This is a genomic window from Comamonas sp. wu1-DMT (assembly GCF_040187805.1).
Lineage (GTDB): Bacteria > Pseudomonadota > Gammaproteobacteria > Burkholderiales > Burkholderiaceae_C > Comamonas > Comamonas thiooxydans.
The window spans coordinates 1-55020 of the sequence record NZ_JBANEM010000013.1 but is presented as its reverse complement, the minus strand read 5'-3'; the positions used below and the strand labels follow the sequence as shown (position 1 = coordinate 55020).

The window sequence follows — 55020 nt, the reverse complement described above, 5'->3', positions numbered from 1 at the left end:
CTTGCCGAAGTTGCGCGACAGGGCCAGATAGCGCAGCGGCAGCTCCTGGGCGAGGCGTAGGCTCAGCTCATGCGTGCCGTCACGGCTGCCGTCGTTGACCACCACGATCTCGAAATCGGGCGTCAAGGCACGAACCGTCTGGGCCAGTGCACGCAGAAAGCCTTCGATATTGGCCTGTTCGTTATAGGCCGGCACCACGCAGCTCAGCCTCAGCGGCTGGCGCGGCAATTGTGCTGGCGGGGCTGCAGGTGCATATTCGGCGTGAAGATCGGTCATAGGGCAGGATTTTCGCGCAAGTCTGTAACTGCTTGCTGGGGCCGGTCACGGTTTGTGTCGCCTCAAAAGGGCCGTCGCTATACTCACGCCCCTGGGCAATGCTGCCCCTACTCCTTTCTTTTCCTGATCGTCTGATGACCGCTGTCCCACGCGAATCCCTTGTTCTTGGCGGCCGTGCCGTTGCCGCCTTGCTCGCCGTATACGGCGTGATCTGGCTGGCCATTCACTGGGTGACGGCCCTGGCTGCGCCCGGGGACAACGTGGAGCAGCTGATCTGGATTCACTCCCTGGAGCTGGGCTATTTCAAGCATCCGCCGATGCCGACCTGGATCATGGCCGCTTCCGCGGCTGTCTTTGGTCCGTCCATAGGGCTGACCTATGTGCTGGGCGGCGTGCTCACACTGGGCTCATTGGCGATTTTCTGGAAGCTGCTGTGCGATATGCGCGGCCGGGCCTATGCGACTGTGGGCCTGCTGGCGGCGCTGAGCATCACCTTCTATTGCGGGCGGCTCTACTACTACAACCACAACGTCGTGATGATGCTGTGGATCTCGCTGGCCGTGGCGCTGAGTTGGCATGTCACGCAAAAGCCGTCCCTGGCTGGCTGGGCCTTGCTGGGCCTGGTCTCGGGCCTGGGCATGCTCAGCAAATACCAGTATGTGCTGGCGCTGGGCGTGATCGGCCTGTGGTGGCTGCGCATTGGCGCCTGGAAGAACCCCGTGCATGTCAAAGGGGCTGCGCTGGCGACCGTGATCGGCCTGCTGGTGCTGTCCCCTCATCTGTACTGGCTGAGCACCCATGACTGGATGCCCATGCATTACGCCGAGCGCACTTCGCTGGGGCTGCACCTGGATACAGCCGCCCGTATCAATATGTCCTGGAAGTTCGCGGTGGACTGGATCTTCAACCGCTGCATGCCGGCCTGGATCGTGCTCGGGGTGGCGCTCTGGTGGGGGCGCCGCAGGGCGGGCAAAACTGGAGAGCAGACCGCGCCGGCAAAGGTTGCGCCGGTCGCCGCAGACAGGATGCTGCGGGAGTTCTGGCTGCTCTGGGGCCTGGTGCCGCTGCTGGCCATGCTGGCGCTATGCCTGTTCACGGGCTCCTATCTGCACCTGCAATGGGGTACGGCCTTCATGTTCCTGTGCGTGCCGGCCGTCATGGAGTGGGCGCGCTCGCCACGGAGCTGGGGTGCAGCCGGGGACATGCGTGCCGCCTGGCTGACCTTTGGGGTTCTGCAGGCGCTGCTGTTGCTGCAGTTCTGGCTTGCTTCGCCCATGGGGCTTTCGGGCTACAAGAGCACCCATCAGAACCATATCCCCGTGGACCGGATCGTGGAAGGTCTGGCGCCGGCGGCGCATCAGGCACTGGGCGGCCCTGTGGACATCATCATCGGCCCGCAGGCGCTGGCCGGGCGCATTGCCATGGAGTTGCCCGAGCGTCCACGCGTCTATGTGGAGCGCAATCTGCAATACAGCCCCTGGATTCGCGAGGAGGAGTTGCCGAATGCCCGCATCATCGAGGTGATGGTGGCACCGGACCCCTTGCCCCCGGGTCTGACGCGTGCCTATGGTGTCTGGGCCTGGCGGCCCGTGAAGATCGCCAAGGGCGAGCATTGAGGGCCGCACCCCACAAAGGCAAAGGCGGGCATCGAGCCCGCCTTTTTGATGGGAATGGCCGACGTGGCCTGACTCAGCTGGCTGCGTGATAGATGCGTGCGCGGCCGGTCTGCGATGCGCCGCGCAGACTGCTTTCATAGGTGCTGTCTTCGGCAGCAGGCACCAGGGCCTTGGTGCGGCGCTGGTTGAGCACGGAAAGCCGTGCCAGCTGGTCACGGACCAGGGAAATTTCGCGGTCCAGGTTCTGTGCGCGCTCGCGCAGTGCAGGCGTCCAGTCGTCTGCCGAGAAGCGTTTGACGAGCTGTGAGAACGCCACCATGGCGTCACGCAGGCGGGTGCTGGACTGTTCCAGCGCGGATGCGTCCGGTGACTGCAGCGATGCCGAAACGGTCTGAATCACCGCATCCAGCGAATCGAGCATTTCCTGCAAGGTCATCGGGTCAGCCTCTGTTCGGGAGTTCAGGCGCGGGCGTTTCAGCCGCGAGCGTGAACCAGGAATTCTTCGGTATTGGCCAGCAGCTTGTCTGCCACGGCCTCGGCGTTGACGCGGAAGCTGCCATTGGCAATGGCTTCGCGCATGGCCTTGACGCGATCGGCATCAAAGTCGGTATTGGTGCGGCTTTGGCTGTCCAGGGCGCGGGCCGAGGACGAAAAGGACACGGGCACGCCGGCGGCGCGCTCGGACAAGCCTTTGGTCGATTCTTCGGTGGCAACCGTGGTGGCGGATTTCGGGGCCTGCTTGGCGGCTGCAGCGGTCTGCTGCAGGTCCGGCTTATTGCCTATCTTCATGCTGGTTCTCCAATCGCCCTGTATCGGCGTAGGGCGCTGTAGCCTTGCTTTCGACAAGGGCGCGTAAAACTTGAGGAATATTTGGCATGGTTGATAAAGTGAGTGTGCACTCTCTCGTCATTGAACCAGAACCACGCCACTGGCATTGACCGTTCCTGTGACAAGGCGGCCATTATCCATGCGAACCCGTACCTGCTGTCCTTCTCCGGCTGCAGTCATTGCCTTGCCTGAGCCGGCAACGCTGAAGCCGCCGCCGTTGACCATCACCTGGACGGGCGATCCCGCCGTGAACAAGGCAGGCGGACGTACCATGTTCTGGCGCAGAGCCTGCCCCGACGTCAGCGGTCGCGCCGCGACCATGCCGATGAAATCCTGTGCATTGGCGAAGACGGGGGCGCTGTCCTCGGCCCAGTCCACTTCAGCGGGGGCTGCGTCCTCGGCGCTCAGCGTCTTGCCGGCCGGAATATTGCCCTGGGCCACCCAGGCTGGGCCATAGGCCCGCACGGTGATGGGCAGGAACACGTTCCAGGGCACGCTGCCCTGCACGCAGCGCAGGCCCAGCCGGGTGCGACCCCAGAGGCGACTGCCCGCAGGCAGATAGGGCTCGACCTTGGCGCAGGCTGCCAGGCGCAGGCGCGAGTCCAGCTGGCCCATCTGCACCTCCATGCGCAAAGCCATGCCATTGCCGGCCTGCACGGTCTCTGCCGATGGCTGATGCAGAGCCGCATCGACAAAGCGCTGTCCGATCTGGCTGAGCTGCGCCGCGCCGTCCTGGGCCTGTGCGCCAGCTGTCAGCAGCAGCGCAGCGAGACCCCATGCTGCAGCCAGGCCTCGAGAGGGGCGAAGGCACAGAAACAGGGAAAAGCGGCCAGACATGCATCAATCCTTTGAAGTATCCGCAGTCACGAGGCTGCAGACGATGCTGGCAAATATAGGCGTGACATGGCTTGCGCAATGGCTTGAAGAGCCAGCGCAATACCGCTTTCTTCGCGCTTTAGTTTGCGCTGCCGATTTTCATAATCCTCGCATGCCGCAGTCCGTGGGCTCCGGCATCCCCGAATTCTGAAAGCGAGGCCGCAATGCTGAACAAAATGACTGAACGACTGGACTTCCAAAGCGAGGCGCTGCTCTTGCGCGCCGAGCGCCAGCGTGCCATTGCCAGCAATATTGCCAATGCCGACACCCCCGGCTATGTGGCGCGCGACTTCAACTTCCGTGAAGCCTTGATGGCCGCGACCAGCGGGCCCAAGCCCCTGACCCAGGCCAGCGTCACGACGGCAGGCCATATCCCGCTGCAGGCGCAGATGTCGGACGAGGCGCTCAAGGCCAAGCTTGGCTATTCGGTCAATTCCCAGCCCAGCCTGGATAACAACACCGTGGATCTGGATCGCGAGCGCGCCAATTTCGTCGACAACTCCGTGCGCTACGAAGCCACGCTGCGCTTCATCAACGGCCAGGCCAAGACCATGCTCAGCGCCATTCAAGGCCAGTAAGCCCAGGAGCTAAACCATGTCCATGTTTTCCATCTTCAATATCTCGGGCAGCGCAGTCAGCGCCCAGTCCCAGCGCCTGAACGTGGTGGCCTCCAATCTGGCCAACGTCGATGCCGTGGCCGGCCCCGATGGCAGCGTCTACAAGGCGCGCCAGGTCGTTTTTCAGACCGTGCCCATGGGCAACGACGGCAGCGCGGGCGTCAAGGTCAATGCCATCAGCGAGGACAACACGCCCGGCCGCCGCATCCACGACCCCAGCAATCCGCTGGCCGATGGCGAGGGCTATGTCACCCATTCCAACGTGAGCGCTGTGGACGAGATGGTGAACATGATCTCGGCCTCGCGCTCCTATCAGAACAACGTGGAAGTCATGAACACGGCCAAGACGCTGCTGCTCAAGACTCTGCAAATGGGCCAGTAAGCCCGGGAACACACACATGATCTACGGCGCAAGCAGCGTGGACGGCACCACGACCAACACCACCAGCAATACCAAGAATGCGGTGACCAACCCCAACGAGGCGCAGGACCGTTTCCTCAAGTTGCTGGTGGCCCAGCTCAACAACCAGGACCCCATGAATCCCATGGACAACGCGGAAATGACCTCGCAGATGGCGCAGATCAACACCGTGACCGGTATTCAGCAGCTGAACCAGACCATGGCCTCCATGTCCAGCCAGTTCACGGCCATGCAGGTGCTGCAGGGCACTTCCATGATCGGTCGTACGGTGCTGACCGAGGGCAATACCCTGGGCGTGGCGGCCGATGGCACGCATACCGCTGCCTTCGACCTGGAAAACCAGGCGGCCAGCGTCAAGATCCAGATCACCACGGCCAGCGGCGAGCTGGTGGACACCATCGACCTGGGTGCCGGTGCAGCTGGACGGAACTACTTCACCTGGGATGGCAAGGACAAATACAGCGGCGATGCCTCGCAATTGCGCTACAGCGTGGTCGCCACCAATGGCACGACCGCCGTGGCATCCACACCGCTGGCGCCGCATGCCGTGATTGCCACCAGTTCGGCCAATGGCTCTTTGTCGCTGGAGCTCGATAACGGCGACAGCGTGGCTTATTCCGGCGTCAAGGCCGTTTACTGATTGAGGAACACATCATGGGTTTTCAACAAGGTCTCTCCGGCTTGAACGCCGCCAGCAAGAATCTGGACGTCATCGGCCACAACATCGCCAACTCCAACACCACGGGCTTCAAGGCCTCGCGCGCTGACTTTGCCGAGATGGTCGCCAGCGCCATCGGCTCGGCCAGCGGCCAGAGCAGCGGCATCGGCGTCAACGTGGCCTCCGTGTCCCAGCAGTTCAGGCAAGGCTCCATCACTTCGACGGGCAACAACCTGGACATCGCCATCAACGGCAACGGCTTTTTCGTCGTCAAGCAAAGCGACGGCAGCATCGCCTACACGCGCGCCGGCAACTTCGGTCTGGACAAGGAGGGCAACCTCAAGACCGTGGACAACGACAATGTCATGGGCTATGTGGTGGACCCTTCGACCGGCAAGATCCAGTCGGGTGCCACGCCTGTGCCGATGAGCTTTCCCACAGGGCAGCCGATTCCCGCCAAGCAGACATCCAAGGTGAATGTGGAGCTGAATCTGGATGCACGCGCCACGGCGGCCGCCGGCGACGCGACAGCCACGCCTCCTGTCGCTGCCACGCCTCGTGCCACCTATGGCACCTCGCTGAATGTGTATGACACCCAGGGCACGGCGATCCCGGTCAATCTGTATTTCGAGAAAGACGCCACAGGCAACACCTGGAATGTCTTCAACTCGCTCGATGCCACGGCCACGCCCATCGGCAAGGCCGTGTTCGACGCGAGCGGCAAGCTCACCAGCGTCACCCCCAATGCACCGACCACAGGTTCCGGCACCACGTTGAACCTGAGCGTCAGCGGCGGCACGGCCAATCCCAACGGCCTGCAGCCCTTCAACGTCGCGTTCGATTTCGGCGGTCTGACCCAGTTCGGCACCAAGTTTGCCGTCAGCAGCCTCAAGCAGGACGGCTATACCTCGGGCGCACTGACCGGCATCAATGTGGGCCGCGACGGCTCCATCGTGGCCTCCTACTCCAACGGCGTCACGCGCACCGAAGGCCAGATCGCTCTGGCGGCCTTCACCAATACCCAGGGTCTGGGCTCCATCGGCAACAACAAATGGGTTGCCACCTCCGACTCCGGCCCTGCGCTCAATGGTTCGGCCCAGACCGGCACCTTCGGCTCGCTGCAGTCGGGCGCGCTGGAAGAATCCAACGTGGACCTGACGGCCGAGCTGGTCAACATGATGACGGCGCAGCGCTCCTATCAGGCCAACGCCCAGACCATCAAGACGCAGGATCAGGTGTTCTCCACACTCGTGAACTTGCGCTGATCAACACAACCGTTTTAGTAACGCAATTGCTCTGAAATAGGGCGCGGCACCAAGCGAGAGACATCGAGCCTGGGCCGCCCCGCAGCGAGGATGTCGTCCCCCTCCCGAAGAGAGAGGGGGAAGGCGCGCAGCGACTCAGGGGGAGGAAAGCCGCATGGACAAAATTATTTATACGTCGATGACTGGGGCCAATGCGGCAGCCCAGCGTCAGGCCGTGCTGGCTCACAACCTGGCTAATGCGGGCACCAACGGCTTCAGGGCCGAGATGTCCACCTTCCGCTCGGTGCCGCTGCAGGGCACGGGAGCCGGCACGCGCGTGTTTGCGCTGGAGGCCACCTCTGGCTATCAGGACACTCCCGGCCCTGCCCAGCGCACCGGCCGTGCGCTGGACGCCATGGCCATGGGTCGCGCCTGGTTTGCCGTGCAGGGACTTGACGGCCAGGAAGCCTATACGCGCAACGGCGTGTTCGAGATCTCGCCCGAAGGGCAGCTGGTCAACAGCAACGGCCAGGCCGTGCTCTCCGACGGCGGCGCTCCCATCGACATCCCGCCCGAGTCCACGATCTCCCTGGGTTCGGACGGCACGCTGACCGCCAAGATGGGCAATCAGCTGCCCGTGGCCGTGGGGCGCGTCAAGCTGGTCACGCCGCCCGTCGATGAGCCGCTGGTGCGTGGCGATGACGGCTTTTTCCGTGCAGCCCAGGGTGATGCGCTGCCCAACGATGAAACAGCGCGCCTGCTGTCGGGCTCGATCGAGGGATCGAATGTGAACTCCGTCGAAACCATGGTCGGCATGATCGCGGCCTCGCGCCAGTTCGAGCAGCAGATGAAGTTGCTGCAGACCGCTGAAACCAACGATAAATCCGCCAGCCAGCTGCTGAGCTTGAACGGCTGATAGCCAAAGGAATACGTCATGATCAATTCGCTGTTCATTGCCAAGACCGGCATGGAAGCCCAGCAGACGCAGCTGGACGTGATTTCGCACAATCTGGCCAACGTCTCCACCACCGGCTACAAGCGCGCGAATGCGGTTTTCGAGGATCTGATCTATCAGAACCTGCGCCAGTCCGGCTCCCAGACGACCGAGCAAAATCAGCTGCCGACAGGCCTGCACCTGGGCCTGGGCGTGCGCACCGTGGCCACCAGTCGCAACTTTCTGCAGGGCAGCCTGCAGCAATCGAGCAATGCGCTGGATGTGGCCATCAACGGCAACGGCTTCTTCGAAGTCAATATGCCCGACGGCACGATTGCCTATACCCGCGACGGTTCGTTCGAGGTCGATGCCCAGGGCCAGCTGGTGACCTCCAGCGGCCTGCCCGTGGCCAACGGCATCACCATCCCGCAGGGTGCGACCAAGGTGTCGATCAGCCATGACGGCGTGGTCAGCGTCACCATGCCCGGCCAGGCTGCGCCGCAGCAGGTGGGCAATATCGCGATGAGCCAGTTCATCAATGCCGCAGGCCTGGAGCCCCGCGGCCAGAACCTCTACGTCGAGACCGCTTCCTCGGGCCAGCCCCAGCAGGGCACGCCCGGTACCAACGGTCTGGGCACGATTCAGCAGGGCTATCTGGAAGCCTCGAACGTGAACGTGGTCCAGGAGCTGGTGACCATGATTCAGACGCAGCGCGCCTACGAAATGAATTCCAAGGCAATTCAGACCTCCGACCAGATGCTGGCCAAGCTGGCGCAGCTCTGATTGATCACCATGTATTGAGGAGCAGCCTGCGCTTGATGCCTATGGTTTTCAGATCAATTCATTGCTGAATTCCATTAGGGGAAAGCGCTGAAAGCTCTGATTTCAATAGCGTGCCTCGCGCACGCAAGGGCACAAGGGGCGAAGCGCCTGACTGCCAAGGACTTGCCGCCATGTTCAAAGCCATTGTTTCCCATTGCCCGCCGCTCTGCGCCCTCGCCGGGGCCCTGCTGGTGTCGGGCTGCGTCACGCTCAATCCGCCGCCGCCCGTGGACATGCCATCCACCGCACCTCCCGTGCTGCAGCCGCGCGAGCAGACGGCCCAGGCGCCCACAGGCAGCCTGTTCAATGCCAGTCGCTACCGTCCCATGTTCGAGGATCAGCGCGCCCGCATGGTGGGCGATTCGGTGACGGTGCAGATCGTCGAGCGCGTTTCGGCCAGCCAGAGCACGGACTCCAAGGTCGGGCGAGCCAACGAGCTGAGCACGGGCATCACCTCGCTGCCGCTGCTCAGGGGCGGCGCCGAGAAGACGGTGGCCGATGCGCTCACCCTGGGGGCCGAGAGCAAGAACGACTTCAAGGGCTCTGGGGCCACCAGCAGCAACAACACCTTCACGGGCTCGATTGCCACCACCGTGGTCGATGTGCTGCCCAACGGTCATCTGGTGATTGCCGGCGAGAAGCAGATCGGCGTCAACCACAACGTCGATGTGCTGCGTTTCACGGGCACGGTGGACCCGCGCTCGCTGCGTCCGGGCAGCACCGTGGCATCGACTCAGGTGGCCAATCTGCGCGTCGAGTCGCGCAGCCGTGGCCAGGCAGGTGAAGCCCAGTCAATTGGCTGGTTGTCCCGGTTCTTTTTGAACGTTATGCCGTTCTGATTCTTCCGAGAATGGGCAGTATGAAAGTACTGTCCACGCTCCTGTCACTGCGCCCTGCGCACACCGCCTTGCTGGTGGTCGCAGCCCTTGGCGCCAGCGGGCTCACCCTGCCTGCGCATGCCACACGCATCAAGGAGGTTGCCGCCATCCAGGGCGTGCGCAGCAACCAGTTGACAGGCTATGGTCTGGTGGTCGGCCTCGACGGCACGGGCGACCAGACCACGCAGATGCCCTACACCAAGCAGGCACTGGCCAATTACCTGGAGCAGATGGGCATCGCCCTGCCGGCCACGGGCAATGCGGCTCAGCTGCAGCTCAAGAATGTGGCGGCAGTGATCATCACGGCCGAGCTTCCGGCCTTTGCACAGCCCGGCCAGGCCATAGACATCAATGTCTCCTCCATGGGCAATGCCAAGTCGCTCAAGGGCGGCACGCTGGTGGCGACACCGCTGCGCGGCGCGGACGGCGAGATCTATGCCCTGGCCCAGGGCAATGTGGTGGTCGGCGGTGCCGGGGCTGCGGCCGGCGGCTCCAAGGTGCAGGTCAATCACCTGAACGCGGGCCGCGTGCCGCAGGGCGCACAGGTCGAGCGTGCAGTGCCCACTCCCGTCAACCAGGGCAACACGATCACGCTGGGCCTGAATCAGACCGACTTCCAGACCGCCGACAAGATGGTTCGCGCCATCAACCAGCGCATGGGCGCGGGCACGGCCATGGCATTGGACGGCCGCACGGTGCAGGTCAATGCCCCCATCGATCCGGGCTCACGCGTGCGCATGATCGCCGAGATCCAGGAGATGCCCATCGAGACCTCCAAGCCGGCGGCCAAGGTGGTCATCAATGCACGCACCGGCTCCATCGTGCTCAATCAGGCGGTGACCCTGGGCCCCTGCGCGATTGCGCACGGCAATCTGTCCATCACCATCAGCACCACGCCGGTCATCAGCCAGCCTGCACCGTTCTCGCAGGGGCAGACCGTGGTGGCGCAGAAGTCCGATATCCAGGTCAAGCAGGAGCCCGGCAAGGTCATCAACATGCCCAATTCGCCCCAACTCACCGATGTGGTGCGGGCGCTGAACTCACTGGGCGCCACGCCCCAGGATCTGCTGGCCATCCTGCAGGCCATCAAGGCCGCGGGCGCCATGGACGCCGAGCTGGAGGTGATATGAGCACGTCATTGCCCCATTCTTCATCCCTGGCGGCCAGCAATGCTCTGGCTGTCGATGCACGTTCGCTCAATGCGCTCAAGACGGCTGCCGGCGAGAACAGCCCGCAGGCTGCACGCGAGACGGCCAAGCAGCTCGAGTCGCTGTTCATGCGCGAGATGATCAAGAGCATGCGCGAGGCGACCATGAAGTCCGGCCTGCTCGACAGCGCGCAGGGCAATCTCAGCACCGATCTGCTGGATCAGCAGCTCTCGGTGGCCATGGCGGGCCAGCCTGGCGGCCTCACCGATGCCATCAGCAAGCAGCTGGCGCGCAGCATGGGGGTCGACGCCGCCGAGGACGCCGAAATTGCCGTGCCTTCCACACTGAGCCTGAGCCGCAACGCCTGGCGCAATGTGGGCAGCAACGGCGCCTGGAGCGGCAGCCGCAGCCAGGCTGCGCAATCGATCAATGCCTATGCACCGGCTCCCAAGGGGCGCGACAACTTCGTGACGGCGCACACCGGCGCGGCCCAGCGTGTGGCCAGCGAGAGCGGCATCCCGGCCCACTACATGATCGGCCAGGCCGGTCATGAGACGGGCTGGGGCAGGAGCGAGATCCGCAACAAGGACGGCAGCAACTCGTTCAACCTGTTCGGCATCAAGGCCGGCGGCAGCTGGACGGGCAAGGTCGCCGAAGTCACGACCACCGAATACATCAATGGCGCGCCCAAGAAGGTGACGGCCAAGTTCCGCGCCTATGACTCCTACGAGGAGTCCTTCCGCGACTACGCACGCCTGATCGGCAGCAACCCGCGCTACGAAAAAGCCATGGCCCAGACCGGCTCTGCCCAGGCCTATGCCAGCGAGCTGCAAAAGGCCGGCTACGCCACCGATCCGGCCTATGCGCAAAAGCTCAGCCGCGCCATCCAGAGCGTGGCCCAGGTCAGCGTCGCCAACGCCGGCAACAACAGCGCCAATGTCGCAAGCCGTCTGGGCGTCAGCGCCCGTGCCGCCCAGATCAACAAGATCACCGAGAACCAGTCATGAGTCTTCTGAACGTGGGCGCGCGCGCCCTGATGGCCAACCAGATCGCCCTGCAAACCACGGGGCACAACATCGCCAACGTCAACACCGCCGGCTATTCGCGCCAGAGCGTGGCCTTCCAGACCTCGGCGGGCCAGAACATCGGCAATGGCTATATCGGCAATGGCGCCGATGTGGCGACCATCTTGCGCAACTTCAGCGAGCTGCTCAACCGTCAGGCCACGGCGGCCACCGCCGCCAGTGCCGCAGACTCCGCGCGCTCGAACTCGCTCAACCAGTTGCAGGAAGTGTTCTCCGGCGGAACCAACGGCCTGGGCGCGGCCATCAACGACATGATGAATGCGTTTGCCGATGTGAGCAGCGCGCCTACCGACTCTTCGGCACGCCAGGTGGTGCTGACGCGCATGAGCGAACTGGCTGCGCGCTTTCGCTCGGCTTCGGCCCAGCTCGACGAGATGGACTACAGCACGCGCCAGCAGATGAGCAATGACGTGAATGTGGTCAACAGTCTGTCCCAACAGGTGGCGGCGCTCAACGGCCAGATCAGCAGCGCCATTGCCACGGGCCACACGCCCAATGACCTGCTCGATCAGCGCGACCAACTGGTGCGTGACATCAACAAATACGTGCAGACCTCGCAGGTCGACGCCGGCGATGGCTCCATCAGCCTGTTCGTGGGCGGCAGCCAGCCGCTGGTGCTGGGGCAGAGCGCGGCCAAGCTCAGCCTGCAGGAGTCCACGCAGTACCCCGGCAGCGGCAAGATGAGCCTGTATTTCCAGCAGCAGGGCGGGCAGCCCGTGGAGCTGACGCCGGCCATGGCTGGTGGCGGCGAGATTGCCGGTCTGCTGCAGTTCCAGAACAACGACCTGAGCGAGGGGCGCAACCTGCTGGGGCGCATGGTGATCTCGATCGGCGATACGCTCAATACACAGAACCAGCTGGGCCTGACCTTGTCGGGTCAGAAAGGCGGGGCGCTGTTCAATATTCCGATGACGACCACGGGTTCCACCACGGGGGCTCAATGGGTACAGCCCGATACGCCCACGGTCACGGTCAAGGACTCAAGCGCGCTCAAGGCTTCGGATTACAAGATCGTTTTCGGCAACGATGCGCCCAAGGGCAAGGTGGTGCGCCTGTCGGATGGCCAGACCACGGCCTTCAACGATCTGACGGACCTGCGCGGCATGACGATTGACGGTCTGCAGTTCGATCTCAAGAACGATGGCCAGGCAGGCCAGTCCGTGCTGTTCAGCCCTGTGGCATCGGCGGCACACGATATTCAGACCATGGTGCATTCCGGCAACGATCTGGCGGTGGCCAATCCGGTGTCGGCCAAGATCAACTCGCTGGGCGATGCGGCCGTCCGCATGTCCAGCCTGAAGGTGGAAAAAGGCTTCGATGCCTCTACCTTTCCTGCGGGCACTACCCTGTCTTTTGCTCCTGATGGGGCGGGCGGCATGACCTATACGATCACGCCGGCCCCCAGCGGCGTGGCTGCGACAGGCGCCTATATCTCCGGGCAAGCCATCGAGCTGGCTCCGGGGCTCAAGGTGACGCTCACCGGCACGCCTGCGGTGGATGGTGCCAAGAGCGATACCGTGAGCTTCGGCCCCAACAGCTTCTACAGCTCGGATACGGGCAATGCCAGCTCCTTTCTGTCGCTTCGCGACGCCGTGATCTTCGACGGCGCGACCACGCTCAGCGACGGTTTTTCGACCGCCATGGCGCAGATCGGCACACGCACGCAAAGCGCGGCCTACGCAGCCAAGTTGTCCGACTCGATTGCCAAGAATCTGGAGGGCGATCGCACCGCAGTGTCCAGCGTCAATCTGGACGAGGAAGCCGCCAAGCTGCTGCAGTATCAGCAGTCCTACCAGGCCTCGGCCAAGATGCTGCAGGTGGCCCAGGGCATTTTTGACAGCGTGATCCAGGCCGTTGGCCGTTAACCCCCTACAGCCGGAGAACAAGCATGAGCATCAACCGCATTGGCACGGCCAATATGTATGACAGCACCATCAACAACCTGGGCTCGCGTCAGAGCAGCCTGGTGGACCTGATGGAGAAAACCACGGCGGGCAAGCGCGTGCTGCGCGCCAGCGACGATCCCGTGGCTGCGGCCCAGGCCGAGCGTGCGCGCACGCGCATCACCCGTTCCGAGAATGACCAGCGTGTGCTCGGTGCCCAGCGCGATGTGATCGCTCAGGGGGAGTCCGAGCTGGGCAAGGCCTATGGCGCGTTGCAGGATTTTCGGGATCTGCTGCTGGGTGCTGGTAACGGTTCGTATGACTCGGTTGCGCGCGACGCCCTGGTCCAGCAGCTGCAAAGCCTGCGTGACCAGGTTCTCGGTTATGCCAATGCCAAGGACTCCAACGGCTTGCCGATCTTTCGCGGGCTGGGCAGTCCCGATACCCCGCTGCAAAGCACACCTCCGGGCTCGAGCAGCCAGCTCAACCCCGGGCAGAACACCGGCAGTGACAACGGCCTGCCCATCTCTCTGGATGGTCATGCGGCCTGGTTGAACGTGCCCACCGGCAACGGGGTGTTTGTGGTGAACGGCGCTGCCACCAATTCCGGCAAGGCCTGGGCGGATGTGGGATCGGTCACCGACCCGAGCAAGGTCACAGGCGATAGCTACACCCTGGTATTCACCAAGGATCCGACTACCGGTGAGGTCAGCTACGAGATCAACTCCAGCTCGGCCACGGCGACCAATCCCGTGATTCCGTCCACACCCTACAAGGAAGGGCAGGCGATTACCGTCGGCGGTCAGCAGATCAGCATCAAGGGGACTCCGGCCGACGGCGACAGCTTCACCATGTCTCCAAGCACACGCACCGATATTTTCAGTGTGCTGGATCAGGCCATTGCCACGGTCAAGGGCGGCACGGGGGGGGGCGACCGCATTGCAGCAGGGTCTGGGGCGCGCCTTGAGCGAACTGGATTCGGGCATGAACCGGGTACAGGCCATGCGCAGCTATGCTGGCGACCAGCTCAAACGTGCAGACGGCCTGGAGTCCGACATGAAGGATCAGGCACTGACACAGGAAGGAGCCCGTTCGCGTGCCGAAGATATCGATATGATCACTGCGCTGTCGCAAGTGGAGACGCAGAAGGTGGGCTTGCAGGCCGCCCTGCAGTCCTATGCACAGATGCAGAAGCTTTCGCTGTTCAACTACATCGGCTGATTCCGGCGAGCTCTTTCCGCCTTGATGTCCCGTCGTCTACCTGTCCAAATCCTCCATGACCCAGTCTGCCCTTAGCTCTTTGACTCTTGGTTATCGGCCGCTCTGGGGACGTACGCGACGCCTGGCAGGGATTCAGCTTTATGTGCACGAGGACTCGGGCTCCTGTGCTGACATGGCGCATTTCCTGCGCACGGTGGATGAGATCTGGAGCCGTCAGGCCCCGCCGCTGCTGATATCGCCGCAGTCCCGCCAGGTTCTGTGCAATCTTCTTGAACATGCACCTCAGGGCAGTCCCTGGATCGAGGTGCGCGGCGACTGGCTGCAGCAGGATGAAGGTATCTACGAGCTGGTGCAGAAGGCCAAGGCACGCGGGCTGATGCTGGTCTGGGGCGGATCGCTGGCCGATGTGCCAGATGCAGATGCTGCTCGCTGCTTTGCCAGCAGCCTGCTGAGCCTGCCGCCGGAAGGTGTCGCTGGATTGCCCAATGCCGTGCGCTCCGGCCAGCCGGCCAAGGATGCGGACAAGGAGACTGCCTCGGGCTTTTTTGCCACTCAGCCCCTGAATCTGCTGGACGGCCAGATGTACCAGAGCCTGCAGAGCCTGGAGCTGGCGCGCTCCTGTCTCGACGAGCATGAAGCGGCCGCCGTGGCCGGCTGGCCCGTGGCAGACACCATGCAGGCCTTTCGGCTGCAGCAGCCCCAGCCCTCGCGCGATGCGCTCTTCAGGCTCATGAAAGCCATCGACAAGGAACAGTCCCTGGATGTGATGGAAGAGATCCTGGGCTCGGACCCGGTGCTGGCCTATCGCTTTTTGCTCTATACCAACTCGGCCGCACTGGGCCTGCGTCGCGGCGTGGACTCGCTGCGCCGCGGGCTGGTGATGCTGGGACTTGGCACGCTGGAGCGCTGGCTGGCCGACCAGCTGCCCCATGCCTGTACCGAACAGGACCTGGTGCCTCTGCGCACGCAGGTCGTGCTGCGCGCCAGGCTGGCCGAGCAGCTGATCGAGGCCGGAGTGAGTCTGGACCTGCAGCGCGAGATATATCTGTGCAGCCTGTTCTCGCAACTGGATTTGCTGCTGCATGAGCCGGTGGCCACCATCTTGCGACGCACGCCGCTGAACGAACGCATTTTCGATGCCATCGTCACGCGCACCGGTCCTTATGCGGCCGTGCTGCAAATGAGCCAGGCTCTGGAGAGCCGTGACCCGGCCCCCATCCGGCAACTGCGCGAGCAGGAGGAGTGGGAGGCCGAAGACCTCAACCGGATGCTGCTGCGCATGCTCAGTGAACTCAAGCTGGGCATGCCGCAAGCTCAGACCTGATTGTCCGGGTGAAAATTCGCTAAGAAAAGGCTTTATCGCCTGACAGGAAAGCGCAGGCTGCTATCAAATTGCTGAATGTGCTGTGCGGCCGAGTCGTGCATAAGCAGGGCTTGGCTGCCGCTTATCCGCGCATTGCCAGGGCGCCGGATTCGGACAATTGGGATATCCAATCCGTCCGTGCGCCATGTCCGAATCCCAAGACAAAAACCTGCCCGCCACCGAACGCAAGCTGCAGAAGACGCGTGAAGACGGCCAGGGTGCGCGCTCGCGCGATCTGTCGCATCTGGCCATTCTGGGTACGGGCGCATTGCTGATGCTGATGGGCACGCAGCCCATGATCAATCATCTGCGCGAGGCCATGGCCCGGCAACTGGTGTTCAACGCTGCGGCGGCCAAGACTCCGGCGCTGATGCTGGAGCGCTTTCAGTCCATGCTGGTGCTGGGTCTGGGCATTGCCGTGATTTTTGCCCTGGTGACCACCACGGCCTCGGTGCTGTCCGGCGTGGCTGCCGGTGGCTGGATCTTCAGTTTCAAGCCCATTCAGCCGCGCTTTGGCAAGCTCAACCCCTTGTCGGGTCTCAAGAATCTGTTTTCCAAGCAGCAACTGACCACGGTGGTCAAGATGGTGTTCATGACCATCGTGCTGGGCTTTGTAGCCTGGAAGTACATGAGTGCCAATATTGCCGAGATTGCGTCGGTTTCTGCCCAGCCATCGCCCATGGCGCTTGCCATGGTCGGCTCCTGGCTGACCACGGGCATCACCTTGCTGCTGATCGTGGTGCTGCTGGTGGCCCTGATCGACGTGCCGCTGCAGGACTTTCTCTTCAAGTCGCGCCTCAAGATGAGTCATGAGGAGGTCAAGCAGGAGCACAAGGAGTCCGAAGGCAATCCGCAACTCAAGGGCAAGATCCGCCAGAAACAGCGCGAGATTGCGGACCGGGCCAGCGTCTCGGCCGTGCCGAAAGCTGACTTTGTAGTCACCAATCCCACCCACTATGCCGTGGCGCTGCGCTATGACGACGCCTCCATGGCCGCTCCCCAGGTCATTGCCAAGGGCACGGATCTGGTGGCGCTCAAGATCCGCGAAATCGCGGGCGCGCACCAGATACCGGTGCTGGAGTCGCCCATGCTGGCGCGTGCACTCTATGCGCATGCCGATCTGGATCAGGCCATCCCTGCCGCGCTCTACACCGCGGTGGCCCAGGTGCTGGCCTATGTCTATCGTCTCAAGGCTGCCCTGAGCGGCCAGGGGCCCATGCCCGATGCCCTGGGAGAGCCCCCCGTGCCCGTGGAGCTGGATCCGCACCGTGGCCGCACCCAGCCTGCGGCGGTCGATGCTGCTGCGCAGCAAGAAGGTAATCTGTGATGTCGTCGAATCCTCTGCAACTGTTCCAGAAGTGGTCTGGCTCCAACGCCGGTGCCCTGCAAGGGATGACTGCTCCTATTCTGGTGGTGGCCATTCTGGGCCTGATGGTGCTGCCCGTGCCGCCCTGGCTGCTGGACACCTTCTTCACCCTCAACATTGCCGTGGCTCTGATGGTGATGATGGTGGCGGCCTACATGATCAAGCCGCTGGACTTCGCGGCCTTCCCTTCGGTGCTGCTGCTGACCACGCTGATGCGTCTGTCGCTCAACGTGGCATCGACGCGCGTGGTGCTGATGGAGGGCCACACCGGCCCCGGCGCCGCGGGCGCGGTGATCGAGGCCTTCGGCCACTTCCTGATCGGCGGCAACTTTGCCGTGGGTCTGATCGTGTTCAGCATTCTGGTGGTCATCAACTTCGTGGTGATTACCAAGGGTGCCGAGCGCATTGCCGAAGTCTCGGCCCGCTTCACGCTGGACGCAATGCCCGGCAAGCAGATGGCCGTGGACGCCGATCTGAATGCCGGCCTGATCGACGAGAAGGAGGCCAAGCGCCGCCGTGCCGAAGTGGGCGAGGAAGCCAATTTCTTCGGCTCCATGGACGGTGCCAGCAAGTTTGTGCGTGGCGACGCGATTGCCGGCATTTTGATCCTGGTGATCAACGTCATCGGCGGCCTGATCATCGGCATGGCCCAGCACGGCCTGTCCGCGGGTCAGGCGGCCGACAGCTACATCCTGCTGGCCGTGGGTGACGCGCTGGTGGCGCAGATTCCAGGCCTGCTGATCTCCGTGGCATCGGCCATGGTGATATCGCGCGTGGGCAAGGACTCCGACATGGGCCGCCAGATCGTGCAGCAACTGTTCATGTCGCCCAAGGTACTGGGCATCACTGCCGGCGTGATGATCCTGCTGGGTCTGATTCCCGGCATGCCGCATCTGGTTTTCATCAGCATGGGTGCCTTGCTGGGCTGGGGTGCCTGGGTGCTGGACAAGAGGGAAAAAGCCCGTCTGGTCGCCCAAAGCAGTGCCCCGGCGCCCCAGCAGCAGGCTGCGCAAAATGATGGCGAAGCGACCTGGGACGATCTGCAGCCCGTGGACTTGCTGGGTCTGGAGCTGGGCTATCGCCTGATCGCGCTGGTGGACAAGAGCCGCCAGGGCGACCTGCTGACGCGTATCAAGGGCGTGCGCCGCAAGTTCGCGCAGGAGGTCGGCTTTCTGCCGCCGGCCGTGCATGTGCGCGACAACCTGGAACTCAAGCCCAGCGCCTATCGCATGACGCTGCGCGGCGTCATGGTGGGCGAGGGCGAGGCCTTCCCCGGCATGTTCCTGGCCATCAACCCCGGCGGCATCACCACGCCGCTGATCGGCACGGCCACGACCGATCCGGCCTTTGGTCTGCCCGCGCACTGGATCGACGAACGGCAAAAGGAAGCGGCACAAATGGCCGGTTTTACCGTCGTTGATTCGGAAACCGTGATGGCGACGCATTTGTCACACTTGATGCAAGTGCACGCGGCCAAGCTGTTGTCTCGTACCGAGACACAGCAGCTCGTTGACCATGTGGCCAAGCTGGCCCCCAAACTCATCGAAGAAGTCATCCCGAAAATGGTGCCCATCACAACGTTCCAGAAAGTGCTCCAGCTGCTGCTGGAGGACTCTGTGCACATTCGTGATATCCGCACCATCATCGAGACGCTTGCCGAAAACGCCACGCAGACGGCAGACCCGGTGGAGCTGGCGCGTCGCGTGCGCATTGCACTGTCGCCTGCCATCGTGCAGCAGATCTACGGTCCGACCCGCGAGCTCAATGTGATTGCCATCGAGCCCGGCCTGGAGCGTCTGCTGGTGCAGGCACTGTCGAACCCCAATGCGCCATCGCTGGACCCCGGCGTGGCTGAAATCCTCACACAAAAAGCGGTCGATGTGGCCAACCAACAGGAAGAGCTGGGCCTGCCCGCCTGCCTGCTGGTGCCAGACGCGATCCGCAACTCTCTTGCCAAGCTGCTGCGTCGTGTGGCGCCGCGTCTGCAGGTGCTCGCGCACAGCGAGATTCCCGAGACGCACACCATCCGCATCGGCCCGATTCTTAAAGGTGCAACCGCATGAATATCAAACGCTTTTACGCCCCGACCGCCCGCGAGGCCCTGGCCAAGGCGCGCATGGTTTTTGGCGACGGCACCCTGATTCTCTCCAATCGCCAGACGCCGGATGGAGTGGAAGTCATGGCCACGGCCGAAGAGACACTGCAGGACATGGATGCCGGCATGCAGACCGGATCGCCCCTGCAGAAGGCGTTGGAGCGCCGCGCGAGCGACGAAGGCATGGGTCTGCGCAAGCAGCACTCGCCTCTGGCCCCCGCTGCTGCCAGGCGCAGCCAGGGCGGTGAAGCCATGAGTACGCTGGAGCATGTGCAGGCGCGCCAGACGGCCAAGGAAGAGCAGGCCCGCGAGATGCAGACTCAGGCCAAGCCGGTCAAGGCCATCAATGAACTGGCCCAGCATTCCGTGCAGGACGATGTGGAACAGCTGACCATGAGCACGCTGACTTTCCAGGACTATGTGCGCGAACGCATGCTGCGCCGTCGCCATGAGTCTTCGCTGGACAGCAACGAAGCCCTGCCCACTTTTGCCCAGCGCGTGCAGGAGCGCAATAACGAGCGCCCCGCCATGGCTGCCAAGCCTCAGGCGGCCGGCGCTACGGTGGTTCGCCACAATCCTCTGCGTCCCGAGAAGATTCAGCTCAAGGAAAGCGCCAGGCCCGCCAGCGTGGCTGCACCTCAGAACTTCATGCAGGAGATGCAGTCCATGAAGGATCTGATCGAGGAGCGCTTCAACACGCTGACCTGGCTGGGTCAGACGCGTCAGAACCCGATCCAGTCCAGCCTGATGCACAAGCTCATCCGCGCCGGATACTCGCCCGCACTTGCACGTGCGCTGATCGAGAAGCTGCCGGAGACGCTCTCCGCCGGTGACGCCGTGCGCTGGCTGATGCAGGTGCTGGAGCGCAATCTGCGCACCGATGCCGCCCAGCCCGCCATCTATGAGCAAGGCGGAGTGTTTGCCTTGGTCGGCGCGACCGGCGTGGGCAAGACCACGACCACGGCCAAGCTGGCGGCGTTGTGTGCGGCCAAGCATGGCCCCGCGTCGGTGGGCCTGATCACGCTGGATACCTACCGTATCGGCGGTCATGATCAGCTGCGCACCTATGCCCGCATGCTGGGCATGGTGGCCCATCAGGCCCATGACAAGGCCGCGCTGCAGGACCTGCTGGGCCTGCTGCAAAGCAAGAAGATGGTGCTGATCGACACGACCGGCGTGGCCCCGCGTGATCCGCGCAAGGACGAGATCATGGATGTGCTGGCCATTGACGGCGTGCAGCAGTTGCTGGCCGTCAATGCGGCCGCACAGGGCGATGCGCAGGACGATGTCATGCAGGCCTTCAAGGCGCGCGGCTCGCAGCATGCCATCCTCACCAAGGTCGATGAGGCCGTGAAGGTCGGTCCCTCGGTGGATACGCTGATTCGTCATCAGATCCAGCTATGCGGCGTGACCAATGGTCAGCGCGTGCCCGAAGACTTCGAGCGCGCCAATGCGCAGTTGCTGGTCTCGGCCTCCATGCGCTCGGCGGCCAAGTCGGCGTTTGATCCGCAGTCGCTGGATCTGGACTTCTTCTTTACCCCTTCGTCCACCAGCGGCGCAGAGGCTGCTCATGCTTGAGCGCCGCTCGCCTCTGCATCAGGGCATGGCTCTGCATATGAGCGATGCCAGCACCGCCGGCTTGCGCGTGCTGGCCGTGCTGCACAGTGCGTCAGGTGCCGCTGCCGAGCAGGCAGTGCTCTGGCCGCTGTGCGCCCAACTGCAGCGCCTGGGCCAGAAGGTGCTGGTGCTCGATGGCAGCCAGGCCGAATCCTTTCACACGCCAGGCCTGGCCCAGTTGCTGGCGCAGCATGCCTGGCAGGCCCAGGCGGGACTGCGCGCAAGCGTCGGCGACGCCCAGTCGGTGGCCAGCCTGCCGGCGCGGCTGGGCCTCAAGCAGCTCAAGGCCTCGGCCGACGAGATGGGGCTGGACATGCTGACGGCCCTGCAAGCCTATGTGCGCGGCTACACCACCGTGATCATCTATGCGAGCAGCGAAACCTTGACGCCGATGCTGCAAGGTCAGGGCCTGCAGCCGCTGCTGGTCGTGCCGCCCGATTCCGAGCACCTGATCGAAAGCTACCGCCAGCTCAAGCATCTGGCCGTGTTTGCTGGCGTTGAATGCACGATTGCCGCGCTGGAAGCGCCGGTGACAGCAGACGGCCCGCAGAAATACGACTGGAGTCGCAAGCAGAGCAGCTCGCAGACAGCCAAGCAAAACGCTCAGACACGCTTGCAGCGTCTGAATGCGCTGCTACAGTGTTCGCAGCGTCACCTGGGCGATGCCCCGGTGCTCATGCGCCTGCGCTGGCGCCAGGCCAGCGATCTGCATCAGCTCACGCTGCACATGCTCAAGACGGCCTGCATTCTGCCCATGCATGCTCAGCCCACGGCGGCTGCCGCACCTGAATCTCTTGTCTGGAGCCATTGACTGCCATGTACACCGCCAAAGGCCAACTCGACCGCGACGCGCTGATTCGTCAGCATGTGCCGCTTGTGCGTCGAATTGCCTTGCACATGATCGCCAAACTGCCACCGAACGTCGAACTGGATGATTTGATCCAGGTCGGCATGATCGGTCTGGCCGAAGCGCTGTCGCGCTTTGAGAGCGAGCAAGGCGTGCAATTCGACACTTTCGCCAGCCAGCGCATCCGTGGCGCCATGCTCGACGAACTGCGCGAAGGCGACTGGATGAGCCGCAGCTCGCGCAAAAGCCAGAAGGAAATCGAGCAGGCGCTCAATCGCCTGGAGCAGCGTCTGGGCCGGCCCCCGCTGGAGTCGGAAATCGCGGCCGAGCTGGGCATGGCCCTGGATGACTACCAGTCCCTGCTGGGCAAGGTGCGCGGCACGCAGCTGGTCTATCTCGAGGACATTGGCGGCGGTGACGGCGACGATGGCGACGATTATCTGGAGCGGCATGTGGCCGATTCGGGCGCCGATCCCTTTGCCTTGCTGCGTGACCAGCGCATGCGCTCCGCATTGGTCGAGGCCATCAAGGCCCTGCCGGAGCGTGAACAATATGTGATGGGCATGTACTACGAGCACGACATGAACCTCAAGGAAATCGCCGCCGTGCTTGGCGTGACCGAATCGCGGGTCTGCCAGCTGCACAGCCAGGCCATCGCCCGCCTGCGCACCAAGATGCGCTCGCATTGATCACTGAAACGGTTCGCCAGGCGCGGGCCGTTCACCACAACAGAAGCCGCCGCGCTGGCAGATTCCATCTGTCCACGTGGCGGTTTTGCTTTTGTGACGCAGCCGTTTGGCTGTGTTCTGGTGCTTCGCTATCGATAGCTTGTGGCGTTCTACAGCATTGGGTTCATGGAAGTCTTGATTGATCACCTGTCGTCGCTGCAAGCAAAAAACCCTGTTGCATTGCTGCAGCAGGGCTTTTGGTCTGAGTGGCTTTGCAATCAGTGCATCACATGCGGCTGACCGTCGAACATATGCTCGAAGCTCGCCAGCCAGGGCTCGGCCAGCACGCGAATCTGGGCATCGTTGCGCAAGATGCGCTGCATGATGCGCGCCTTTTCCTTGCGCAGTTCGGGCGCCAGCTTTTCATCTCGCGAGCGAAAGCGCAGCTGCTCGATCAGCACGGCACAAGTGCCCTCATAGCGCGCAACACCATCCCAGTCCTTGGCCTGGGCGGCCTGCAGCATCTTGGCGCTGCTCTCCTCTATGGCGCGGTAGAAGTCGATCAATGTGTGCTCCATTTTTTAGGCAGCAGCGGGTGCTGGTGCATTGGTTATTTCATTCCAGCCCTGTGCAACCGTGTTCACAAGGCCTGCGACTTCATCGACCATGCTTGCATCGTTGCGGGCATTGGCCAAGGTCAACCGGGTAGTGCAGTACTCATAGAGCGAGGCCAGGTTGCCGGCCAGCTCGCCCCCTTTTTCGCGGTCCAGCGCGCCCAGCAGGCCCTCCTGGAGAATGCGTACTGCCTTGCCGATATGGCGCACTTTCTCATTGATATCACCGCGCTCGATCGCACCGCGTGCCGCATGGATGGAGGCAAGCAGACCATCAAACAGCATCTTGATCAACTGCTGAGGCGATGCGCTGTCCACCATGGATTGCACACCCACCTGACGGTAAGCCGACATTGCGCGCGCATTGGCTGGGGAAAACATCACAAAACTCCTTTGTTGCAGTTTCTCAAATAACTGTTTGGGTTATCGGCCGACTCAGGGGGCAATTAAGTCCTTTCTGCAGGCTTCAATAGCTTAGCTAGTGGACTTGTTCCATGTAGTTACTTGCTGGGCGACATAGGTGTCCAGGGCTTTCAGGCTGGCCATCTGCGTATCCAGACGCGAATACTGGGCGCGCACGCGCGCTTCGTAGGCTGTCACACGTGCGGTCTGGCGTTCCTGATCGGCCGTATTGCGCTTCAAGGCATTCTTGAGCGTCTCGTCCTTGGTCGAGAAGGTGCCGCCAGTGGCTAGCATGCCGCTTGTGAAGTCCTTGAGGCGCACGGCAAAGCCGTCCTGGCTGGCATCGGCAACGTCTGCGGTGAAGAACTTTGACATGCTGTCAGGATCCTTGAGGGCCTTGTCCAGCTTGGTGTCGTCAATCTTGAGCGTGCCGTCTTTCTGGAAGGCAATGCCCATCTGCGACAGACTGGTGAATTCACCGCCTTCTCCGCCAGGACCGGACAGCAAACGACGCAGAGCGGACTGTAGATTCACTGCTGTCGAATCTCCTTGCAAGGTGCCTGCTGCCTTGGTGTCCTTGTCATAGGCGGTCATGGTCGTCAGGGCGCTGCTGAGTGCGTTATAGGACTCCACCAGATTTTTCAGCGCCGTCTTGGCCGTGGCCGAGTCATTGGCAATGGTGATGCGTACCGGCGCATCGGCCTCCGCCATCTTCTGTGAAACCGTCAGGGTCACTCCAGCCGCTACCTCCTCGAACACATTGGTGTGCGAAGCCATCTGGATACCGTTGATGGTTGCTAGGGTGTCCTGAGCCTTGACAGATCGACTCATGCTGCCATTAGCGCCGCCATAAGCAAACTGCTGCAGACCTGTTCCTGATGCCTCCACCTTGAAAGCCGAATCAGCGCCTGTGGTCTTGGATTGCAGCACAAGACGCTCGCCCGTGTGGTCCTTGAGCACCGTGGCGCTGACATCGCCTTTGGCGGCATTGATCTTGGCGGCGATCTTGGCCAGGGAGTCATCCTCTGCCGTGATGTTTACCTCGAAGCTGACTCCTTGGCCATCCTTGGTCTTGGCCTGGAAGTCACTGGAGACACCCGCTTCACTTGTGCTGCCCCATTGACCCATGGTGATGGTCAGCTTGCCTGGTCCCAACGTAGTGCCGCTTTTCACCAGGTCGGAGCCAATCGTCTGTCCTGCGGCCATCTGCGACACCTTGACGTCATAAGTCGCTTGCACCGCGCTGGCTGTGGCTGTGCCTGTCACTTGGGCCGAGTTGGAGGAAGTCAGCGTATTGCCAAGCCAGGTGGCGGGCTTTGCCAGCTTGTCCACCTGATCCTGCAGATTGGAGATTTGCGACTTAAGCTGGCTAAAGGCCGAAATCTGGGTATTGATACCAGTGGCCTTGGTCTGCAGCGCCGCGATGGGCTTGGACTCCAGCGCCACCAATTGCTTGACAATGGTTTCTACTTCCAGGCCGCTGCCAATACCGACTGAGCTGATCGCCATATAAAACTCCCTCTGCGCAGGACCGCAGGCGTTTGGAACGTCTGGTCTGCGTCATTGAACAAACGGCGCCTTTCGCGCCGTCTTTATGCACAGTACTACACATTGTGCTTCGGCAGGCCGAAGCAAAACTTGAGTACAAAATACCAAGTGCCGATATCAGCCCTGCAGCAGTTTGAGAACTTGTTGCGGCAGTTGATTGGCTTGTGCCACCATGGCCGTGCCGGCCTGCTGAAGGATCTGTGTACGACTCAGATTGGCGGTTTCTGCAGCAAAGTCGGCATCCATGATGCGGCTACGTGATGCAGAGAGGTTTTCTGTGCCGACGCTAAGGTTCTCAATTGTGCTTTCAAAGCGGCTTTGAACAGCACCCAAAGTGGCTCGTGCTCCATTGACTGCGGTCAGGGCCGCATCCATCGCAAGTATTGCGTTATCGGCCTTGGTTGGGTCGCCAACACTAAGATCTGCAAAACCAGTCTTGGCCACACCTGCCGCATAAGCCGTACCTCCTGCGGCGGCTCCAGATACCCCTGCAGCAAGTCCAGTCTGCTCACCCAGCTTGGCTGCGGGGGTCAAGCTCGTGCCAACCGTGAAATCCCCAAACTTCGAGGTGAGGGACAGCTTGCCGCCAACGACGGATGCAGTGATTCCTGTCTCCTGGGTTTTGGCATTGACTGCATTCATCAAGGCCATAGTCCGATCACCGGCAGTTGCTGCAGCGGGAACCTCAATATCCACCACAGCTCCAGCTGAGCCATCAGCCTTGACGCCCTTGAGCGTAAATTCTCCCGCAGCTATCGCTGGGAAGGTGGCAGCTATGGCTGGCGTGCCATTAAAGGTGACAGGAGCAGCAGTCAGAGCAGCAAATCCACCAGTCATAGAACCTGTCTGTGATACGGTGAGGGCTGAGCCATCTGCTTTGTGAAAGGCCAGCGCACCTGCACCTGTGCCTCCAGCAGTGCCAGTCACCGTGATACCCGCAGCTGCCAGTGCGTCCTTTACCGCTGCAGTGTTTAATCCCCCATCAATCTCTGCTGCAGTCACCGAATCGCCGCTATTCGCTTTGGTCACATCAATAATCGTCACCCCGCCTACAACAAGCTTGAAATCCTGATTCGCTGCGGTAGATGTTGGGGCGGTGAAAGCGCCCAATACGCTATCAGTCGCCTTAGCGGGTTTATAGCCACCATCAGGGATGCTGCCAGTCACAGCAGCATTTGTGGAAGCGCTTGTCCAGTTTCCGAGCTTGTCAATATTCGCGTCGGCAATACCTGAAATACTGATGGTTTCGCCCTGATTGGCCCCCACCTGGAATGCCATATTGGTGAAGCTTCCGTCCAGCAGTTTTGTTCCGTTGAAGCTGGTTTGCTCCGCAATTCGGGTCACTTCAGCCTTCAGTTGCTGCACTTCCGCATCCAGAGCGGCTCGATCTTCAGCAGAGTTGGTAGCATTACGGGACTGCACAGCCAGTTCGCGGATACGTTGCAGATTATTTCCCACGGAGCTCAGCGCACCTTCTGCGGTCTGAGAAAGCGAAATACCGTCATTCGCGTTACGCATCGCCACGGTCAGGCCACGCACTTGTGTAGACATGCGCTCGGAAATAGCTAAACCCGCAGCATCATCCTTGGCACTGTTGATTCGCATGCCCGAGGAGAGACGCTGCATGGAGGTAGCCAGCTGGCTTTGGGACTTGCTCAGATTGCGCTGCGCATTGAGCGACTGGATATTGGTATTGATGATGGCTGCCATGGCATGTGCTCCTGTTTCAAGCCAGTAAACCGGCGACGTACTAGCCGTTTTCACGACCAGCGACGGCGCTGGCCCACGTGACCGGAAACACGGACGAAGTCTGGTATTCCGGGTACGAGGATTGTTGGAGCAAGCCATGCAGGACATAAGACCGATAAGAGGCCTAAAGTCCTGCCATTTTTACAATTGACGGTTACATATAGGGTGCTGCAGAACAGCAAAAAGGCCTCCCGAAGGAGGCCTGGCATGGCGCTGACTGCACCGGCGCATGGCTGGCGCAGCTGCTTGACGCAATTAGCGCAGCAGGGACAGCACGCCCTGGGGCAATTGGTTGGCCTGGGCCACCATGGCCGTGCCGGCTTGCTGCAGAATCTGCGAGCGGCTCAGGTTGGCGGTTTCTGCAGCAAAGTCTGCATCGGTGATGCGGGACTTGGAGGCTGACAGATTTTCGCTGTTCACGCTCAGATTGGAAACCACCGACTCAAAGCGGTTCTGGATGGCACCCAGGTCGGCGCGTGCGGAGTTCACTGCCTTGAGAGCAGCGTCCATGGCAACCATGGTGTCATCAGCACCCTCTGCGGTAGCAACCGATATATTCTTGAAACCAACCTGAGCTGTACCCTTAATAGGTTCAAAAGTGGCCGCAGCAATACCTGTAGTAGCAGCGGCACCACCCTCAACCTTGATTGCGGAGCTGGACTTCAAGACCAAAGAGCCGTCTTCATTAGATGCGACCACTGATTTATCAGTGAATTGCTTATTAATTGCGGCGACAAGATCGTTCACGCGATCATTTCCGGAGAAGGCCTCTGGAACTGTATCAATAGCGAGGCCATTGATTTTAAGATCCGTTACTGCTGCAAGAGTATTAGTGGGCTTGTCCATGGCAGTCGCCGTAACATCAGCATTGCCGCTGACTTGCAACGTCGGCGCAACAACGTTCTTATTGGTCAGAGTAACAACACCTGCAGTAGCTGCAGCTGTGACTCCACCAATCTTTGCTTCATTGATGGCAGTTACCATATTGTTAGCGATTTCAGCCTGCTGTTGGGCATTTGTTCGCGTAGTAGAGGTGTCCAAGCCTTTCACATTAATTTCGGTGCCACCAATTACTACCTTAAAGTCTGCAACAGCAGCCAGGGGGTCGGCAGGCGCTGCGACGGTCAGCTTACCGGTTTGGTCTGGGGTGCCCACCGAGCTTTTCAACGATGTGCCATATGCAGCCGCAGGCTTGTCAACGCTGTTCCAGGTGCCCAAGACATCAATCTTGGCATTTTGAATACTGTCGATATTGATCAGCTGACCCTGGTTAGCTCCAACTTGAAAGGCCTTGGTAGTGAACGAACCGTCCAATAGCTTAGTGCCGTTGAAGGATGTATCGGTAGCCACGCGGTCGATTTCGCTCTTGAGCTGGTCCACTTCCTTTTGCAACGCAGCACGGTCTTCAGAAGAGTTTGTGGCATTGCGCGATTGCACAGCCAGTTCACGGATACGCTGCAAGTTGTTGCCAATTGTGCTCAGTGCACCTTCTGCCGTCTGGGCCAGCGAAACGCCGTCGTTGGCATTGCGCTGTGCCTGGTTCAGGCCGCGAACCTGGGCGCTCATGCGCTCGGCGATGGCCAGACCAGCAGCATCATCCTTGGCGCTATTGATGCGCATGCCGGACGACAGACGCTGCATCGAAGTGGACAGCGAGGATTGCGAAGCACCCAGGTTGCGCTGTGCGTTGAGCGACTGGATATTGGTGTTGATGGTCATTGCCATGATGCGAACTCCTTGATGCGATCAAAACGTCGCCGCCACAGTGACCTGAAATATTCAGGGTGGGCGGCGGCGGCAGCCCAATCCAGCACCCCAGCCTGCAGTTCCTTATGTTTTGCTGCTGTGGCTCGCTGGTGACAGGGCTTTGTTTCCCTGTTGAAGCTGTTATCGGAGCCATCCCGCAAAAACTTTAGAGAGTTCTGCAAATATTTTTCGGGATGTAACAAATGCGGGAGCTCTGCCTTGCTTGTATGTCGTCGCAGCCTTCAAGTCGCTGCTTGGCTCGGAATTACCCTACATAACGACGGCAAGCTGCCGATCTAGCTTCCAAACGCCCAGCTTTTTGCACCTATGGCGGGGCTTCTGCAACTTCACAATCGGCACCATGCTTGTTCTCATCGGTTATATCGTCGCCTTCGGCTGCATCTTCGGCATGTATGTGCTGCACGGCGGCAGCGTGGGCGTTCTTGTCAAGGCGCTGCCGTTCGAGATGGTGACCATTGGCGGTGGCGCCCTGGGCGCTTTCATCGTCAGCAACCAGCCCAAGGTGCTCAAGGCCACGGCCAAGGCGATTCCGGCGGCGCTCAAGCCCTCGCGCTACAACAAGGCGCGCTATATGGAAGTGATGGCGCTTCTGTACGAGCTGCTGCAGAAGGCGCGCAAGGAAGGCCTGATGTCGATCGAGTCCGATGTGGAAGATCCGCAGTCATCGACGGTGTTTCAGAACTATCCGCAGCTGATGGCCGACCACCATGTCGTCGAGTTCCTGACCGACTATCTGCGCATGATGGTCTCGGGTAATCTCAATTCGCACGAGATCGAGGCGCTGATGGATAGCGAAATCGAAGCCCATCATGCTGAGGCCCACGCGCCGGTGATGGCACTGAATCGCCTGGCGGGCGCCTTGCCTGCCTTCGGTATTATTGCGGCCGTGCTGGGTGTGGTGAATACCATGGCTTTCGTGGGGCAGCCCCCGGCAGTGCTGGGCGGCATGATCGCCTCGGCGCTGGTGGGTACCTTCCTCGGGATCTTGCTGGCCTATGCGCTGGTGGAGCCCATGGCTGCGCTGCTGGAGCAGCGTGCCCAGGATGCGGCCAAGGAGTTCGAGTGCATCAAGGCGACGCTGCTGGCCAGCATGCAGGGCTACAACCCGGGCACGGCCATAGAGTTCGGCCGCAAGGTGCTGTTCTCCACCGAGCGTCCAGGCTTTCTGGAGCTGGAGTCGCACGTCAAGGGTAAGAAGTGATGAGTGCCCGCTCTCGCCAGGATCTAGTGATGGAGCGCTGCCATGGCTGACAAGAAGCTGCAGCCCATCATCATCAAGCGCGTCAAGAAGACCGCCCATGCCCACCATGGTGGTGCCTGGAAGATTGCCTATGCCGACTTTGTGACGGCGATGATGGCCTTCTTTTTGCTGATGTGGCTGCTGGGCTCGACAGCTCAGGGGGAGCTGCAGGGGATTGCCGCGTATTTCAATTCGCCGCTGAAGGTGGCCATGTCGGGCGGCAGCGGTGCGGGTAACAGCTCCAGCATCGTGCCCGGAGGCGGCAACGACCTGTCCAAGGTGCACGGCCAGGTGCGCCGCTCCGAGTCCGAAGACAATGCCAACCGCCGCTCCAGCCAGGCCATGGGCCGGTCCGATGAGTCCGCACGCGATGCACAGCGCCTGCATGCGCTCAAGGCCAAGGTGGACAGCATGATTGCCAACAATGCGCGCCTGAACGAGTTCCGCTCACAGATTCGCACGGAGATCACGCATGACGGCCTGATGATTCAGATCGTCGATGACCAGAACCGCCCCATGTTCGATAGCGGCAGTGCCGTGGTCAAGCCCTATATGCGGGACATCCTGCGCGAGATCGGTGCGGCCATGGGTAATGCGGAAAATCGCATCAGTCTCTCGGGCCACACCGATGCTGCGCCCTATGGCAATGCCGACCGCGGCTACAGCAACTGGGAGCTGTCGGCCGACCGCGCCAACGCCTCGCGCCGCGAGCTGGTGGCCGCCGGCATGCCGCTGGACAAGCTGGCGCGCGTGGTGGGCATGTCCAGCAGCGACCTGCTGCTGCCCGAGGAACCGCGTGCCGCGCAGAATCGCCGCATCACGATTACCGTGCTGACCAAGGAGGCCGAGCGCCGTGTGCTGGGCAACGACAAGGAGCGCAGCATGGAGCAGGTGACCAGTGCCGAGGAGGCTGCCAGTACGATCAACCAACCCAAGGCCCGGCGCGCAGCTCCCAGCGCTGCCGACAAGCAGTCTCTGGATGCCAAGGAAGAGTTTGTTGTAACAAACCCTGAAGTTGCCACGGAGACTGTCGAAAAGCCTGACAATGCACGTCCAATGCCGGGAGGTTGACAAATTGTTACCATCACGGCTGAAAACTTGTTCCCACGCACCTATTCCGACCGAAAGGGCCTCTCGTGGCTAATGCCCTGCGATTTTTGATTGTTGACGACTTCTCCACCATGCGCCGCATCGTGCGCAATCTGCTCAAGGAGAGTGGCTTTGCCGATGCCGATGAGGCCGAAGATGGTGTGGTTGCCATCACCAAGCTGCGTGCTAGCAAGTTTGACTTCGTGGTGACCGACATCAATATGCCGAACATGAACGGCTTTCAGTTGCTGAGCGAAATCAAGCAGGATGAAAAACTCAAGCATCTTCCGGTGCTGATGGTGACCGCCGAAGCCCGCAAGGAAGATATCGTGGCTGCCGCCCAGGGCGGCGCTGCCGGCTATATCGTCAAGCCCTTCACCAAGGCCACGCTGGAAGAGAAGGTCAATCTCATCATCAAGAAACTCGATCTCTGAGCCATGAGCAGCGACCAGGCTTCCGCCAACGTCCACTACAAGATTGGCGTGCTCACGCGCCAGTTGCATAACTCGCTCAATGAGCTGGGTTATGCGGATCGTTTGCGCGGCAGTGCGGGGGAGCTTCCCGATGCGCAAAGCCGTCTGTCCTATATCGCCCGTCTGACGGGGGAAGCTGCCAACAAGGTGCTGGGTCAGGTCGAGGTGACGCAAAACCGCCAGGATGCGCTGGCCGAGCGCACTCGCGCCATGCGTGCAGAACTCATCAAAGATCCTGTGGCTGCAGTGGCCAAGGGCCGCGTGATGAACTATCTGCAGGAGGTGGAAGAGGGCACGGAGCAGACCAATAGCCATCTGACCGAGATCATGATGGCGCAGGACTTCCACGATCTCACGGGCCAGGTAATTGCTCGTGTGGTGGCGCTGGCGGCCGATCTGGAGTCGCAGTTGCTGGAGCTGCTGATCCAGACCTCGCCGGATGCTGCGCAGGCACCGGCCCTGGCGCCTGTGGAAGCCGCGCAGCCCAAGCTGGCCGGCCCGGTGGTAGATCCCGAAAACACGGCAGATGTGGTGACCTCGCAGTCCCAGGTGGATGATTTGCTGGCCAGTCTTGGCTTTTAAAAATATAGCTTCCTGCGCTTTACAGATAAGCGTTTGAGCCCGAAAAGCCCGATCTTTGAATGGATCGGGCTTTTTTGTTGGCACTGCCAGGCGGGCAGGGTGGGCAGGGCGCAAAAAGCCCGCATGTCATCACAACATGCGGGCAAGCCTTGGAGGGCAATCTGCCTTTTGAGCGATGTGCGGCGTTGCGCCGATCACACCTGCATATTCATTACATCGGAGTAGGCCTGCACCAGGCGGTTGCGCACATGAAGCGTAGCCTGAAAGCCGATCTGCGATTTTTGCATGGCCACCATGGTCTGTTCCAGGCTGACGGCGGGGTTTTCCAGCTGCACTTCGCGCTGCAGCTGGCCGGAATGGTTTTGAGCGGCGCTCACCGATTGCAGTGCATTTTGCAGGGCCTGACCAAAGCCGCCGGCTACGGGCGCAGTGCCGGCGCTGCCGACCTTGGTGAGCTGGTTGCCCAGTTGGGCGGGGTTGATTGCTGGGATCTTCAGGTCCATATCTTTATCCAACTGGCTTGGTGAGTTGGAGGTGATCGTAGGTTTTTCGCTTGATCGCAGACGGGCAATAAGTGGGTGAATCGGCTTGCTTATCGGGGGAACGCCGCCGGCCCGAGTCCGAATAATCCACAGGACGCTAGACCTCGTGTGGGGTCTGACACCATGGAATCAAGATGTCTGCTGTAGCTGAAGTACCTGTCCCCAATGCCGTGCCCGGTGCCACGTATGCGCCCCGCCCTGCGCTTGCGCAGCGCTGGAATGCGCTCGACCGTGGCCAACGTCTTCGCTGGGGCGCGCTGGCGGCCCTGGTCGCTGTAGGCTTGGTGGCGGCGGCGGTGTTCTATCGTCAGCCCGATTACAAACTGCTGTTCTCCAATGTCAGCGACAAGGATGGCGGTGCCATCGTGGCGCAGCTGACGCAGATGAACGTGCCCTACAAGTACAGCGAGGGCGGCGGCGCCATTCTCATCCCCGCAGACCGTGTGCACGATGTGCGCCTGAAGCTGGCCACGCAAGGCCTGCCCAAGGGCTCGGTGACGGGCTTCGAGCTGATGGAGAACAGCAAGTTCGGCATCACCCAGTTTCAGGAACGTCTCAATTTCCAGCGCGGTCTGGAAGGCGAGCTGACGCGCTCCATCCTGGCGCTCAATGCCGTGCAGAGTGCCCGCGTGCATCTGGCCCTGCCCAATCAGAACGGATTCTTCCGCGAGCAGCAAAAGCCTTCGGCTTCCGTGCTGCTGAGCCTGCATCCGGGGCGCATGCTGGACCGTGCCCAGATCGCAGGCATCGTGCATCTGGTGGCATCCAGCGTGCCCGAGATGGAGCCTGCTGCCGTCAGCGTGGTGGACGACACCGGCAAGCTGCTTTCGCAGTCGCCTGACGGCAATGCCGGCGGCGTGGACATGCAGCAGTTCCTCTACACCCAGCAGGTGGAGCAGCAATATGTGCGCCGCATTCTGGACATTCTGGAGCCCGTGGTCGGCAAGAACAATGTGAAGGCCCAGGTTTCGGCCGAGCTGGACTTCAGCCAGACCGAATCGACTTCCGAGCAGCATCGTCCCAACCAGTCTGCAGACGGCGGGGCCGTGCGCAGCCAGCAGGTGATGGAGACCAATGGCGAGAAGACGGCCACTCCACCTACCGGCGTGCCTGGCGCGACCAGCAACCAGCCACCCCAGAACTCCACCGCGCCCATCAACGGTGCCAATCCTGCGCCGCAGGCTGCTGGTGCAGGCCAGGGCAATGGCCAGGGCAACAAGCGCGAGTCCATCACCAATTACGAAGTGGACAAGACCGTCAGGGTCACACGCGGCAGCACCGGTACCGTCAAGCGCCTGACGGCTGCGGTGGTGGTCAATGCACCGCTGGCTGCTGCGGCCGGCACCGATGCGGCGACAGCGGCAACGGCAGCCGCAGTCAGCTCTGGCCTGCGCCCACTGACAGCCCAGCAGCAGGAGCAACTGCTCACGCTGGTGCGCGAAACCGTGGGCTATAGCGCCGACCGCGGCGACTCGGTGAACCTGGTCAGCGCTCCCTTCATGGACAGCGGTGCCGCACCGGCCGAGTTGCCGATGTGGAAGGACCCCGAAATTCAGGCCATGGCCAAGAGCCTGGGCGTGCCGATTGCGCTGGCTCTGTTTGGTGCCCTGGTCCTGCTGGGCCTGGTGCGCCCCTTGCTCAAAGGACGTAATACCGGCCCCGGCGGACAGCTCAATGCCATTGAAGCCGAAGCGCTGGATAGACCTGCTCTGCCCGCACCTGCGAAGGAGCTGTCGCCGACCAAGGAGCAGGAACGACTGGATCAGGCTCGTCATCTGGCCAAGCAGAACCCGATCGCGGTGGCGAACATCGTGAAGACATGGATTAACGGTGAGGGGTGACGAAGTCACCCCCTGAGGCGCGTTGCGCCTTCCCCCCTCTCTCTTTGGGAGGGGGGCGATGCCTCGCTGCGGGGCGGCGGGGCCGCCTAGGCCCTTGCTCGGCATCCCCTGCATGGGACGGTTGAATAACTAGTAGAGAGTTTTGAATATGGACGATAGAGGTCTGAACGACGCTGCCATCTTGCTGGTCTCCCTCGGTGAGGAAGAGGCGGCCGAGGTGTTCAAGCACCTCACGCCCAAGGAAGTGCAGAAGCTGGGCGAGACGATTGCCCGCATGCGTGGCGTGACGCGTGAAAAGGTGGATTTCGTGATCGACCGCTTCACCAGCGATGCGGCCTCGCAGAGTCTGCTGGTGGACGATGCCAGCGACTATGTGCGCTCGGTGCTCAAGCGTGCCCTGGGCGATGACAAGGCGGCGTTGTTGATCGACCGCATCATGCAGGGCGGCGACATCTCGGGCATTGAAAGCCTGAAGTGGATGGATCCGCTGTCGGTGGCCGAGCTGCTGCGCGGCGAGCATCCGCAGATCGTGGCGGCGATTCTGGTGCACCTGGAGTATGAGCAGGCTGCGGCCGTGCTGATGCAGTTCCCCGACCGGGCACGCAGCGAGGTCATGCTGCGCGTGGCCACACTGGAAGGCATTCAGCCCACGGCGCTCAAGGACCTGAACGAGGTGCTGTTCAAGGTGCTGGCGGGTGGCGACAAGGTGCGCAAGACCTCGCTGGGTGGCGTCAAGACTGCAGCCGAAATGCTTAACCAGATGGGCGGCAATGCCGATGTGGCGGTGCTCGATACCATCCGCAACTACGACCCCGAGCTGGCGCAGAAGATCATGGACAAGATGTTCGTCTTCGACGATCTGGTTAAGCTCGACGATCGTTCGGTGCAGCTGGTGCTGCGCGAGGTGGTGTCCGAGACGCTGATCGTGGCGCTCAAGGGCGGCTCCATGGAAGTGCGCGACAAGATTCTGGCCAATATGTCCATGCGTGCGGCCGAGTCGCTGCGCGAGGACCTGGAAGGCCGTGGCCCCATGCGTCTGTCCGAAGTGGAAGCCCAGCAGAAGGAAATCCTCAAGGTCGTGCGTCGTCTGGTCGAGGAAGGCCAGGTAACCATCGGCAGCGGTCCGGAGGACAGCTATGTCTAAGGGCCAGCCTCCGCGCTCGCACTCGCGCTTTATCCCGCAGGAAGAGATCGACGACAGCACCGTGGTGCAATGGCGCTTCGGCGCGGTGGATGCACAGGATCGCGGCGTCTTCGCGCCAGCACAGCAAGCGGCCTTCATACCGGCGGGAGTAGAGCATTTCAACGGTTTTTCCCCCTCTATTGCCCATCAACCGCAGGCGCAACCAGAGGTACAGGCTGTGGAGCCGGCGGAGCCAGCCGCCCCGGCTTTCGACGAGGAGCAGCTGCAGCAGATGCTGGAGCAGGCACGAGCCGAGGGCCATGCACAGGGCCTGGCCGAAGGCCGCACACAGACACAGCAGCAATGGCAGCAGCATCTGGACGACCATATCAACGGTGCGGGCCGCGAGAGTGCGCAGCGTGTCGATGGCGTGTTGCAGGGCCTGGAAGACAACTTCAAGCAGCTGCAGTCGGGCATGGCCCAGGAGCTGCTGAATCTGGCCTGCGATATTGCCCGCCAGGTGGTGCGCCAGGAGCTGCGCAGCCAGCCCCAGGCCTTGCTGCCCGTGATTCGCGAGGCGCTGGACATGCTGGTCGACGAGAGCCGTCCGGTCACCGTGCGTCTGAACCCCGCAGACTTTGAACTGCTCGATGAAGCCCTGCGTGCCGAGCATGGTGCGCACAGCCGTATCCAGTGGCTGGGCGATGCCTCGATTGCCCCTGGCGATGTCAAGGTGGAGTCGGGCGGTGCCGAGATCGACGGAGGTCTGGACAAGCGCTGGCGCCGTGCGGTGGCTGCTCTGGGCCTGGTCTCCACCTGGTATGACGGAGACAAGGCATGAACCCCTGGCAGCAGTTCATGAGCCAGGCGCGCGCACGCTATGCCGAGCCTGTGCCGCTGGAATGCCAGGGCCGTCTGACCCGGTTGACCGGTATGGTGTTGGAGGCTTCGGGGCTGCGCGTGCCCGTGGGGGCGCAATGCCATATTCATCAGCATGGGCAGGAGCCTGTGCTGGCCGAGGTGGTCGGCTTTGCCGGCGAGCGCGCTTTTCTGATGCCTGCGGGCGATATTCAGGGTTTGTCCAGCGGTGCCATGGTGACGCCGGCAGCCCCCTTTGTTCCCGTGCCCCAGCTGGGCGTGATGGAGACCGAGAAGGTCAGCCAGACCGTGGGCGTGCTGCGCCTGCCCATGGGGGATGGCTTGCTGGGGCGGGTGGTGGATTCGCAAGGCATTCCACTGGACCATGCGGGCGAGCTGGGCAGCGTGGTGCCCGAGGTGCTGGATCGCAACCCCATCAACGCCATGGACCGGGACCCCGTGCGCGAGTCGCTGGATACCGGTGTCAAGGCGCTGAACGCGCTGCTGACCGTGGGTCGCGGCCAGCGTCTGGGCCTGTTTGCCGGCTCGGGTGTGGGCAAGTCCGTTCTGCTGGGCATGATGGCGCGCTACACCCAGGCCGATGTGATCGTGGTGGGTCTGATCGGCGAGCGTGGCCGTGAGGTCAAGGAGTTCGTCGAGGACATTCTGGGCGCCCAGGACCGCAGCCGTGCCGTGGTCGTGGCCGCTCCCGCCGATGCGCCGCCGCTGCTGCGCATGCAGGGCGCCAGCTACGCCACGGCAATCGCCGAGCATTTCCGCGACAAGGGCAAGCATGTGCTGCTGCTCATGGATTCCTTGACCCGCTATGCCATGGCCCAGCGCGAAATCGCCCTGGCCATCGGCGAGCCGCCGGCCACCAAGGGCTATCCGCCATCGTGCTTTGCCAAGCTGCCAGCGCTGGTGGAGCGCAGTGGCAACGGCCTGCACGGCGTGGGCTCGATCACGGCCTTCTACACCGTGCTGTCCGAGGGCGACGATCAGCAGGATCCGATTGCCGATGCGGCCCGCGCCATTCTCGACGGTCACGTCGTGCTCTCGCGGGCTTTGGCCGAGACCGGGCATTACCCGGCCATCGATATCGAGCAGTCGGCGTCTCGCGTCATGCACAACGTGGTCTCGCGCGAGCATTTCGAGCTGGCGCGTCGCTTTCGCGCCGTCTATTCGCGCTACCAGAAGGGACGCGATCTGGTGCAGGTCGGCGCCTATGTCCCAGGCTCCGATCCGCAGCTGGACGAGGCGATTGCGCTGCAGCCCGCCATGACCGGGTTTCTGCAGCAAAGCATGTTTGAAAGCTCCAGCATGGAGCAAAGCCTGGCAGGCATGGCGCAAGCCATGCAGCGGGGCTGAGCATCAACGGGTTAGCCAGAGGGAGAGTCGCAGATGTCGTCCTTGAATGCCTTGAACGTCGCCATTGAAGCCGCAGAACGCAAGCGTGACGCGGCCCGCACCGCCATGCAGGAGCGCCAGCGTGCCCAGCAGGCGGCACAGGCCCAGATGGATCAACTGCAGGGCTATGTCCTGGAGATGCAGGCGCGCTGGGGGGCCCAGGAAGGGCTGGCCGTGCAGCCCGAGGTCATGCATCACCAGTATCAGTTCATGGAGCGCCTGCAGCACGCCATCGGCTTGCAGACCCGTGTGGTGGCGGACCAGGACATTCGGCTGGAGACTGCGCGTCAGGCCCTGCTGGCGGCAGAGTTGCGCGTGACCAGCCTGCAGAAGGTGGTGCAGGCCCGCCGCCGTGATGTGGCACTGGCCCAGATGCGGCGCGAGCAAAAAGATACCGACGAGCGCGCCACCATGGCATTTTTTCGACGCAGCTTCGGCCTGCAACTTCAGGAGGCCTGAGCATGGCGGAAACCAGAATTGATGGGCCGCGCGGCGAATCGCGCACCGGCAAGGCCATGGCGCAGTCCATGAGCTCGGCCAAAAGTGCTGCGGCTGCGGCAGGCGAGCCCGGCCAGGGCTTTTCATCGCTGCTGGCTTCGCTGGACGGATTCGTGACTGCAGGCCTGCCGCAGGCGGCGCAGCAGCCTGCCGAGACATCGGACGCGAAGCTGGCGCCAGGCGAGCAGGATGCGCTGCTGATCGCTCAAGGTCATGCGCCGTGGATGAGCCTGGTCGGGCAGACCGCGCAGCTGGACGGGCAGGGTGATGCCGATCTGCGCCAGGGCGTGGCCACCGACTTTCTTTCAGGCAGAGGCCATGCCGCGCAACTGGCCCATCGCCAGGCTTTGCAGCTCGGGCCCGGGGAGGCCCATGCCGCATTCATGGGCAAGGATTTTCAATCAAATCATGCCCAAACGTATACGACGCAACCGCAAGCAGCTATTAATTCTGATGCGGCTGTCTTGCAGCCGCAGCAGGACGCAGCCGCGCAGGGGCAGGACAGCGGACACAGCGCGCTGGCTTCGGCGGCGGAAGAGGTGCCTGCTGCGCGCCTTGAGTCTGCTGTGCACAAGGCGCAGGCAGTGCCGCAGCAAGGCATCAGCCTGCAGGGCATGACAGCCGTGCAGCCGCAGGCCCTGGAAGGTCTCAAGGATTTGCTGCGTGCGGCCCGCTCGCCCCAGCAGGATGAAGCTGCGCCACAGGGCAAGACGGCGGCAGTGCAGGGCGGGGCCGACCTGCAGGCCGTAGCGGCTGCCGTCGGGGCAGCCATGGGGGCGGCGAGCGCAGGCATGCAGGGCGGCGGTCAGAACAGCTCCGACTTCGGCCAAAGCCTGGCGGGGCAGGATGCCGCACCTACAGAGCGTGAGCAGGAAGTGTCCGAGCAGGTGGCCTTCTGGGTGCATCAGAAAACGCAGAATGCCGCGCTGTCGATCCAGCATGAGGGCAAGGCTATCCAGGTCCAGGTGCAGCTGAACGGTCAGGAGGCTCATGTGCGCTTTGCCGCAGGCGATGAGCAGGCACGCCAGCTGCTGGCCGACGGTCAGGCTCAGCTGCGCGAGCTTTTGCAGGCACAGGGGCTGAATCTGAGCGGCGTCAGCGTGGATGCGGGCGGTGCCGATGCCCGGTCCGGGGGCGACAGCCAGGGCGAGGAAGCCCAGCGCGGCCAGGCCAGGGTGGCCCGGGTCTCGGTCAATGCTGCCGAGCTGCCCATGAGTGCGGCCAGCGCAGGCAATGGCGCGCAGCCAGTGCAGTCCGGCGTGGACCTTTTCGTGTAAATGATCAGAGCCGGCTCACGGAAACGGTGAGCCGGACATGGTGCGAAACCCGGAATGAAGCCGGGTTTCGCGCTTTTATTCGGGCAATGGTCTGCAGGGCGGGCGGCGAATAATTCAGGCGTGGATCTTCCGTGTCGCGGCAATGGCTGCGGAATGGATGCAGTCCCCCACTCTTGAGGAATACCCGCCGTGTCAGCCAATCCCAATGCCGCCCCTGTCGCACCTGCTCCTGCCAAAAGCAAGAAGCTGATCGTCATCGTGGCCATCGTTGCCGTGCTGGCCATTGTGGCTGCCGCGGCTTATGTGCTGATGATGCAGCGCCAGCACAGCAGCGCCGATGGCGAAGAAGAGGTCAGTGCCAAAGCCACAGTGCCCACTTTCCTGCCGCTGGACAATATGGTGGCCAATCTGGCCGACCCCGGCGGCGATCGTTTTGTGCAGCTGGGCATCACGCTGGAGCTGGCCGACGAGAAGACGGCTTCCACCGTCAAGCAATATCTGCCCAGCATCCGCAACGGCATTCTGATGCTGGTGTCCCAGCGCACGGCCGACGAGCTGCTGGCGCGCGAGGGCAAGGAAAAGCTGGCCACCGACATTCTGACCGAGGTCTCGGCACCGCTGGGCTTCGGCCCGAGCGCCAAGAAGCGCTCGCGCGACGATGAGGACGCCGACGAAGACAGCCCGCGTGCCAATCGCAAGGGGCCTGTGCGTCGCGTGCTGTTCTCCAGCTTCATCATTCAGTAAGCAGGGAGGGAGTGCATGAGCGATTCTTTTCTCTCCCAGGAAGAGGTTGATGCCCTTCTTGAAGGCGTTACCGGCGAAAGCCAGCGCTCCGAAGTGGTGGAGGTCGATCTCGGCCAGGTCCGCAGCTACGACATCTCCAGCCAGGAACGCATCGTGCGTGGGCGCATGCCCACCATGGAAATTGTCAACGAGCGCTTTGCCCGTAACTTCCGCATCGGCCTGTTCAACTTCATCCGCCGCAGCCCCGAGGTTTCCGTCGGCACGGTGACGGTGCAGCGCTATAGCGCCTTTCTGCGCGAGCTGGCCGTTCCCACCAATTTCAACATCATGGCCATTCGCCCGCTGCGCGGCAATGGTCTGATCGTCTGCGATCCCTCGCTGGTGTTCGGCGTGATCGACACGCTGTACGGCGGCACGGGTCGCCTGCAGACCCGCATCGAGGGGCGCGACTTCTCGACCACCGAGCAGCGCGTGATCAACCGCATGGTCAATGTGATCTGCGAGGAATACAAAAAAGCCTGGCATGGCATCTATCCGCTGGAGCTGGCCTATCAGCGCTCGGAAATGCAGCCGCAGTTCGCCAACATCGCCACGCCCAGCGAAATCGTGGTCTCCACGGCTTTTCAGCTGGAGATCGGCGATATCTCTGGTTCCATCCACATCTGCATGCCCTATGCGACGCTGGAGCCGATTCGCGATGTGCTGTATTCGTCGACTCAGGGCGATGCCATCGAGGTGGATCGCCGCTGGGTCAAGGTGCTGACGCGGGAGATTCAGGCCGCCGAGGTCACGCTGGTGGCCGAGCTGGCCCGCGCCGATGCCACGGTGGAGCAGCTGCTGGCCATGCGCCCGGGTGACTTTATCGAGCTCGACCGCGAGCCGCTGATTCGCGCCTCCATCGGTGGGGTGCCGGTTTTCGAGTGCCAGTACGGCACGCACAACGACAAATATGCAATCCGCGTGGAACGCAGCCTGCGCGGCGGCGAGACCAGCTGGATGGGAGAGAAGCATGGCAATTGACGACAACAACAAGCCCGCGGGTGACGATCCGTTCTCCGGCTGGGCCGAGGCGCTGGAAGAGCAGCGTCAGCATGACCAGGCCGTCGAAGGCCCCGATCTGTCCGACCAGGGCGGCCCGCTGGCGGGTGATGCCGCACGCAGCTATGGCGATGTGCCGGTGCACGATATCAACATGGTGCTGGACATTCCGGTTCAGCTGTCCGTGGAGCTGGGCCGCACCAAAGTGCCCATCAAATACATTCTGCAACTGGCCCAGGGCTCGGTGGTGGAGCTCGATGCTCTGGCCGGCGAACCCATGGACGTGCTGGTCAACGGCTACCTGATCGCCCAGGGCGAGGTGGTGGTGGTCAATGACAAGTTCGGTATCCGCCTGACGGACGTGGTGACACCGTCCGAGCGTCTGCGCCGGGTCAGCCGTGGTTGATAACGCGGCAAACTCTGCGGCAGCGGCCCCTTCCATGTGGCCCACGCTGCTGCTGGTCGTCCTGTTTGTGGCGGTCATGGCAGCATTGCCCTGGCTGGTGCGTCGTCTGCAGCAAAAAAACCTCCTGCCCCGTGGCATGGGGATGGCCCGTGGTGCAGCCTCAGTTCCGGCACAGGTGCTGGGCACGCTGGCCATTGGCCCGCAGCAGCGGGTGGTGACCGTGCAACTGGGTGAAGGGGAGCAGGCCGTGCGCCTGGTGCTTGGTGTGACGGCGCAGCAGATCCAATGCCTGCATGTGCTGCAAGATCCGTCCGCATCTTTGCAATCCGCCCGTGTAGCCCATTCACCTGCCGTCTCATCGTTTACCGACTCGCTGATGCGCGCGCAGGCCGACGAAGCGGCCCGGAATTCTGGAAATGTCTAAATTCGTCTCTCGTGCTGCTGCCGCTGTCCTGCTGGCCATGCCCCTGATGGCCGCAGCCCAGGGCGCACCCGCCAGTCTGCCGCTGCTGGTAGGCCAGGGCGCGGGCGGCACCAGTTATTCGGTGCCCATCCAGACACTGCTGTTTTTCACGGCGCTGTCGTTCCTGCCCGCCATCTTGCTGTTGATGACGGGCTTTACCCGCATCGTCATTGTGCTGAGCCTGCTGCGCCAGGCGCTGGGCACGCAGTCCGCACCGCCCAATCAGGTGGTGATCGGTCTGTCGCTGTTTCTCACCATGTTTGTGATGGGGCCGACGCTGGACAAGGTCTATCAGGACGCCTATCTGCCCTATACGCAAAACAGCATCAGCTTCGAGCAAGCCATGGAAAAGGCCGAAGCCCCCATGCGCGGCTTCATGCTCAAGCAGACGCGCCAGTCGGACTTTGCTCTGTTCAAGCGCCTGGCCAAGCTGGATGCGAATGTCACGGCGGAAACAGCACCTCTGCGTGTGCTGGTGCCGGCCTTTGTGACCAGCGAGCTGAAAACGGCTTTTCAGATCGGCTTCATGATCTTCATTCCGTTTCTGGTCATCGACATGGTGGTGTCTTCCATCCTCATGTCGCTGGGCATGATGATGCTTTCGCCCGTGTTGGTGGCCCTGCCTTTCAAGCTCATGCTGTTTGTGCTGGCCGATGGCTGGAACCTGATCATCGGCTCTCTGGCGGCGAGCTTTGCGACATGAGATACCCCCTGAGACGCTTGCCTAGGCGGCCCCGCGCCTTCCCCCAAGGGGACGACACCTTCGGTACGGGGCGGCCCTTCCTCGGTGTCTCGCACATTGAGCCGCAGCGGTTGCAAGCGTATTGATTCATTGAATTTTTAAGAGAACGTCATGACCTCTCAGTTTGTTCTGACCTTTGGCCGCGAGGCGCTGACCCTGCTGCTCATGATCTCCATGCCGGTGCTGGGCGTGGTCATGGGCGTGGGTCTGCTGGTGAGCGTCTTTCAGGCCGTGACCCAGGTGCATGAGGCCACGCTGGCTTTTGTGCCCAAGCTCATCGCCGCCGTGCTGGTGTTTGCCGTGGCAGGGCCGTGGATGCTGTCCACGCTGGTGGATTTCATTCGTCGCACCATAGAGAGCATTCCAGGTTCGGTGGGATGATTTCCTTTAGCGAAGCGCAGATTGCCGCCTGGCTCTCGCCACTGATCTGGCCGTTTGTGCGCGTGCTGGCGCTGTTCACCACGGCGCCTGTGTTTTCTCAGAAAGCCATTCCCATGCGGCTCAAGGTCGGGCTGGCTTTTCTGGTTGCGCTTTGCGCGCAGCCGGTGCTGGGCGAGCAGACGGTGGTCAGCATTGCCTCGGCCCAGGCACTGGGCACTCTGGTGCAGCAGGTGGTGATCGGTCTGTCCGTGGGCTTTGCCGTGCGCCTGGTGATGGCGGCCATTGAAGTCGCCGGTGAAGTGATAGGTCTGCAGATGGGCCTGAACTTCGCGTCTTTCTTCGATCCGACCAGCAATGCCCAGCTCAGTGCCGTGGCGCGCTTCATGGTGCAGATTGCCACCTTGCTGTTCATCGTCATCAACGGCCATCTGCTGGTGCTGATGGCGGTTCTCAAGAGCTTTGAGGCCTTCCCCGTCGATGGCAACTTTCTGCAGGCCATCTCCCAGATGCGGATCCACGAGATGGGCAGTGCCATCTTTGCCAGCGCTTTCTGGATTGCCCTGCCCATGATTGCCATGCTGCTCTTCGTCAACCTGGTGCTGGGCATCATCTCCCGTGTCGCGCCGCAGATGAATATCTATGCAGTGGGCTTTCCTGTCACCTTGACTGTGGGGCTGCTGGGCCTGACGGCGACTCTGCCTTTGCTGGAGCAGCCCCTGGTGGCCTTGCTCCAAAAGGGGATGGCAGTCTTCGGGGTTTAGTGCGAAGCACTATCTGTTTGATAGCCTGGTGCGCTTTATGGCAAAGGGATAAGACCGCTTTGGCCTCAAGCGAAAAAACTGACTCGATGCGGGCGCGCAAGCCAGTGATGACCCGCCGCGCGGCTCAGGGCGTATCTATCAGTCCGTTCTTGATGGCATAGGCGGTCAGCTCCGCGTTGCTGCCCATGCCCAGCTTCTCCAGCACCCGTGCCCGGTACACGCTCACCGTCTTGGGACTGAGCATCAACTCCTGCGCAATATCGGTCTGGCGCTGACCGCTGGCAATCTTCAGCAGTGTCTGCATCTCGCGCTCGGACAAGGTTTCATGCGGCACGGGAGCGGCGGGCTGGGCCAGGCTGTCGGCCAGCATCTGGGCCACTTCGGCAGTCAGGTATTTGCGTCCGCTGTGGACGGTGCGCACGGCGTCGATCAGCAGCACCGGATCCCCCGCCTTGTTGGCATAGCCGGCCGCGCCGGCCTTGATGCTGCGCAAGGCGTACTGGTCTTCGGGATACATGGAGACCATGATGACGCGGATCTGCGGATGCGTCTCGCGCACGCTGGCCAGCACTTCCAGGCCGCTGCGGCCCGGCATATTGATGTCCAGCAGCAGCACATCGCAAGCTGCATCGCGCAGTTGCTCACGCAGTTCGGCATAGCTGCCGGCTTCTGCGGTGACGCTGATGTCCGTCGCCTCTGCCAGGGTGTCGCGTATGCCCCGGCGCAAAATGGCATGGTCGTCGCACAGCACCACGTGAATCAAGGTCGCTCTCCCAGGAAGTCAGATGGCAGACCGGACAAGCGCGTGGTTGGGTGGCTCATGCCTGGATCTCTGCCAGAGGAATGGTGAGAATGATAGAGGTTCCTCGGCCGGGGTGGCTACTCACATCCAGCCAACCTTGAATTGTTCGCGCGCGCTCACTTAGACCTCGAAGTCCGAAAGACTGAGGCTTTTTGCGATCATCCTGGCTCAGACCTACCCCGTTATCTGTTACTTCCAGTGTCAAAAAACCCTCGTGGTCGGACAAATCCAGCGTCACCTGGCTGGCTTGTGCGTATTTGCTGATATTGGTCAAGGATTCCTGTGCCGTTCGGTAGATCACCACCTGCTGCGTGGGTGCTATTTCCATATGCTCACGGCTGGTGTGCAACCGGGCTGGTATGCCGGTGCGGCGCTCAAAGTCCTGGGCCAGCCATTGCACGGCGGCCACCAGTCCCTGATCCAGCACGGGCGGGCGCAGGTTCTGCATGATGCGCTGGCTGGCGCCCAGGGCGTGTTCCAGCATCTCCAGTGCCGATCTGGCATGCTCGCGCTGCTTGCCCTCGGGGCTGTTGCGGATCAGCCAGGCCAGATCAAACTTGACGGCAGTGAGCGAGCCGCCGATGTCGTCGTGAATCTCGCGCGAGATATTGGCGCGCTCCTGCTCGATGCTGGTATGCAGATGTTCGGTCAGCTCGGCCAGGCGCTTTTCAGACTCGGCCAGCTGCAGTGCGGCGCGGCGGCGGGCTCGCCTCGCCTCATGGACCTCCATGGCGCGCTTGATGACATGGGGCAGGCCGTTGATCTGGTCCTTGAGCAGATAGTCGCTGATGCCCAGCCGCATGATGTCCACGGCGGCGGATTCGCCGATGGCGCCCGACAACAGCACAAAAGGAGGGGCATCGGCACGGGTTCGCACCAGGTCCCAGACGTCGAGAGCCGTGAAGCCGGGCAGATGATAGTCCGCCAGAATCAGGTCGAAATCCTGTGCCTCAAGGGCGCCCTGTACCTCCTGCAGACTGTCCACGGTCGTGAGCGTGCAGGGCAGCTGCCCGCGCTTGAGGCTCAGGCGTGCCAGAGCCTGATCTGCGACAGAGTCTTCAATATGAAGGATTTTCAAGGTCTGATTCCGGAATTGCATATCGCCAAGGACGCTATCATTGGATACATTTTGGAACATCGAGGGTAGTCGTCAAGTGTGGCCATGCGGTCACGGGGCGGGCTGCCGGGCGGTTCATTTCGTGGAGCATGGCGGCGTGGCTGTCATGATGGTTTTACGCAGTTGGAGTAACAATGCAGACAATGCAAAACCCTTCGGGTGTGCCTGCAGTTGCCGTGCCGGTGATGGTGGCTGCGGAGCTGCAGGATGCCTTGCTGGTCACACTGCGTGATCTGCAGCGTCTTGAAGGGCTGCTGGACCATGCCACGCACAATCTGCTGGAGCGCTTCGAGCAAGTCAACGGGCAATTGTCGCAGCCGGCCTTGCCCGATTCGGCTGCGCTGGCTACAGCACGTGAGTCGTTGCGGCTGGCCGTGACCGAGCTCCAGTTTCACGATATGTCATCTCAGCTGATTGCCCATATGGCACATACCTTGCAAGCCTGCGCGTTCAGGCTCGGGGCTGCCGCCATGGGCAGGGATGAGGATGAGGCGGAGTCCGCCATCAGTCTGCCAAACCTGCCCGAAAAGCCCAATCCCGTCACGCAAAGCGAGATGGATGCAGGCTCTGTGGAGCTGTTTTGAACTTCTACCCTGTTTTCCGTTGCCCGTCTGTTGGAGCTGTACATGCGATCGATTCTGGCTGTTGATGATTCCCCCTCGATGCGAAAGATGGTGTCTTTCACGTTGAGCAGTGCTGGTTTTAAGGTGGTGGAAGCCGTCGACGGTGTGGATGCGCTGGAAAAAGCACAGGCGCAAAACATCGATCTGGTGCTGGCCGACCAGAACATGCCGCGCCTGGACGGCATCGGTCTCACGCGTAAGCTCCGTGAAAACCCGAAGTTCAAGGGCACGCCCATCTTGATACTGACCACGGAATCCAGCGATCTGATGAAGCAGGCGGGCCGGGCCGCAGGTGCCACGGGCTGGCTGGTCAAGCCCTTCGATCCCAATCGATTGATCGAAGTTATTCAAAAAGTGCTGCGTTAAGCCGATAACAACGAATCACAGCAGGAAACACCATGGCGGATACACACCAGGATGGCGCAGGTTCGGGCGCAGACTTCGACCTTAGCCAGTTCTATCAAATCTTTTTCGAGGAAGCCAGCGAGAACCTCGACCAGATGGAGCAGATGCTGCTCAGCCTGGACCTTTCGGCCGCCAACGATGAAGAGCTCAACGGTATTTTCCGCTGCGCTCACTCCATCAAGGGCGGTGCGGCGACCTTCGGCTTCTCGGATGTGACCGAGCTCACGCACCGCATGGAATCCCTGCTGGACCGCCTGCGTCGCCATGAAATCACGCCCATCCCCGAGATGGTCGATGTGCTGCTGGAGTCTGCGGACGCCAGCCGCAGCCTGCTGGCACGTCACCAGTCCGGTGACGAGGGCGAACCGGTTTCCACTGCGGAACTGGTGGTGCGCATCGAGGCTCTGGCCCAGGGCCTGACCGAAATCCCCCAGGTCAACCGCAGTGCCGCGGCTGCCGAGCCTGTGCAGCCAGCTGCCGTTGTTGCCGCGGTGGTGGCGGATACGCCCGCTCAAGCTCCGGCCCCTGCGGCAGCCCAGGTGGCAGAGCCAGGCCCTGTGATCGGTACCGAGCCTCCCGAGGGTGCGCGCGAGCTGACGATCGAGATCGGCCCGCTGTCCAGGCTGGAGCTGGGCGACGCCATCAAGGAGCTGTTCCGGGATATTCCGGGTCTGGGCACGATTCAGGATCAGGTCGGCACCAAGGCCGATCACCGCCTGTTCAAGGTCAGAACGGTGTCCACCGATGACGAACTGCGCGATCTGTTTGTCTTCCATGTCTCCAAGGAGCAGGTGCAGATCAGCGATGCCGCCCAACCGCAGAACGCAACCGAGCCCGTGGTCGAGCCGCTGGAAGCCGTGGTGGATGAAGAAGCCGCCATGCCGCCCCACAATCTGCCGGCCGAAGAAGCCTACGGTTTTTTTGCGGGTGCTCCGGGCAGCCCCGAGGCTCAGCAAAATCAGGAGCATGCCGTGATTGGCGGCGCTGGGGGCTCGGTGCAGAAGGCCGCACCCAAGGCTGCCGCTGCGCATATGGAGTCCACCAGCATCCGCGTGGATGTGAAGAAGGTGGACCAGCTCATCAATCTGGTGGGCGAGCTGGTCATCACCCAGGCCATGCTGGCGCAGAACAGCCAGGGGCTGGACCCGACGACCTATCAGCAGCTGCTGGCCGGCCTGGCCGATCTGGATCGCAACACGCGCGACCTGCAAGAGTCCGTGATGTCGATCCGCATGATTCCCATGTCCACGGTTTTCAGCCGCTTCCCGCGCATGCTGCGCGACCTGGCGGGCAAGCTGGGCAAGAAGATCGATCTGGTCACGCTCGGCGAAGCCACCGAGCTGGACAAAGGCCTAGTCGAGAAGATCACCGATCCGCTGACCCATCTGGTGCGCAACAGCGTGGACCACGGCATCGAGATGCCCGAGGACCGCATCGCTGCAGGCAAGTCCGAGCATGGCACGCTGACGCTGGCGGCATCCCATCAGGGAGGCTCCATCGTCATCGAGGTGCGCGACGACGGCAAGGGCATGAATCGCGAGAGGATTCTGAACAAGGCGCGCGAGCGCGGCATGGATGTCTCCGACAGCATGCCCGACAGCGATGTCTGGCAGCTGATCTTTGCGCCCGGCTTCTCCACGGCCGATGTGGTTACCGATGTCTCGGGCCGCGGCGTGGGCATGGATGTGGTCAAGCGAAACATCACCTCGCTGGGCGGCACGGTGGAGATCGAGTCCGTTGCCGGCGTGGGCATGAAGGTGGCCGTGCGCCTGCCGCTGACGCTGGCCATCATGGACGGCATGTCCGTCGGGGTGGGCGAAGAGGTCTATATCCTGCCGCTGTCCTCGGTGGTCGAGTCCTTCCAGGTCAAGGCCGACGATGTCAACACCGTGGCCAATGGCACGCAGCTGGTCAAGGTGCGCGACGAATACATGCCGGTGATCGCGCTGGAGCGAACCTTCCAGGTGCCGCGCGCCGATGAAAGCCAGACCAGCAACATCATGGTGGTGGTCGAGGCCGAAGGCAGCCGCGTGGCGCTGCTGGTCGACGAGCTGCTGGGCCAGCACCAGGTGGTGGTCAAGAACCTGGAAAGCAATTACCGCAAGGTGCCCAATGTCTCGGGCGCCACCATTCTGGGCGACGGATCCGTTGCGCTGATTCTGGATACGGGCGCTCTGGTGCGCCGTACCCGCCATTGAGGCCGCTGGCCTGAGCCGTCGCCGAGCCGAACAACGCAGAGAGAGCTGACATGAACATCATCAACAAGACTGCCGAAGGCGTGGCCACCGGTGCCCGCGAATATCTGACCTTCCGCCTGGGCGAGGAGGAATACGGCATCGACATCCTCAAGGTGCAGGAAATCCGTGGCTACGAGCAGCCCACGCGCATTGCCAACGCACCCGAGTTCATCAAGGGAGTGGTCAATCTGCGCGGCACCATCGTGCCCATCGTGGACATGCGCCTGCGCTTCAACTGCTCCGAGGTGGAGTACAACGCCTTTACCGTGGTCATCATCCTGAACCTGCGCAATCGCGTGGTCGGCATTGTGGTGGACTCGGTCAGCGATGTGATGGAGCTGCCCGCCGATGCCGTGCGTCCCGCACCCGATATCGAAAGCGCCATCGACAGCGGCTGCATTCTGGGTCTGGGTTCTGTGGGGGAGCGCATGCTGATCCTGCTGGACATCGAGAAGCTCATGGGCAATGTCGACATGGGCCTGGTGGCCTCCGAAGCCTGAGTGCGCCAGAGGTCCGTGTGCTGAACCTGGGACGTAGCGCTTCATTCGCCGCCTCTCCTGCCAGGCTTGAGCAGGACGATGAGGCGCTGCCGGGCGGCATGTCCGGACCGCTGGCGCAGGGGCGCGAGTTCGTCTGGTCCAACCGCGACTTTGCCCGTGTGCAGGCGCTGATCTACAAGCGTGCCGGCATCAGCCTGCATGATGGCAAGCACGCCATGGTCTACAGCCGTCTGTCGCGCCGCCTGCGCGAGACCGGGCACGAGAGCTTTGTCAGCTATCTGGACTGGCTGGAGAGCATCAACGACGGGCCTGAATGGCAGGAATTCGTCAATGCTCTCACCACGAATCTGACCTCGTTCTTCCGCGAGCAGCATCACTTCGACATCCTGGCTCAGCATCTGCGCAGCCATAAACCCGGCGGCAATGGCTGGAAGGTATGGTGCAGCGCGGCCTCCACGGGGGAGGAGCCTTATTCCATCCTGATGACGGCGGTGGAGAGTCTCGGTGCCTCGGCCAGCTTTCAGCTCATGGCCAGCGATATCGACTCGCGCGTACTGGATACCGCCTCGCGCGGCATCTACCGGGCAGAGAACCTCAAAGGCGTGAGCACCGAGCGGCTGCACCGCTTTTTCCTGCGCGGGCGCTCGGCCAACTCCGGCATGGTGCGCGTCAAGCCGGAGCTGCGCCGCATGGTGGACTTTCTCAACGTCAACCTGATCGCCGGAGATTGGCCGTTCCGGGAGAGCTTCGACATCGTCTTCTGCCGCAACGTGATGATTTACTTTGACGCACCGACCCAGCGTCGCGTGCTGGAGCGCATTCATCAGGTGATGCGTCCGGGTGGGCTGCTGTTCGTCGGTCATGCCGAGAACTTCAGCGATTCGCGCGACCTGTTCGCGCTCAAGGGCAAGACCGTCTATGAGCGCCAATGAAGCTGAAGGGCAGGGCTGCAAGTCATGAGGAATCTGAGCTCTCCGCTGGATCTGCCAGGTGCTGGCGCTGTCAGGCCCCTGCGCGGCAACAGCTTCGTGCCCCAGGGCTATCCTGATGCGGCCATGCCGGCGCCGGTCTCATCGCTGGAGCAGCTCAAGCGCCAGCCGCGCCAGCCGGGCGAGGCCTCGTTCTTCTACTACGACCCGCACTTCCAGCTCAATTCGGCCAAGGTGTTGCCGGGCGAGTACTTTGTCTCGCGTGACGAGATGGCCATCGTCACCGTGCTGGGTTCCTGCATCGCGGCCTGTCTCTGGGATCGCTTCATGCGCATTGGCGGCATGAACCACTTCATGCTGCCCGATGGCGACAGCAGCGATGTCTCGGGGCGCTATGGTTCGTACGCCATGGAGCTGCTGATCAACGAGATGCTCAAGCTGGGCGCACGGCGCGAATCCATGCAGGCCAAGATTTTTGGTGGCGCCCAGGTCATGGCCAATTTCACGACCATGAATGTGGGCGAGCGCAACACCAGTTTTGTGACAGAGTATCTGCAAACCGAGCGCATTCCCATCGTCTCCGAGGACGTGCTGGATATCTATCCGCGCAAGGTGGTGTTTTTTCCATCCACGGGCAAGGCCATGGTCAAGCGCCTGGCACACGCCCATCCCGAGGCATTGGTGCAGCAGGAAATCACTCGCGGTAATGCGGCTGCGGTGGCACGCAATACGGCGGGCGGCTCGGTGGATCTGTTTTGAGGAAGGTTGAGCGTTGTTAAAGCCAAAAATCCGGGTGATCGTGGTGGACGACTCTGCGCTGGTGCGCAGTCTTCTGGCCGAGATCATCAATCGCCAGCATGACATGGAGTGCATCGGCTCGGCCAATGACCCGTTGATCGCACGCGAGATGATCCGCGATCTGAACCCCGACGTCATCACGCTGGATGTGGAAATGCCCCGCATGGACGGCATCGATTTCCTCGGGCGACTCATGCGCCTGCGTCCCATGCCGGTGGTGATGATCTCCACCCTGACCGAGCGCGGTGCCGAAGTCACCATGCGCGCCCTGGAGCTGGGTGCCATCGACTTTGTGGCCAAGCCCCGCGTCGGCGTGGCCAACGGCCTGCAGGAGCTGGCCAGCCAGATCGTGGACAAGATCCGCGTGGCTGCCGTGGCCCAGGTGCACCGCCTGCCGGTGGTGCCGCACGGCGTGGCTGCGGCAGCGAGTGCGGGCGCCAAGCCTGCTGCGCCGCGCGCGCCTGCGGCACCCAGCCTGCTGGGGCGCATCTCGACCGAAAAGATCATCGCCATCGGAGCCTCCACGGGGGGGGACGGAGGCGATTCGTGAGGTGCTCACGCATCTGCCGGCCGACTGTCCGGCCATCGTCATCACCCAGCACATGCCGCCGGGCTTCACCACCAGTTTTGCGGCACGGCTCAACAGCCTGTGCCAGATGACGGTCAAGGAGGCCACGCATGGCGAGCGTTTGCTGCCCGGTCACGCCTATATCGCACCTGGCGGCAAGCATTTCTCCATCACGCGCAGCGGTGCCAACTATGTGGCCGTGGTCGATGATGCGCCGCCCGTCAACCGCCACAAGCCTTCGGTGGAAGTGCTGTTCAAGTCCGTGGCCGCCAGCGCCGGGCGCAATGCCTACGGCATCATGCTCACCGGCATGGGGGCCGATGGCGCCACCGCCATGCGCGAGATGCGCGATGCCGGCAGCTACAACCTGGTGCAGGACGAGAGCACCTGCATCGTCTTCGGCATGCCCCGCGAAGCCATTGCCCATGGTGCGGCCGACGAGGTGCTGCCTCTGCCGCAGATTGCTCATGCCCTGCTGACCAAGCTGCGCGGCGGCTCGGACCAAGTACATCACCGTATCTAGGATTGCATAAAAAGAGAGCGCCTTGCGCTTGTCAGGTAATGACATCAGGCTTCTAGAGCTTTGAAGTCAAGAGCTGACAAGCGCAAGGCGCTCTCTTATTTAGAGGCTTGATTATTCGGACAACAAGGTCCAGCGCTCCAGCGCCTCCATCAGCGCCTCGTCGATCTCCGCATCGCGCTGGTGCATGGCGACGGCCTTGGCGTTGTCGCTGGCAAACAGGCTGCCGTCGGCCAGCGCTTGCTGAATCTGCTTTTGCTCGGTCTCCAGTGCGGCAATCGTAGCCGGCAGGGCTTCCAGTTCGCGCTGATCCTTGTAGCTGAGCTTCTTCTTGGGGCTGGCCGCAGCGTCGGTGCGGCTTGCGACGGGCTTGGGCTCCTCCTTGGGGGCGGACTTGGCTTGCGCGGCTTCGGCCATGGCCTTGCTGCGGCGCGATTGCTCCATCCAGTCCGTCACGCCACCTTCGTATTCACGCCAGTGGCCGGGGCCTTCCCAGGCAATCGTGCTGGTGACCACGTTGTCGAGGAAGGTGCGGTCGTGGCTGACCAGAAAGACCGTGCCGTCATAGCTTTGCAGCAGGTCTTCCAGCATGTCCAGCGTCTCGATGTCCAGATCGTTGGTCGGCTCGTCCAGCACCAGAACATTGGCCGGTCGCGCAAACAAACGGGCCAGCAGCAAGCGGTTGCGCTCGCCGCCTGACAGTGATCGGACTGGGGAATGCGCACGCGCCGGAGAGAACAGAAAGTCCGCCAGATAGCTCTTGACGTGCTTTTTCTGGTTGCCGATCTCGATCCACTCGCTGCCAGGGCTGATGAAGTCTTCCAGCGTGGCATCCAGATTCACCTGATGGCGCATCTGGTCAAAGTAGGCCACCTGCAGATTGCCGCCCAGGCGAACCTGACCGCTGTCCGGAGCCAGCTCGCCCAGGATCATCTTCAGCAGCGTTGTCTTGCCTGCGCCGTTGGGGCCCAGCAAGCCGACCTTGTCGCCACGCAAAATGGTGCCGCTGAACTTCTCGACGATCTTCTTTTCGCCAAAGGACTTGCTGACATCGGTCAGCTCGGCCACGATCTTGCCCTGATAGCCGTCGCCCTTGCCGGATGCGATATCCATGTTCACGCTGCCCAGCACATCACGGCGCTGGGCGCGGCTGGCACGCAATTCCTGCAGGCGGCTGATGCGGCTCTGGCTGCGGGTGCGACGGGCTTCCACGCCCTTGCGAATCCACACTTCCTCCTGAGCCAGCAGCTTGTCCGCCTTGGCGTTGATCACGGCCTCCTGGTTGAGCTGCTCTTCCTTTTGCAGCACGTACTGGGAGAAATTGCCCGGGTAGGTGCGCAAAACGCCCCGATCCAGTTCCACGATGCGGGTGGCGATGCGGTCCAGAAAGCTGCGGTCGTGGGTGATCGTGATCACGCTGCCCTTGAAGGCAATCAGCAGCTCTTCCAGCCACTCGATGGAGTCCAGGTCCAGGTGGTTGGTCGGCTCGTCGAGCAACAGGACATCGGGGCGGGCCACCAGAGCCTGGGCCAGCGCCACGCGCTTGCGGGTGCCGCCGGACAGACTGCCCACCACAGCGTTCGGGTCCAGATGCAGGCGCTGCAATGTTTCTTCTACGCGCTGCTCCCAGTTCCAGGCGTCATAGGCCTCGATCTGCGTCTGCAACTCGTCCAGATCCTCACCCTCGCCGCCGGCCAGGTAGCGCTCGCGAATCGCAATCACGGCCGCAATGCCGTCGGATGCCGACTCGAAGATGGTGTGCGCAGGGTTCAGGTCGGGTTCCTGCGCCACATAGGTAATGCGGACTCCGTTCTGCACCTGAAGCTGGCCGTCATCGGCCTTTGCCAGGCCGCCCAGAATCTTGAGCAGTGAAGACTTGCCGGCGCCGTTGCGGCCGATCAGGCCGACGCGCTCGCCGGTCTCCAGGGAAAAATTTGCGTGGTCCAGCAGGGCCACGTGCCCGAACGCCAATTGAGCGTCTAACAAAGTAATCAGTGCCATCGTGCCTGCATTATCGTTGGCCTCCATAGAGACAGCGGCCGTAAGGCCGCTGTCTCTATCTCTGTCTATGGACGCAGCCCAGGCAAAGACCACGCTGGCAGATGAATCTTTTGTGTCAGAAGCGGGTTGGCTAGGGTTTTTCCTATGCTATAGTTCGATCCATCGCAGCAAACGACTGCCTCGCAAAACTTCAAAAGTTCTTGCGCAGTGCCTCGGGAGTTGTGATACACTGCAAGGCTTCGCTGATCGCAGCAAGCAACGAGATTCAAGATCGGGTTTTCCGGTTTTGCACTCGGTTCCTTAAAAAAAATACAGCCGATAAGCGTGGGCGTTTGAGGGCAAGCAGCCAGTTCTTCGGAACAAACTCTTCGGAGTTATCAAGCGCTCACAAAAACAGTAATGAGGAAGAATTAATTCTTCTTGATTCCGTCAAGTGAGTGAGCAGTCGAAAGACTTTAAATTCAAGATCGAACTATAGAGTTTGATCCTGGCTCAGATTGAACGCTGGCGGC

55 protein-coding genes and 2 pseudogenes (1 of these 57 only partly in view) are annotated in these 55020 nt (G+C 62.0%); 44 read left to right on the top strand and 13 right to left on the bottom strand.

The genetic code is table 11. The features are described 5' to 3' along the window. Nucleotides 1-276: the 5' portion of a glycosyltransferase family 2 protein gene (locus tag V8Z78_RS18445; protein ID WP_039050713.1), read on the bottom strand. The gene continues 729 nt to the left of window position 1, outside the view; 276 of the gene's 1005 nt are visible here — the first part of the coding sequence; it begins with the start codon at nucleotides 274-276; its stop codon lies off the left edge, out of view. Nucleotides 277-410: 134 nt separating this feature from the next. Between V8Z78_RS18445 and V8Z78_RS18440 the strand changes: the two genes are divergently transcribed. After that, a complete protein-coding gene (locus V8Z78_RS18440; protein WP_179627179.1) occupies nucleotides 411-1892 on the top strand; it encodes a glycosyltransferase family 39 protein in 1482 nt (493 codons plus the stop codon). A 73-nt stretch (nucleotides 1893-1965) separates the two neighbouring features. On the opposite strand, the gene V8Z78_RS18435 is transcribed toward V8Z78_RS18440, so the two are convergent. The 3 genes from V8Z78_RS18435 to flgA all read right to left on the bottom strand — a co-directional run bounded on the left by V8Z78_RS18435 (nucleotide 1966) and on the right by flgA (nucleotide 3557). After that, nucleotides 1966-2328 carry a hypothetical protein gene (locus V8Z78_RS18435; protein WP_003065537.1) on the bottom strand — a complete coding sequence of 121 codons (363 nt, stop codon included), beginning with the start codon at nucleotides 2326-2328 and terminating at the stop codon, nucleotides 1966-1968. Nucleotides 2329-2366: 38 nt separating this feature from the next. Continuing rightward, a complete protein-coding gene (flgM, locus tag V8Z78_RS18430) occupies nucleotides 2367-2681 on the bottom strand; it encodes a flagellar biosynthesis anti-sigma factor FlgM (RefSeq protein WP_003065535.1) in 315 nt (104 codons plus the stop codon). Nucleotides 2682-2798: 117 nt separating this feature from the next. After that, nucleotides 2799-3557 (bottom strand): flagellar basal body P-ring formation chaperone FlgA, encoded by a 759-nt coding sequence (gene flgA / locus V8Z78_RS18425; protein ID WP_003065533.1) that lies wholly within the window; start codon nucleotides 3555-3557, stop codon nucleotides 2799-2801. On the opposite strand from flgA, the gene V8Z78_RS18420 reads away from it, so the two are divergent. From V8Z78_RS18420 to V8Z78_RS18330, 19 genes and pseudogenes are all read left to right on the top strand, one after another. Next, a complete protein-coding gene (locus V8Z78_RS18420) occupies nucleotides 3556-3747 on the top strand; it encodes a hypothetical protein (protein ID WP_148748116.1) in 192 nt (63 codons plus the stop codon). The genes flgA and V8Z78_RS18420 overlap by 2 nt on opposite strands. A gap of 13 nt (nucleotides 3748-3760) precedes the next feature. Beyond that, nucleotides 3761-4174 (top strand): flagellar basal body rod protein FlgB, encoded by a 414-nt coding sequence (flgB, locus tag V8Z78_RS18415; protein ID WP_003065531.1) that lies wholly within the window; start codon nucleotides 3761-3763, stop codon nucleotides 4172-4174. Nucleotides 4175-4190: 16 nt separating this feature from the next. Continuing rightward, entirely contained in the window at nucleotides 4191-4595 is a 405-nt protein-coding gene (gene flgC, locus V8Z78_RS18410; RefSeq protein ID WP_003059205.1) for a flagellar basal body rod protein FlgC, read from the top strand. A gap of 16 nt (nucleotides 4596-4611) precedes the next feature. After that, a complete protein-coding gene (locus V8Z78_RS18405; RefSeq protein ID WP_003065530.1) occupies nucleotides 4612-5274 on the top strand; it encodes a flagellar hook assembly protein FlgD in 663 nt (220 codons plus the stop codon). Nucleotides 5275-5288: 14 nt separating this feature from the next. Then, a complete protein-coding gene (gene flgE / locus V8Z78_RS18400; protein WP_012836849.1) occupies nucleotides 5289-6557 on the top strand; it encodes a flagellar hook protein FlgE in 1269 nt (422 codons plus the stop codon). 154 nt (nucleotides 6558-6711) lie between these two features. Further along, on the top strand, nucleotides 6712-7452 hold the full coding sequence (locus tag V8Z78_RS18395) for a flagellar basal body rod protein FlgF (RefSeq protein WP_003065527.1): 741 nt from the start codon (nucleotides 6712-6714) through the stop codon (nucleotides 7450-7452). Nucleotides 7453-7470: 18 nt separating this feature from the next. Next, on the top strand, nucleotides 7471-8253 hold the full coding sequence (gene flgG / locus V8Z78_RS18390) for a flagellar basal-body rod protein FlgG (RefSeq protein WP_003065524.1): 783 nt from the start codon (nucleotides 7471-7473) through the stop codon (nucleotides 8251-8253). 170 nt (nucleotides 8254-8423) lie between these two features. After that, nucleotides 8424-9131 carry a flagellar basal body L-ring protein FlgH gene (locus V8Z78_RS18385; protein ID WP_003065522.1) on the top strand — a complete coding sequence of 236 codons (708 nt, stop codon included), beginning with the start codon at nucleotides 8424-8426 and terminating at the stop codon, nucleotides 9129-9131. 20 nt (nucleotides 9132-9151) lie between these two features. Further along, on the top strand, nucleotides 9152-10300 hold the full coding sequence (locus tag V8Z78_RS18380) for a flagellar basal body P-ring protein FlgI (protein ID WP_003065520.1): 1149 nt from the start codon (nucleotides 9152-9154) through the stop codon (nucleotides 10298-10300). Next, the gene (flgJ, locus tag V8Z78_RS18375) at nucleotides 10297-11325 is read left to right on the top strand and encodes a flagellar assembly peptidoglycan hydrolase FlgJ (RefSeq protein ID WP_012836851.1); all 1029 of its coding nucleotides are present in this window, start codon (nucleotides 10297-10299) and stop codon (nucleotides 11323-11325) included. The genes V8Z78_RS18380 and flgJ overlap by 4 nt, the downstream gene beginning before the upstream one ends. Further along, entirely contained in the window at nucleotides 11322-13268 is a 1947-nt protein-coding gene (flgK, locus tag V8Z78_RS18370; RefSeq protein ID WP_349731884.1) for a flagellar hook-associated protein FlgK, read from the top strand. Before flgJ ends, flgK begins: the two co-directional genes overlap by 4 nt. 23 nt (nucleotides 13269-13291) lie before the next feature. After that, a pseudogene (locus tag V8Z78_RS18365) lies at nucleotides 13292-13654 on the top strand (flagellin); the annotation flags it as partial. A 616-nt stretch (nucleotides 13655-14270) separates the two neighbouring features. Beyond that, nucleotides 14271-14507, top strand: a complete 237-nt coding sequence (locus V8Z78_RS18360) for a flagellin (RefSeq protein ID WP_349731893.1) — start codon at nucleotides 14271-14273, stop codon at nucleotides 14505-14507. 55 nt (nucleotides 14508-14562) lie between these two features. Continuing rightward, nucleotides 14563-15831 carry an HDOD domain-containing protein gene (locus tag V8Z78_RS18355; RefSeq protein ID WP_349731883.1) on the top strand — a complete coding sequence of 423 codons (1269 nt, stop codon included), beginning with the start codon at nucleotides 14563-14565 and terminating at the stop codon, nucleotides 15829-15831. Between the two features lie 184 nt (nucleotides 15832-16015). Beyond that, nucleotides 16016-17197 carry a flagellar biosynthesis protein FlhB gene (flhB, locus tag V8Z78_RS18350; protein WP_003065511.1) on the top strand — a complete coding sequence of 394 codons (1182 nt, stop codon included), beginning with the start codon at nucleotides 16016-16018 and terminating at the stop codon, nucleotides 17195-17197. Beyond that, nucleotides 17197-19299: a flagellar biosynthesis protein FlhA gene (flhA, locus tag V8Z78_RS18345; RefSeq protein ID WP_314353107.1), complete on the top strand. Its 2103-nt coding sequence runs from the start codon at nucleotides 17197-17199 to the stop codon at nucleotides 19297-19299. The genes flhB and flhA overlap by 1 nt, the downstream gene beginning before the upstream one ends. Beyond that, the gene (gene flhF / locus V8Z78_RS18340; RefSeq protein WP_349731882.1) at nucleotides 19296-20909 is read left to right on the top strand and encodes a flagellar biosynthesis GTPase FlhF; all 1614 of its coding nucleotides are present in this window, start codon (nucleotides 19296-19298) and stop codon (nucleotides 20907-20909) included. Before flhA ends, flhF begins: the two co-directional genes overlap by 4 nt. Next, nucleotides 20902-21759 (top strand): hypothetical protein, encoded by an 858-nt coding sequence (locus V8Z78_RS18335; RefSeq protein ID WP_349731881.1) that lies wholly within the window; start codon nucleotides 20902-20904, stop codon nucleotides 21757-21759. The genes flhF and V8Z78_RS18335 overlap by 8 nt, the downstream gene beginning before the upstream one ends. A 5-nt stretch (nucleotides 21760-21764) precedes the next feature. Further along, nucleotides 21765-22484, top strand: coding sequence for an RNA polymerase sigma factor FliA (locus V8Z78_RS18330; RefSeq protein WP_003059180.1), 720 nt, complete (start codon nucleotides 21765-21767; stop codon nucleotides 22482-22484). A gap of 257 nt (nucleotides 22485-22741) precedes the next feature. On the opposite strand, the gene V8Z78_RS18325 is transcribed toward V8Z78_RS18330, so the two are convergent. From V8Z78_RS18325 to V8Z78_RS18305, 5 genes are all read right to left on the bottom strand, one after another. Further along, nucleotides 22742-23041, bottom strand: coding sequence for a flagellar protein FliT (locus tag V8Z78_RS18325; protein ID WP_003059178.1), 300 nt, complete (start codon nucleotides 23039-23041; stop codon nucleotides 22742-22744). Between the two features lie 3 nt (nucleotides 23042-23044). After that, the gene (gene fliS, locus V8Z78_RS18320; RefSeq protein ID WP_349731880.1) at nucleotides 23045-23458 is read right to left on the bottom strand and encodes a flagellar export chaperone FliS; all 414 of its coding nucleotides are present in this window, start codon (nucleotides 23456-23458) and stop codon (nucleotides 23045-23047) included. Between the two features lie 93 nt (nucleotides 23459-23551). Continuing rightward, nucleotides 23552-24988: a flagellar filament capping protein FliD gene (fliD, locus tag V8Z78_RS18315; RefSeq protein WP_349731879.1), complete on the bottom strand. Its 1437-nt coding sequence runs from the start codon at nucleotides 24986-24988 to the stop codon at nucleotides 23552-23554. A gap of 156 nt (nucleotides 24989-25144) precedes the next feature. Next, nucleotides 25145-26737 carry a flagellin N-terminal helical domain-containing protein gene (locus tag V8Z78_RS18310; RefSeq protein ID WP_349731878.1) on the bottom strand — a complete coding sequence of 531 codons (1593 nt, stop codon included), beginning with the start codon at nucleotides 26735-26737 and terminating at the stop codon, nucleotides 25145-25147. Nucleotides 26738-27031: 294 nt separating this feature from the next. Beyond that, nucleotides 27032-28501: a flagellin gene (locus V8Z78_RS18305; RefSeq protein WP_349731877.1), complete on the bottom strand. Its 1470-nt coding sequence runs from the start codon at nucleotides 28499-28501 to the stop codon at nucleotides 27032-27034. Nucleotides 28502-28883: 382 nt separating this feature from the next. Between V8Z78_RS18305 and motA the strand changes: the two genes are divergently transcribed. The 4 genes from motA to V8Z78_RS18285 all read left to right on the top strand — a co-directional run bounded on the left by motA (nucleotide 28884) and on the right by V8Z78_RS18285 (nucleotide 31927). Further along, nucleotides 28884-29744 (top strand): flagellar motor stator protein MotA, encoded by an 861-nt coding sequence (motA, locus tag V8Z78_RS18300; RefSeq protein ID WP_279088322.1) that lies wholly within the window; start codon nucleotides 28884-28886, stop codon nucleotides 29742-29744. Between the two features lie 42 nt (nucleotides 29745-29786). Continuing rightward, nucleotides 29787-30854, top strand: coding sequence for a flagellar motor protein MotB (gene motB / locus V8Z78_RS18295; protein WP_057094493.1), 1068 nt, complete (start codon nucleotides 29787-29789; stop codon nucleotides 30852-30854). A gap of 65 nt (nucleotides 30855-30919) precedes the next feature. Further along, entirely contained in the window at nucleotides 30920-31306 is a 387-nt protein-coding gene (cheY, locus tag V8Z78_RS18290; protein ID WP_003065483.1) for a chemotaxis response regulator CheY, read from the top strand. Nucleotides 31307-31309: 3 nt separating this feature from the next. Then, the gene (locus tag V8Z78_RS18285; RefSeq protein WP_012836866.1) at nucleotides 31310-31927 is read left to right on the top strand and encodes a protein phosphatase CheZ; all 618 of its coding nucleotides are present in this window, start codon (nucleotides 31310-31312) and stop codon (nucleotides 31925-31927) included. Between the two features lie 194 nt (nucleotides 31928-32121). Here V8Z78_RS18285 and fliE read toward each other — a convergent pair whose 3' ends face one another. Next, the gene (gene fliE, locus V8Z78_RS18280; RefSeq protein ID WP_003065477.1) at nucleotides 32122-32430 is read right to left on the bottom strand and encodes a flagellar hook-basal body complex protein FliE; all 309 of its coding nucleotides are present in this window, start codon (nucleotides 32428-32430) and stop codon (nucleotides 32122-32124) included. A gap of 173 nt (nucleotides 32431-32603) precedes the next feature. On the opposite strand from fliE, the gene fliF reads away from it, so the two are divergent. From fliF to fliR, 13 genes are all read left to right on the top strand, one after another. After that, nucleotides 32604-34310 carry a flagellar basal-body MS-ring/collar protein FliF gene (gene fliF, locus V8Z78_RS18275; RefSeq protein ID WP_003065474.1) on the top strand — a complete coding sequence of 569 codons (1707 nt, stop codon included), beginning with the start codon at nucleotides 32604-32606 and terminating at the stop codon, nucleotides 34308-34310. 148 nt (nucleotides 34311-34458) lie between these two features. Next, on the top strand, nucleotides 34459-35454 hold the full coding sequence (gene fliG / locus V8Z78_RS18270; protein ID WP_003059149.1) for a flagellar motor switch protein FliG: 996 nt from the start codon (nucleotides 34459-34461) through the stop codon (nucleotides 35452-35454). Continuing rightward, nucleotides 35447-36274: a FliH/SctL family protein gene (locus V8Z78_RS18265; protein ID WP_179627168.1), complete on the top strand. Its 828-nt coding sequence runs from the start codon at nucleotides 35447-35449 to the stop codon at nucleotides 36272-36274. The genes fliG and V8Z78_RS18265 overlap by 8 nt, the downstream gene beginning before the upstream one ends. Beyond that, on the top strand, nucleotides 36271-37659 hold the full coding sequence (gene fliI / locus V8Z78_RS18260) for a flagellar protein export ATPase FliI (protein WP_003065468.1): 1389 nt from the start codon (nucleotides 36271-36273) through the stop codon (nucleotides 37657-37659). The genes V8Z78_RS18265 and fliI overlap by 4 nt, the downstream gene beginning before the upstream one ends. 33 nt (nucleotides 37660-37692) lie before the next feature. Next, nucleotides 37693-38157: a flagellar export protein FliJ gene (fliJ, locus tag V8Z78_RS18255; RefSeq protein WP_046461416.1), complete on the top strand. Its 465-nt coding sequence runs from the start codon at nucleotides 37693-37695 to the stop codon at nucleotides 38155-38157. A 2-nt stretch (nucleotides 38158-38159) separates the two neighbouring features. After that, nucleotides 38160-39473, top strand: a complete 1314-nt coding sequence (locus V8Z78_RS18250) for a flagellar hook-length control protein FliK (RefSeq protein WP_349731876.1) — start codon at nucleotides 38160-38162, stop codon at nucleotides 39471-39473. 189 nt (nucleotides 39474-39662) lie between these two features. Next, the gene (locus V8Z78_RS18245) at nucleotides 39663-40217 is read left to right on the top strand and encodes a flagellar basal body-associated FliL family protein (protein WP_314353119.1); all 555 of its coding nucleotides are present in this window, start codon (nucleotides 39663-39665) and stop codon (nucleotides 40215-40217) included. A 15-nt stretch (nucleotides 40218-40232) separates the two neighbouring features. Next, nucleotides 40233-41237 (top strand): flagellar motor switch protein FliM, encoded by a 1005-nt coding sequence (gene fliM, locus V8Z78_RS18240; RefSeq protein WP_003065459.1) that lies wholly within the window; start codon nucleotides 40233-40235, stop codon nucleotides 41235-41237. Continuing rightward, on the top strand, nucleotides 41227-41661 hold the full coding sequence (gene fliN / locus V8Z78_RS18235; RefSeq protein ID WP_003059131.1) for a flagellar motor switch protein FliN: 435 nt from the start codon (nucleotides 41227-41229) through the stop codon (nucleotides 41659-41661). Before fliM ends, fliN begins: the two co-directional genes overlap by 11 nt. A gap of 34 nt (nucleotides 41662-41695) precedes the next feature. Beyond that, on the top strand, nucleotides 41696-42085 hold the full coding sequence (locus tag V8Z78_RS18230; RefSeq protein ID WP_349731875.1) for a FliO/MopB family protein: 390 nt from the start codon (nucleotides 41696-41698) through the stop codon (nucleotides 42083-42085). After that, nucleotides 42078-42827, top strand: a complete 750-nt coding sequence (gene fliP, locus V8Z78_RS18225) for a flagellar type III secretion system pore protein FliP (RefSeq protein ID WP_003065455.1) — start codon at nucleotides 42078-42080, stop codon at nucleotides 42825-42827. Before V8Z78_RS18230 ends, fliP begins: the two co-directional genes overlap by 8 nt. 150 nt (nucleotides 42828-42977) lie before the next feature. Beyond that, a complete protein-coding gene (gene fliQ, locus V8Z78_RS18220; protein WP_003059126.1) occupies nucleotides 42978-43247 on the top strand; it encodes a flagellar biosynthesis protein FliQ in 270 nt (89 codons plus the stop codon). Then, nucleotides 43244-44008, top strand: coding sequence for a flagellar biosynthetic protein FliR (gene fliR, locus V8Z78_RS18215; RefSeq protein ID WP_349731874.1), 765 nt, complete (start codon nucleotides 43244-43246; stop codon nucleotides 44006-44008). The genes fliQ and fliR overlap by 4 nt, the downstream gene beginning before the upstream one ends. Before the next feature lie 124 nt (nucleotides 44009-44132). Here fliR and V8Z78_RS18210 read toward each other — a convergent pair whose 3' ends face one another. Together V8Z78_RS18210 and V8Z78_RS18205 are read right to left on the bottom strand one after the other, a co-directional pair. Beyond that, entirely contained in the window at nucleotides 44133-44771 is a 639-nt protein-coding gene (locus tag V8Z78_RS18210; protein WP_003065450.1) for a response regulator, read from the bottom strand. 55 nt (nucleotides 44772-44826) lie between these two features. Continuing rightward, nucleotides 44827-45948 (bottom strand): hybrid sensor histidine kinase/response regulator, encoded by a 1122-nt coding sequence (locus tag V8Z78_RS18205; protein WP_349731873.1) that lies wholly within the window; start codon nucleotides 45946-45948, stop codon nucleotides 44827-44829. Between the two features lie 113 nt (nucleotides 45949-46061). On the opposite strand from V8Z78_RS18205, the gene V8Z78_RS18200 reads away from it, so the two are divergent. From V8Z78_RS18200 to V8Z78_RS18170, 7 genes and pseudogenes are all read left to right on the top strand, one after another. Further along, nucleotides 46062-46511 (top strand): hypothetical protein, encoded by a 450-nt coding sequence (locus V8Z78_RS18200; protein WP_003065446.1) that lies wholly within the window; start codon nucleotides 46062-46064, stop codon nucleotides 46509-46511. Between the two features lie 42 nt (nucleotides 46512-46553). Next, nucleotides 46554-46916 carry a response regulator gene (locus V8Z78_RS18195; RefSeq protein WP_003059121.1) on the top strand — a complete coding sequence of 121 codons (363 nt, stop codon included), beginning with the start codon at nucleotides 46554-46556 and terminating at the stop codon, nucleotides 46914-46916. 32 nt (nucleotides 46917-46948) lie between these two features. Beyond that, complete coding sequence (locus V8Z78_RS18190; protein ID WP_349731872.1) at nucleotides 46949-49153, top strand: chemotaxis protein CheW; 2205 nt, start codon at nucleotides 46949-46951, stop codon at nucleotides 49151-49153. A 50-nt stretch (nucleotides 49154-49203) separates the two neighbouring features. After that, nucleotides 49204-49692, top strand: coding sequence for a chemotaxis protein CheW (locus V8Z78_RS18185; RefSeq protein ID WP_003077929.1), 489 nt, complete (start codon nucleotides 49204-49206; stop codon nucleotides 49690-49692). Nucleotides 49693-49709: 17 nt separating this feature from the next. Continuing rightward, nucleotides 49710-50624, top strand: a complete 915-nt coding sequence (locus V8Z78_RS18180; protein ID WP_003065440.1) for a CheR family methyltransferase — start codon at nucleotides 49710-49712, stop codon at nucleotides 50622-50624. Nucleotides 50625-50648: 24 nt separating this feature from the next. After that, the gene (gene cheD / locus V8Z78_RS18175; RefSeq protein ID WP_046461408.1) at nucleotides 50649-51380 is read left to right on the top strand and encodes a chemoreceptor glutamine deamidase CheD; all 732 of its coding nucleotides are present in this window, start codon (nucleotides 50649-50651) and stop codon (nucleotides 51378-51380) included. 13 nt (nucleotides 51381-51393) lie between these two features. Then, nucleotides 51394-52510: pseudogene (locus tag V8Z78_RS18170) on the top strand (protein-glutamate methylesterase/protein-glutamine glutaminase). A 111-nt stretch (nucleotides 52511-52621) separates the two neighbouring features. Here V8Z78_RS18170 and V8Z78_RS18165 read toward each other — a convergent pair. Further along, nucleotides 52622-54508: an ATP-binding cassette domain-containing protein gene (locus tag V8Z78_RS18165; RefSeq protein ID WP_057094856.1), complete on the bottom strand. Its 1887-nt coding sequence runs from the start codon at nucleotides 54506-54508 to the stop codon at nucleotides 52622-52624. Nucleotides 54509-55020 lie beyond the last annotated feature (512 nt).

What these genes read in the sequence shown, in the direction of transcription:
- V8Z78_RS18440 (WP_179627179.1), top strand. Translation starts at nt 411, where the DNA reads ATGACCGCTGTCCCACGCGAATCCCTTGTTCTTGGCGGCCGTGCCGTT.
- V8Z78_RS18435 (WP_003065537.1), bottom strand. Translation starts at nt 2,328, where the DNA reads ATGACCTTGCAGGAAATGCTCGATTCGCTGGATGCGGTGATTCAGACC.
- flgM (WP_003065535.1), bottom strand. Translation starts at nt 2,681, where the DNA reads ATGAAGATAGGCAATAAGCCGGACCTGCAGCAGACCGCTGCAGCCGCC.
- V8Z78_RS18420 (WP_148748116.1), top strand. Translation starts at nt 3,556, where the DNA reads ATGCATCAATCCTTTGAAGTATCCGCAGTCACGAGGCTGCAGACGATG.
- flgA (WP_003065533.1), bottom strand. Translation starts at nt 3,557, where the DNA reads ATGTCTGGCCGCTTTTCCCTGTTTCTGTGCCTTCGCCCCTCTCGAGGC.
- flgB (WP_003065531.1), top strand. Translation starts at nt 3,761, where the DNA reads ATGCTGAACAAAATGACTGAACGACTGGACTTCCAAAGCGAGGCGCTG.
- flgC (WP_003059205.1), top strand. Translation starts at nt 4,191, where the DNA reads ATGTCCATGTTTTCCATCTTCAATATCTCGGGCAGCGCAGTCAGCGCC.
- V8Z78_RS18405 (WP_003065530.1), top strand. Translation starts at nt 4,612, where the DNA reads ATGATCTACGGCGCAAGCAGCGTGGACGGCACCACGACCAACACCACC.
- flgE (WP_012836849.1), top strand. Translation starts at nt 5,289, where the DNA reads ATGGGTTTTCAACAAGGTCTCTCCGGCTTGAACGCCGCCAGCAAGAAT.
- V8Z78_RS18395 (WP_003065527.1), top strand. Translation starts at nt 6,712, where the DNA reads ATGGACAAAATTATTTATACGTCGATGACTGGGGCCAATGCGGCAGCC.
- flgG (WP_003065524.1), top strand. Translation starts at nt 7,471, where the DNA reads ATGATCAATTCGCTGTTCATTGCCAAGACCGGCATGGAAGCCCAGCAG.
- V8Z78_RS18385 (WP_003065522.1), top strand. Translation starts at nt 8,424, where the DNA reads ATGTTCAAAGCCATTGTTTCCCATTGCCCGCCGCTCTGCGCCCTCGCC.
- V8Z78_RS18380 (WP_003065520.1), top strand. Translation starts at nt 9,152, where the DNA reads ATGAAAGTACTGTCCACGCTCCTGTCACTGCGCCCTGCGCACACCGCC.
- flgJ (WP_012836851.1), top strand. Translation starts at nt 10,297, where the DNA reads ATGAGCACGTCATTGCCCCATTCTTCATCCCTGGCGGCCAGCAATGCT.
- flgK (WP_349731884.1), top strand. Translation starts at nt 11,322, where the DNA reads ATGAGTCTTCTGAACGTGGGCGCGCGCGCCCTGATGGCCAACCAGATC.
- V8Z78_RS18360 (WP_349731893.1), top strand. Translation starts at nt 14,271, where the DNA reads ATGAACCGGGTACAGGCCATGCGCAGCTATGCTGGCGACCAGCTCAAA.
- V8Z78_RS18355 (WP_349731883.1), top strand. Translation starts at nt 14,563, where the DNA reads ATGACCCAGTCTGCCCTTAGCTCTTTGACTCTTGGTTATCGGCCGCTC.
- flhB (WP_003065511.1), top strand. Translation starts at nt 16,016, where the DNA reads ATGTCCGAATCCCAAGACAAAAACCTGCCCGCCACCGAACGCAAGCTG.
- flhA (WP_314353107.1), top strand. Translation starts at nt 17,197, where the DNA reads ATGTCGTCGAATCCTCTGCAACTGTTCCAGAAGTGGTCTGGCTCCAAC.
- flhF (WP_349731882.1), top strand. Translation starts at nt 19,296, where the DNA reads ATGAATATCAAACGCTTTTACGCCCCGACCGCCCGCGAGGCCCTGGCC.
- V8Z78_RS18335 (WP_349731881.1), top strand. Translation starts at nt 20,902, where the DNA reads ATGCTTGAGCGCCGCTCGCCTCTGCATCAGGGCATGGCTCTGCATATG.
- V8Z78_RS18330 (WP_003059180.1), top strand. Translation starts at nt 21,765, where the DNA reads ATGTACACCGCCAAAGGCCAACTCGACCGCGACGCGCTGATTCGTCAG.
- V8Z78_RS18325 (WP_003059178.1), bottom strand. Translation starts at nt 23,041, where the DNA reads ATGGAGCACACATTGATCGACTTCTACCGCGCCATAGAGGAGAGCAGC.
- fliS (WP_349731880.1), bottom strand. Translation starts at nt 23,458, where the DNA reads ATGTTTTCCCCAGCCAATGCGCGCGCAATGTCGGCTTACCGTCAGGTG.
- fliD (WP_349731879.1), bottom strand. Translation starts at nt 24,988, where the DNA reads ATGGCGATCAGCTCAGTCGGTATTGGCAGCGGCCTGGAAGTAGAAACC.
- V8Z78_RS18310 (WP_349731878.1), bottom strand. Translation starts at nt 26,737, where the DNA reads ATGGCAGCCATCATCAATACCAATATCCAGTCGCTCAATGCGCAGCGC.
- V8Z78_RS18305 (WP_349731877.1), bottom strand. Translation starts at nt 28,501, where the DNA reads ATGGCAATGACCATCAACACCAATATCCAGTCGCTCAACGCACAGCGC.
- motA (WP_279088322.1), top strand. Translation starts at nt 28,884, where the DNA reads ATGCTTGTTCTCATCGGTTATATCGTCGCCTTCGGCTGCATCTTCGGC.
- motB (WP_057094493.1), top strand. Translation starts at nt 29,787, where the DNA reads ATGGCTGACAAGAAGCTGCAGCCCATCATCATCAAGCGCGTCAAGAAG.
- V8Z78_RS18285 (WP_012836866.1), top strand. Translation starts at nt 31,310, where the DNA reads ATGAGCAGCGACCAGGCTTCCGCCAACGTCCACTACAAGATTGGCGTG.
- fliE (WP_003065477.1), bottom strand. Translation starts at nt 32,430, where the DNA reads ATGGACCTGAAGATCCCAGCAATCAACCCCGCCCAACTGGGCAACCAG.
- fliF (WP_003065474.1), top strand. Translation starts at nt 32,604, where the DNA reads ATGTCTGCTGTAGCTGAAGTACCTGTCCCCAATGCCGTGCCCGGTGCC.
- fliG (WP_003059149.1), top strand. Translation starts at nt 34,459, where the DNA reads ATGGACGATAGAGGTCTGAACGACGCTGCCATCTTGCTGGTCTCCCTC.
- V8Z78_RS18265 (WP_179627168.1), top strand. Translation starts at nt 35,447, where the DNA reads ATGTCTAAGGGCCAGCCTCCGCGCTCGCACTCGCGCTTTATCCCGCAG.
- fliI (WP_003065468.1), top strand. Translation starts at nt 36,271, where the DNA reads ATGAACCCCTGGCAGCAGTTCATGAGCCAGGCGCGCGCACGCTATGCC.
- fliJ (WP_046461416.1), top strand. Translation starts at nt 37,693, where the DNA reads ATGTCGTCCTTGAATGCCTTGAACGTCGCCATTGAAGCCGCAGAACGC.
- V8Z78_RS18250 (WP_349731876.1), top strand. Translation starts at nt 38,160, where the DNA reads ATGGCGGAAACCAGAATTGATGGGCCGCGCGGCGAATCGCGCACCGGC.
- fliM (WP_003065459.1), top strand. Translation starts at nt 40,233, where the DNA reads ATGAGCGATTCTTTTCTCTCCCAGGAAGAGGTTGATGCCCTTCTTGAA.
- fliN (WP_003059131.1), top strand. Translation starts at nt 41,227, where the DNA reads ATGGCAATTGACGACAACAACAAGCCCGCGGGTGACGATCCGTTCTCC.
- V8Z78_RS18230 (WP_349731875.1), top strand. Translation starts at nt 41,696, where the DNA reads ATGTGGCCCACGCTGCTGCTGGTCGTCCTGTTTGTGGCGGTCATGGCA.
- fliP (WP_003065455.1), top strand. Translation starts at nt 42,078, where the DNA reads ATGTCTAAATTCGTCTCTCGTGCTGCTGCCGCTGTCCTGCTGGCCATG.
- fliQ (WP_003059126.1), top strand. Translation starts at nt 42,978, where the DNA reads ATGACCTCTCAGTTTGTTCTGACCTTTGGCCGCGAGGCGCTGACCCTG.
- fliR (WP_349731874.1), top strand. Translation starts at nt 43,244, where the DNA reads ATGATTTCCTTTAGCGAAGCGCAGATTGCCGCCTGGCTCTCGCCACTG.
- V8Z78_RS18205 (WP_349731873.1), bottom strand. Translation starts at nt 45,948, where the DNA reads ATGTTCCAAAATGTATCCAATGATAGCGTCCTTGGCGATATGCAATTC.
- V8Z78_RS18200 (WP_003065446.1), top strand. Translation starts at nt 46,062, where the DNA reads ATGCAGACAATGCAAAACCCTTCGGGTGTGCCTGCAGTTGCCGTGCCG.
- V8Z78_RS18195 (WP_003059121.1), top strand. Translation starts at nt 46,554, where the DNA reads ATGCGATCGATTCTGGCTGTTGATGATTCCCCCTCGATGCGAAAGATG.
- V8Z78_RS18190 (WP_349731872.1), top strand. Translation starts at nt 46,949, where the DNA reads ATGGCGGATACACACCAGGATGGCGCAGGTTCGGGCGCAGACTTCGAC.
- V8Z78_RS18185 (WP_003077929.1), top strand. Translation starts at nt 49,204, where the DNA reads ATGAACATCATCAACAAGACTGCCGAAGGCGTGGCCACCGGTGCCCGC.
- cheD (WP_046461408.1), top strand. Translation starts at nt 50,649, where the DNA reads ATGAGGAATCTGAGCTCTCCGCTGGATCTGCCAGGTGCTGGCGCTGTC.
- V8Z78_RS18165 (WP_057094856.1), bottom strand. Translation starts at nt 54,508, where the DNA reads ATGGCACTGATTACTTTGTTAGACGCTCAATTGGCGTTCGGGCACGTG.